Annotated in this window: 65 protein-coding genes (1 of these 65 cut by a window edge); 9 read left to right on the top strand and 56 right to left on the bottom strand. The window is 54.3% G+C overall.

The window, feature by feature from the left end; genetic code table 11:
* A protein-coding gene (locus tag H573_RS18455; RefSeq protein ID WP_051171345.1) for a TonB-dependent receptor crosses the window boundary here: on the top strand, positions 1-2,114 show its 3' portion. 250 nt of this gene lie to the left of the window's left edge; 2,114 of the gene's 2,364 nt are visible here — the last part of the coding sequence; its start codon lies off the left edge, out of view; its stop codon occupies positions 2,112-2,114.
* A 115-nt stretch (positions 2,115-2,229) separates the two neighbouring features.
* Positions 2,230-3,237 carry a cytochrome-c peroxidase gene (locus tag H573_RS0114640; protein WP_027874922.1) on the top strand — a complete coding sequence of 336 codons (1,008 nt, stop codon included), beginning with the start codon at positions 2,230-2,232 and terminating at the stop codon, positions 3,235-3,237.
* Between the two features lie 80 nt (positions 3,238-3,317).
* Here the strand turns inward: H573_RS0114640 and H573_RS0114635 are convergent, their stop codons facing one another.
* The 16 genes from H573_RS0114635 to H573_RS0114560 all read right to left on the bottom strand — a co-directional run bounded on the left by H573_RS0114635 (position 3,318) and on the right by H573_RS0114560 (position 21,552).
* A complete protein-coding gene (locus H573_RS0114635) occupies positions 3,318-5,468 on the bottom strand; it encodes a PQQ-dependent dehydrogenase, methanol/ethanol family (protein ID WP_027874921.1) in 2,151 nt (716 codons plus the stop codon).
* 83 nt (positions 5,469-5,551) lie between these two features.
* Complete coding sequence (locus H573_RS0114630) at positions 5,552-6,988, bottom strand: coniferyl aldehyde dehydrogenase (protein WP_027874920.1); 1,437 nt, start codon at positions 6,986-6,988, stop codon at positions 5,552-5,554.
* A 158-nt stretch (positions 6,989-7,146) separates the two neighbouring features.
* Complete coding sequence (locus tag H573_RS0114625; RefSeq protein ID WP_027874919.1) at positions 7,147-7,995, bottom strand: universal stress protein; 849 nt, start codon at positions 7,993-7,995, stop codon at positions 7,147-7,149.
* Positions 7,995-9,488 (bottom strand): SulP family inorganic anion transporter, encoded by a 1,494-nt coding sequence (locus H573_RS0114620; protein ID WP_027874918.1) that lies wholly within the window; start codon positions 9,486-9,488, stop codon positions 7,995-7,997. The genes H573_RS0114625 and H573_RS0114620 overlap by 1 nt, the downstream gene beginning before the upstream one ends.
* Positions 9,489-9,666: 178 nt before the next feature.
* Complete coding sequence (gene rffA / locus H573_RS0114615) at positions 9,667-10,806, bottom strand: dTDP-4-amino-4,6-dideoxygalactose transaminase (RefSeq protein WP_036256966.1); 1,140 nt, start codon at positions 10,804-10,806, stop codon at positions 9,667-9,669.
* Positions 10,806-11,699: a methionyl-tRNA formyltransferase gene (locus H573_RS18450; RefSeq protein ID WP_051171344.1), complete on the bottom strand. Its 894-nt coding sequence runs from the start codon at positions 11,697-11,699 to the stop codon at positions 10,806-10,808. The genes rffA and H573_RS18450 overlap by 1 nt, the downstream gene beginning before the upstream one ends.
* On the bottom strand, positions 11,696-12,760 hold the full coding sequence (locus H573_RS0114605; protein WP_027874916.1) for a TDP-N-acetylfucosamine:lipid II N-acetylfucosaminyltransferase family protein: 1,065 nt from the start codon (positions 12,758-12,760) through the stop codon (positions 11,696-11,698). The genes H573_RS18450 and H573_RS0114605 overlap by 4 nt, the downstream gene beginning before the upstream one ends.
* A complete protein-coding gene (gene rfbA, locus H573_RS0114600; RefSeq protein ID WP_027874915.1) occupies positions 12,757-13,626 on the bottom strand; it encodes a glucose-1-phosphate thymidylyltransferase RfbA in 870 nt (289 codons plus the stop codon). Before rfbA ends, H573_RS0114605 begins: the two co-directional genes overlap by 4 nt.
* Positions 13,623-14,699 carry a dTDP-glucose 4,6-dehydratase gene (gene rfbB, locus H573_RS0114595; RefSeq protein WP_027874914.1) on the bottom strand — a complete coding sequence of 359 codons (1,077 nt, stop codon included), beginning with the start codon at positions 14,697-14,699 and terminating at the stop codon, positions 13,623-13,625. The genes rfbA and rfbB overlap by 4 nt, the downstream gene beginning before the upstream one ends.
* Before the next feature lie 20 nt (positions 14,700-14,719).
* Positions 14,720-15,655, bottom strand: coding sequence for a glycosyltransferase family 2 protein (locus H573_RS0114590; RefSeq protein WP_027874913.1), 936 nt, complete (start codon positions 15,653-15,655; stop codon positions 14,720-14,722).
* Positions 15,656-15,666: 11 nt separating this feature from the next.
* On the bottom strand, positions 15,667-16,710 hold the full coding sequence (locus tag H573_RS0114585) for a glycosyltransferase (protein WP_036256965.1): 1,044 nt from the start codon (positions 16,708-16,710) through the stop codon (positions 15,667-15,669).
* Positions 16,707-17,453 carry a YrbL family protein gene (locus H573_RS0114580; protein WP_027874911.1) on the bottom strand — a complete coding sequence of 249 codons (747 nt, stop codon included), beginning with the start codon at positions 17,451-17,453 and terminating at the stop codon, positions 16,707-16,709. The genes H573_RS0114585 and H573_RS0114580 overlap by 4 nt, the downstream gene beginning before the upstream one ends.
* Entirely contained in the window at positions 17,450-18,490 is a 1,041-nt protein-coding gene (locus tag H573_RS0114575; RefSeq protein WP_027874910.1) for a glycosyltransferase family protein, read from the bottom strand. The genes H573_RS0114580 and H573_RS0114575 overlap by 4 nt, the downstream gene beginning before the upstream one ends.
* A 100-nt stretch (positions 18,491-18,590) precedes the next feature.
* Positions 18,591-19,739 carry a glycosyltransferase family 4 protein gene (locus H573_RS0114570; RefSeq protein WP_051171343.1) on the bottom strand — a complete coding sequence of 383 codons (1,149 nt, stop codon included), beginning with the start codon at positions 19,737-19,739 and terminating at the stop codon, positions 18,591-18,593.
* Complete coding sequence (locus tag H573_RS0114565) at positions 19,732-20,655, bottom strand: mitochondrial fission ELM1 family protein (RefSeq protein WP_027874908.1); 924 nt, start codon at positions 20,653-20,655, stop codon at positions 19,732-19,734. Before H573_RS0114565 ends, H573_RS0114570 begins: the two co-directional genes overlap by 8 nt.
* A 6-nt stretch (positions 20,656-20,661) precedes the next feature.
* Entirely contained in the window at positions 20,662-21,552 is an 891-nt protein-coding gene (locus tag H573_RS0114560; protein ID WP_027874907.1) for an LpxL/LpxP family acyltransferase, read from the bottom strand.
* 148 nt (positions 21,553-21,700) lie between these two features.
* On the opposite strand from H573_RS0114560, the gene H573_RS0114555 reads away from it, so the two are divergent.
* Entirely contained in the window at positions 21,701-22,075 is a 375-nt protein-coding gene (locus H573_RS0114555; RefSeq protein ID WP_027874906.1) for a diacylglycerol kinase, read from the top strand.
* 131 nt (positions 22,076-22,206) lie between these two features.
* A complete protein-coding gene (gene rpsT / locus H573_RS0114550) occupies positions 22,207-22,479 on the top strand; it encodes a 30S ribosomal protein S20 (protein ID WP_027874905.1) in 273 nt (90 codons plus the stop codon).
* A gap of 64 nt (positions 22,480-22,543) precedes the next feature.
* Here the strand turns inward: rpsT and proB are convergent, their stop codons facing one another.
* The 4 genes from proB to rplU form a co-directional block, all read right to left on the bottom strand.
* The gene (gene proB, locus H573_RS0114545; RefSeq protein ID WP_027874904.1) at positions 22,544-23,674 is read right to left on the bottom strand and encodes a glutamate 5-kinase; all 1,131 of its coding nucleotides are present in this window, start codon (positions 23,672-23,674) and stop codon (positions 22,544-22,546) included.
* 9 nt (positions 23,675-23,683) lie between these two features.
* The gene (gene cgtA / locus H573_RS0114540; protein WP_027874903.1) at positions 23,684-24,886 is read right to left on the bottom strand and encodes an Obg family GTPase CgtA; all 1,203 of its coding nucleotides are present in this window, start codon (positions 24,884-24,886) and stop codon (positions 23,684-23,686) included.
* Positions 24,887-24,985: 99 nt separating this feature from the next.
* The gene (gene rpmA, locus H573_RS0114535) at positions 24,986-25,243 is read right to left on the bottom strand and encodes a 50S ribosomal protein L27 (protein WP_027874902.1); all 258 of its coding nucleotides are present in this window, start codon (positions 25,241-25,243) and stop codon (positions 24,986-24,988) included.
* Between the two features lie 18 nt (positions 25,244-25,261).
* Positions 25,262-25,573 carry a 50S ribosomal protein L21 gene (gene rplU / locus H573_RS0114530; protein ID WP_027874901.1) on the bottom strand — a complete coding sequence of 104 codons (312 nt, stop codon included), beginning with the start codon at positions 25,571-25,573 and terminating at the stop codon, positions 25,262-25,264.
* Positions 25,574-25,842: 269 nt separating this feature from the next.
* On the opposite strand from rplU, the gene H573_RS0114520 reads away from it, so the two are divergent.
* Both H573_RS0114520 and pgi read left to right on the top strand, forming a co-directional pair.
* Entirely contained in the window at positions 25,843-26,802 is a 960-nt protein-coding gene (locus H573_RS0114520) for a polyprenyl synthetase family protein (RefSeq protein WP_027874899.1), read from the top strand.
* 117 nt (positions 26,803-26,919) lie between these two features.
* Complete coding sequence (gene pgi, locus H573_RS0114515) at positions 26,920-28,557, top strand: glucose-6-phosphate isomerase (protein ID WP_161624278.1); 1,638 nt, start codon at positions 26,920-26,922, stop codon at positions 28,555-28,557.
* Between the two features lie 73 nt (positions 28,558-28,630).
* Here pgi and H573_RS0114510 read toward each other — a convergent pair whose 3' ends face one another.
* On the bottom strand, positions 28,631-29,980 hold the full coding sequence (locus H573_RS0114510; RefSeq protein WP_027874897.1) for a phosphohexomutase domain-containing protein: 1,350 nt from the start codon (positions 29,978-29,980) through the stop codon (positions 28,631-28,633).
* A gap of 3 nt (positions 29,981-29,983) precedes the next feature.
* Positions 29,984-30,820 carry a UTP--glucose-1-phosphate uridylyltransferase GalU gene (galU, locus tag H573_RS0114505; RefSeq protein ID WP_027874896.1) on the bottom strand — a complete coding sequence of 279 codons (837 nt, stop codon included), beginning with the start codon at positions 30,818-30,820 and terminating at the stop codon, positions 29,984-29,986.
* A 227-nt stretch (positions 30,821-31,047) separates the two neighbouring features.
* On the opposite strand from galU, the gene fabA reads away from it, so the two are divergent.
* Both fabA and fabB read left to right on the top strand, forming a co-directional pair.
* The gene (gene fabA / locus H573_RS0114500) at positions 31,048-31,572 is read left to right on the top strand and encodes a bifunctional 3-hydroxydecanoyl-ACP dehydratase/trans-2-decenoyl-ACP isomerase (protein WP_027874895.1); all 525 of its coding nucleotides are present in this window, start codon (positions 31,048-31,050) and stop codon (positions 31,570-31,572) included.
* Between the two features lie 65 nt (positions 31,573-31,637).
* On the top strand, positions 31,638-32,861 hold the full coding sequence (gene fabB, locus H573_RS0114495; RefSeq protein WP_027874894.1) for a beta-ketoacyl-ACP synthase I: 1,224 nt from the start codon (positions 31,638-31,640) through the stop codon (positions 32,859-32,861).
* A 78-nt stretch (positions 32,862-32,939) separates the two neighbouring features.
* Here the strand turns inward: fabB and H573_RS0114490 are convergent, their stop codons facing one another.
* The 5 genes from H573_RS0114490 to H573_RS0114470 all read right to left on the bottom strand — a co-directional run bounded on the left by H573_RS0114490 (position 32,940) and on the right by H573_RS0114470 (position 37,536).
* Positions 32,940-34,130, bottom strand: coding sequence for a molybdopterin molybdotransferase MoeA (locus H573_RS0114490; RefSeq protein WP_027874893.1), 1,191 nt, complete (start codon positions 34,128-34,130; stop codon positions 32,940-32,942).
* A gap of 2 nt (positions 34,131-34,132) precedes the next feature.
* A complete protein-coding gene (gene moaB, locus H573_RS0114485) occupies positions 34,133-34,654 on the bottom strand; it encodes a molybdenum cofactor biosynthesis protein B (protein WP_027874892.1) in 522 nt (173 codons plus the stop codon).
* Complete coding sequence (locus H573_RS0114480; protein WP_154653917.1) at positions 34,641-35,477, bottom strand: sugar nucleotide-binding protein; 837 nt, start codon at positions 35,475-35,477, stop codon at positions 34,641-34,643. Before H573_RS0114480 ends, moaB begins: the two co-directional genes overlap by 14 nt.
* A 103-nt stretch (positions 35,478-35,580) precedes the next feature.
* Entirely contained in the window at positions 35,581-36,108 is a 528-nt protein-coding gene (gene ssb / locus H573_RS0114475; RefSeq protein ID WP_027874890.1) for a single-stranded DNA-binding protein, read from the bottom strand.
* A gap of 78 nt (positions 36,109-36,186) precedes the next feature.
* Entirely contained in the window at positions 36,187-37,536 is a 1,350-nt protein-coding gene (locus tag H573_RS0114470; RefSeq protein WP_036256964.1) for an MFS transporter, read from the bottom strand.
* Positions 37,537-37,689: 153 nt separating this feature from the next.
* Here H573_RS0114470 and uvrA point away from each other — a divergent pair, with 153 nt between their 5' ends.
* Positions 37,690-40,515: an excinuclease ABC subunit UvrA gene (gene uvrA / locus H573_RS0114465; protein ID WP_027874888.1), complete on the top strand. Its 2,826-nt coding sequence runs from the start codon at positions 37,690-37,692 to the stop codon at positions 40,513-40,515.
* An 88-nt stretch (positions 40,516-40,603) separates the two neighbouring features.
* Here uvrA and rplQ read toward each other — a convergent pair whose 3' ends face one another.
* From rplQ to tuf, 29 genes are all read right to left on the bottom strand, one after another.
* On the bottom strand, positions 40,604-40,993 hold the full coding sequence (gene rplQ / locus H573_RS0114460; protein ID WP_027874887.1) for a 50S ribosomal protein L17: 390 nt from the start codon (positions 40,991-40,993) through the stop codon (positions 40,604-40,606).
* A gap of 56 nt (positions 40,994-41,049) precedes the next feature.
* Entirely contained in the window at positions 41,050-42,051 is a 1,002-nt protein-coding gene (locus tag H573_RS0114455; RefSeq protein WP_027874886.1) for a DNA-directed RNA polymerase subunit alpha, read from the bottom strand.
* Between the two features lie 33 nt (positions 42,052-42,084).
* Positions 42,085-42,705 carry a 30S ribosomal protein S4 gene (gene rpsD / locus H573_RS0114450; RefSeq protein ID WP_027874885.1) on the bottom strand — a complete coding sequence of 207 codons (621 nt, stop codon included), beginning with the start codon at positions 42,703-42,705 and terminating at the stop codon, positions 42,085-42,087.
* A gap of 23 nt (positions 42,706-42,728) precedes the next feature.
* Entirely contained in the window at positions 42,729-43,121 is a 393-nt protein-coding gene (rpsK, locus tag H573_RS0114445) for a 30S ribosomal protein S11 (protein ID WP_022960548.1), read from the bottom strand.
* A 74-nt stretch (positions 43,122-43,195) separates the two neighbouring features.
* Positions 43,196-43,552 carry a 30S ribosomal protein S13 gene (gene rpsM, locus H573_RS0114440; RefSeq protein ID WP_027874884.1) on the bottom strand — a complete coding sequence of 119 codons (357 nt, stop codon included), beginning with the start codon at positions 43,550-43,552 and terminating at the stop codon, positions 43,196-43,198.
* Between the two features lie 132 nt (positions 43,553-43,684).
* Entirely contained in the window at positions 43,685-43,801 is a 117-nt protein-coding gene (gene rpmJ, locus H573_RS19400; RefSeq protein ID WP_084495682.1) for a 50S ribosomal protein L36, read from the bottom strand.
* A gap of 32 nt (positions 43,802-43,833) precedes the next feature.
* Positions 43,834-45,162: a preprotein translocase subunit SecY gene (secY, locus tag H573_RS0114435; protein WP_027874883.1), complete on the bottom strand. Its 1,329-nt coding sequence runs from the start codon at positions 45,160-45,162 to the stop codon at positions 43,834-43,836.
* A 13-nt stretch (positions 45,163-45,175) separates the two neighbouring features.
* Positions 45,176-45,610 (bottom strand): 50S ribosomal protein L15, encoded by a 435-nt coding sequence (gene rplO, locus H573_RS0114430; protein ID WP_027874882.1) that lies wholly within the window; start codon positions 45,608-45,610, stop codon positions 45,176-45,178.
* 12 nt (positions 45,611-45,622) lie between these two features.
* Entirely contained in the window at positions 45,623-45,799 is a 177-nt protein-coding gene (gene rpmD / locus H573_RS0114425; RefSeq protein ID WP_027874881.1) for a 50S ribosomal protein L30, read from the bottom strand.
* A gap of 19 nt (positions 45,800-45,818) precedes the next feature.
* On the bottom strand, positions 45,819-46,331 hold the full coding sequence (gene rpsE, locus H573_RS0114420) for a 30S ribosomal protein S5 (RefSeq protein ID WP_027874880.1): 513 nt from the start codon (positions 46,329-46,331) through the stop codon (positions 45,819-45,821).
* Positions 46,332-46,341: 10 nt separating this feature from the next.
* Positions 46,342-46,692 (bottom strand): 50S ribosomal protein L18, encoded by a 351-nt coding sequence (rplR, locus tag H573_RS0114415; protein ID WP_027874879.1) that lies wholly within the window; start codon positions 46,690-46,692, stop codon positions 46,342-46,344.
* 10 nt (positions 46,693-46,702) lie between these two features.
* Positions 46,703-47,236 (bottom strand): 50S ribosomal protein L6, encoded by a 534-nt coding sequence (rplF, locus tag H573_RS0114410; RefSeq protein WP_027874878.1) that lies wholly within the window; start codon positions 47,234-47,236, stop codon positions 46,703-46,705.
* A 26-nt stretch (positions 47,237-47,262) separates the two neighbouring features.
* Complete coding sequence (gene rpsH, locus H573_RS0114405; RefSeq protein WP_027874877.1) at positions 47,263-47,658, bottom strand: 30S ribosomal protein S8; 396 nt, start codon at positions 47,656-47,658, stop codon at positions 47,263-47,265.
* 52 nt (positions 47,659-47,710) lie between these two features.
* Positions 47,711-48,016: a 30S ribosomal protein S14 gene (gene rpsN / locus H573_RS0114400; RefSeq protein WP_027874876.1), complete on the bottom strand. Its 306-nt coding sequence runs from the start codon at positions 48,014-48,016 to the stop codon at positions 47,711-47,713.
* A 12-nt stretch (positions 48,017-48,028) separates the two neighbouring features.
* Entirely contained in the window at positions 48,029-48,568 is a 540-nt protein-coding gene (rplE, locus tag H573_RS0114395) for a 50S ribosomal protein L5 (RefSeq protein ID WP_027874875.1), read from the bottom strand.
* A 13-nt stretch (positions 48,569-48,581) separates the two neighbouring features.
* Positions 48,582-48,899 (bottom strand): 50S ribosomal protein L24, encoded by a 318-nt coding sequence (rplX, locus tag H573_RS0114390; protein ID WP_027874874.1) that lies wholly within the window; start codon positions 48,897-48,899, stop codon positions 48,582-48,584.
* A 34-nt stretch (positions 48,900-48,933) separates the two neighbouring features.
* Positions 48,934-49,302: a 50S ribosomal protein L14 gene (gene rplN / locus H573_RS0114385; protein ID WP_027874873.1), complete on the bottom strand. Its 369-nt coding sequence runs from the start codon at positions 49,300-49,302 to the stop codon at positions 48,934-48,936.
* A 59-nt stretch (positions 49,303-49,361) separates the two neighbouring features.
* Complete coding sequence (gene rpsQ, locus H573_RS0114380; protein ID WP_027874872.1) at positions 49,362-49,628, bottom strand: 30S ribosomal protein S17; 267 nt, start codon at positions 49,626-49,628, stop codon at positions 49,362-49,364.
* Between the two features lies 1 nt (position 49,629).
* A complete protein-coding gene (gene rpmC, locus H573_RS0114375; RefSeq protein ID WP_027874871.1) occupies positions 49,630-49,821 on the bottom strand; it encodes a 50S ribosomal protein L29 in 192 nt (63 codons plus the stop codon).
* Positions 49,821-50,234 carry a 50S ribosomal protein L16 gene (rplP, locus tag H573_RS0114370; protein ID WP_027874870.1) on the bottom strand — a complete coding sequence of 138 codons (414 nt, stop codon included), beginning with the start codon at positions 50,232-50,234 and terminating at the stop codon, positions 49,821-49,823. Before rplP ends, rpmC begins: the two co-directional genes overlap by 1 nt.
* Before the next feature lie 11 nt (positions 50,235-50,245).
* The gene (rpsC, locus tag H573_RS0114365; RefSeq protein ID WP_027874869.1) at positions 50,246-50,920 is read right to left on the bottom strand and encodes a 30S ribosomal protein S3; all 675 of its coding nucleotides are present in this window, start codon (positions 50,918-50,920) and stop codon (positions 50,246-50,248) included.
* A 13-nt stretch (positions 50,921-50,933) separates the two neighbouring features.
* On the bottom strand, positions 50,934-51,272 hold the full coding sequence (gene rplV / locus H573_RS0114360) for a 50S ribosomal protein L22 (protein ID WP_027874868.1): 339 nt from the start codon (positions 51,270-51,272) through the stop codon (positions 50,934-50,936).
* Between the two features lie 25 nt (positions 51,273-51,297).
* On the bottom strand, positions 51,298-51,573 hold the full coding sequence (gene rpsS, locus H573_RS0114355) for a 30S ribosomal protein S19 (RefSeq protein ID WP_027874867.1): 276 nt from the start codon (positions 51,571-51,573) through the stop codon (positions 51,298-51,300).
* Positions 51,574-51,601: 28 nt separating this feature from the next.
* Complete coding sequence (rplB, locus tag H573_RS0114350; protein WP_036256963.1) at positions 51,602-52,426, bottom strand: 50S ribosomal protein L2; 825 nt, start codon at positions 52,424-52,426, stop codon at positions 51,602-51,604.
* A 17-nt stretch (positions 52,427-52,443) separates the two neighbouring features.
* Positions 52,444-52,740 (bottom strand): 50S ribosomal protein L23, encoded by a 297-nt coding sequence (gene rplW, locus H573_RS0114345; RefSeq protein WP_027874865.1) that lies wholly within the window; start codon positions 52,738-52,740, stop codon positions 52,444-52,446.
* Positions 52,737-53,357, bottom strand: coding sequence for a 50S ribosomal protein L4 (gene rplD, locus H573_RS0114340; RefSeq protein WP_027874864.1), 621 nt, complete (start codon positions 53,355-53,357; stop codon positions 52,737-52,739). Before rplD ends, rplW begins: the two co-directional genes overlap by 4 nt.
* An 11-nt stretch (positions 53,358-53,368) precedes the next feature.
* Complete coding sequence (gene rplC / locus H573_RS0114335; RefSeq protein ID WP_027874863.1) at positions 53,369-54,013, bottom strand: 50S ribosomal protein L3; 645 nt, start codon at positions 54,011-54,013, stop codon at positions 53,369-53,371.
* A 111-nt stretch (positions 54,014-54,124) separates the two neighbouring features.
* Positions 54,125-54,436, bottom strand: coding sequence for a 30S ribosomal protein S10 (gene rpsJ / locus H573_RS0114330; RefSeq protein WP_022960525.1), 312 nt, complete (start codon positions 54,434-54,436; stop codon positions 54,125-54,127).
* Positions 54,437-54,679: 243 nt separating this feature from the next.
* A partial coding sequence (tuf, locus tag H573_RS0114325) for an elongation factor Tu (protein WP_027874862.1) occupies positions 54,680-55,897 on the bottom strand: 1,218 nt, incomplete at its 5' end.

Raw genomic sequence — 55,897 nt, 5'->3', positions numbered from 1 at the left:
TCACCAGCCCGTCCTCACCTCAGGTATTCATTCGCGGCTTTGGCACCAACAGTTTTAACCCCAGCTTCGAGCCTGCGGTAGGGCTGGTTCAGGATGAGGTGTTCTACGGTCGCCCCAGCTACTTCAGCGAGTCGATGTATGACCTTGCGCGGGTGGAAGTGCTGCGTGGACCACAAGGCACGCTGTTCGGTAAAAATACGATCGCCGGTGTTTTCAATGTCAGCAGCCAAACTGTCCCCGCCGAAGAGGACAGTGAAGGGAAGCTGAGCTACCGCGACGAAGAATACGGCGAACAACGTCTTGAGGCAGGCGTCGGGTATCGCTTTAGCCCCAGTCTCGGACTGCGCTTGTCCGCCATGAAGTGGCAGCGCGACGGCCGCCTGGAAAACACTAAACTCGAGCGAAAAGAGGACGACCGAGACCAAGACGCACTGCGAGCAAAGCTCAATTGGCAACCGAGTGATCGCAGTGAACTGGAGTTTATTGCGCAGCAATCCGTCACCCGCGTTAACTTCTGGCCACGGCAGTTAATGAAGCTCGACGACGATACTCGGGACTATCTACAGACCTTTGACCCCGAAATTGAGGACGACCCGTTTAATTTCCAAACCAGTTTTAATGAGGACGGGAAGCTCTACCAGCGCTCCGACAGTGTCGCACTGCGCGGCAGCTACGATTTTGGCGAAGTGGGTGGACTGTCTCGCCTTGACTCTACCGTGGTTGTGGGGCTCTCCTGGCTCGACGTTGAGCAGCGACAAGACCTGGATGTATCCCCTGCTGATTTACTTAACTTAAATGAAGTCGACGACTACAGCCAGCAAAGTGTGGAATGGCGATTCAGTGGCGCCGCTGAGTCGCTATTCGGCCTGGGTGGCAATGTCGAATTTATTAGTGGGCTTTACTACTTCAACAGTGATTTTCGTATTGTTGCCGACGTTATTGTCGGGCAAGACATTGCCTCCTACGCGCTCACTAAAGACGCCCAGCAACTGTTAGGTGGCAACAGCAATGCACCGGGCAACCCACTCGCAGGCACCTTAGCCACGCTGTTACCCCAACTGACAAGCACGCTCCAGGAAAGCGACTACTACCGATTCGACTACCGCCAAAACACTGAGGCCACCGCCCTATTTGGTCAGGTGAGTTGGGATCTAAGCGAGAAGTGGGTACTCACACCCGGGCTGCGCCTAAACCATGAAACCAAAAAATCCACCCCCACTGGCGAAGGTAAATGCAGTAACCCATTGCTGCCCTGCATTACCGCGACCCTTATCGGCGGACAAGACTATGCCCCAGGCCAAATAGATCGCAGCGAAACGCAGCTGTCGCCTAAGCTGACCCTAAGTTATTTTTTAAATGAGGACATCTCATTCTACACCAGCGTATCTCGCGGTTTTAAAAGTGGCGGTGTAAATGCCATTTCATTTACTGGCGAGCAGCTGGAGTTTGAACCCGAAAAAGCCAGCTCTATAGAACTTGGCTTGCGCAGTCAGTGGCTAGACAACAGCCTGCAATTAAATATGACCGCCTACCGCATGGACTTTAACGACCTTCAAGTACTGGCTTTCAATGGCCTCCTGTTCGACGTAACCAATGCTGCGGCGGCCTTTTCCGAGGGGGTCGAAACTGAGCTTCAATGGCTAACACCCTACACGCCGCTCAGTATTAACGCCTCACTGGGTTACCTGCGGGCTCGCTACAAAGAATATGAAAATGGCCCGGCCCCGATCAGTGACGGTATCGGCGCCAAACAAGATCTCAGCGGTGAAACCCTAGCCTTCGCACCACAATTCACGGCAACCATCAGCCCGACTTTGGAATATCAGCTCGGTAGCCTGCTGCTTCGCGCGGCCATGAATATTCAGCACCAGGGCGAGCACTACACGGATACCGACCTGGACGAAAACACCCGTATTCCCGACACCACAACCGTCGCAGCAAACCTGACACTGCGCAGTGACGAGCAAGGCTGGGCGCTGACGGTTGGCGGCAAAAATTTAAGTGACGAGCGCAGCCTCAACCAAGTGATTGATACCGCGATGTTCCCCAGCACCTATAACCCAAGCCAAAACCCGGGCCGGAGCGTATTCGCCAGCATGAGCTACCAGTGGTAGGCAGCGACACTAACAGCTATTGCCAAATCCTATGAGACCGATAGATTTTTAAGATTTAATCTTAGTGATTCGAGCACGTATGATGCGTCCTTAATTTACCCAAGGAAGTAATCCCGTGCTTAACAACAGCGTTAAAAATACCCTCGCGGTCGTCGGCCTGTGCCTTGGCGGCCTCGCTACCAGCGCAACAGCCAACGCCGATGCCGCGCTTCGCGCCCAGGCACAAGCCTTTTTCAAACCACTGCCCGCCACAATGCCTGGCAGCGAAAATGACACGCCCGAGCGCATTGCCCTCGGTGAACAGCTCTATTTTGAAACGGCGCTGTCGACCAATGGTAGCCAGTCTTGCAACAGCTGCCACCAAGTGGACAACAACGGTGCCGGTGTCGACAACGAGCCCACCTCGCTAGGCGCGCTCGGCGAACGCGGCGGTCGCAACTCGCCCACCTCGTTTAACGCCGGCTTTCATGTTGCACAGTTCTGGGACGGCCGCGCCGCCGACCTGAAAGCCCAGGCAAAGGGCCCCATTCTCAACCCGGTAGAAATGGCCATGCCCGATGAGGTAACTGCCGAACAGCGACTGCGTGACGCGGGTTACACAAAAGCCTTCGCCAAGGCCTTCCCCAATGCTGAGCCTGCACTGAGCTACGACAATATGGCCGAGGCGATTGCCGCCTTCGAGCGCACCTTGATCACCCGCGACCGTTTTGACGATTTCTTGCGCGGCGACGACCAAGCGCTGAGCGCAGCAGAAAAGCAGGGCTTAAAAACCTTCATTAGCACGGGCTGCATCGCCTGCCACAGCGGCGCGACCCTGGGCGGCACCATGTACCAAAAAATGGGGGTGGTGAACGCCTATGCCAATACCAGCGACATTGGCCGTCAGGAAGTGACCGGCAAGGCGAGCGACCGCTTTGTGTTTAAGGTGCCAGCCCTGCGCGATATTTCACGCACCGCGCCCTACTTCCACGATGGCGCTGCCAAAACGTTGGACGAAGCGGTAAAACAGATGGCGTGGTTACAACTTGGCCGCTCACTCAGCGACGCTGACACGGCGAGCATTGTCACCTTCCTGAACGCATTGGAAAATACCCGGCCAGTGACCTTAAGTTCAGTGAAATAAGCTCAACGAAATAAGTTCAGCGAAATAAGCGCACAAAAAAAACAGCGGCAACAGCCGCTGTTTTTCCCTCTGCTGATCGGCTATTGCGCAGCGCCCCTTATCAAGCGCTTCTCGCCACGCTCGTGCCCTAAGCGCGCCTGCTCGACAACATAGTGCTTGATCGCGATGGCTTCTTCTTTATCGATGAACTCACCTCTCGCGGGCATGCCCATGGAAGCCAACGCCCCGTCGCGCACAATCGCAAGCCACGCCTCGTCGAGGTCATTAATGCGATAACGCAAATCGGAAATCAGCCCCGCACTAATGGCATTGCCACCGTGACAGACCGCGCAGTAGAGATTGAAAAGCTCACGCCCTTTCGCAATTTCTTCATCGCTTGCCGCCGCCAATGCAGGTTTTGGCAGGGCTTGCTCAACAACCGGGATGCGCGGCAGCTCGGTATTGGCACCGAGCTTAAAGACCAGCACGCGGCTGATATTGATCATATTCCTCGGGCCAGACACTGCGCCATAGGGCAGGCCACTGATACCGCCCCAGCCCTGGGCAATGGCAATATACTGCTCACCATCAAGCTCATAGCTCATCGGCGCCGCCATCAAACCGCCCTGTACATCTTTTTGCCAAAGCAACTTCCCGGTATCGGCCGCGCGGGCGCGAAACTGGCCGTCCAAGTCTCCTTGAAACAGCAAGTTCCCCGCCGTGGACAGCAAGCCGCTGGCCGAAAAGTAGCCGCCCTCAATTCGCCACGCATCGGTATTGGTGACCGGGTCCCTGGCGATCAGCACCGACTGCAGCAGCATTTCACCCATTGCCTTGCGTTGCTCTACAGTCACCTGGTCGGGCACCTCGAGCATTGCTTCAACAGCGTAGTTGGTATTCCAGGTGCCCTTGCGGTCTTTCGCGGAAAAGTCGTCTGAATAGATTGCCCCCGAGCTCATTGCCGGAATGTATACCAAACCCGTCTGCGGGCTATAGGACATGGGCTGCCAATTATGGGCACCGCTGGGCGCGGGTCGGACCATGCCCGGGAAAGTGCCATCGCGCAGCCCCGGTGCCTCCACCGGCCGTCCCGTTTCCATATCCACATGGCTTGCCCAATTAACGGGCATGTATTTTTCAGCCGACAATAATTCGCCAGTGCGGCGATCAAGCACATAAAAGAAGCCATTCTTCGGCGCTTGCATAATGACGTTACGCTCGACGCCATCAATCTCTAATTCGGCGAGAATCATGTGCTGTGTCGCCGTGTAATCCCAACTGTCGCCGGGGGTCGTTTGGTAGTGCCAGACATAGTCTCCAGTGTCGGCTTTCACGGCCACTATTGACGACAGAAATAAATTATCGCCTTTGCCATCACTGCGCGCTTTGCGGTTCCAGCTCGAGCCATTGCCAACACCGATGTAAAGCAGGTTCAGCTCGGGATCATAGGCGAAAGAGTCCCAAGCAGTACCGCCGCCCTTGCCATTTTCCCACCACTTACCATGCCACGTTTTGGCGATCATTTTCTGGGTGTCGTCTTCAAAACCCTTTGCCGGATTACCGGGCACCGTGTAAAAACGCCAGTCCAACTCTCCGGTCTTCGCGTCATAGGCACTCACATAACCGCGAACGCCAAGTTCGGCACCGCCGTTACCAATAATGACGCGACCGTCGACAATACGCGGCGCACCGGTAACGGTGTAGGGGTCTTGCTGGTTTATTCGGGTATCCACCTGCCATTGCAGCTCGCCTGTGTGTCTGTCGAGGGCACTCAAGCGGCCGTCGTAACTGGCGGCGTAAACAGCGTTGCCCCAAAGTGCCACGCCGCGGTTAACCCCGTCGCAGCAACCATTGACGCCGTAGTCCTTGGGAACCTTGGGGTCAAAGTGCCAAAGCAGCGAGCCGTTACGTGCATCAAAGGCGAGCACGTGGCCCCACGACGCCGTTACGTATAGCACGCCGTCTGCCATTAGCGGCGTGCTCTCAATACCGCGACGCGTGGGCAAGTCGGCATACCACGCCAAGCCCAGCTCGCTTACGGTTTCATCGTTGATCTGCTTGAGCGGACTAAAACGCTGCTCGGCATAATCACGGCCGTGGCTCACCCACTCACCGGGCGCGGCAGCAATGATTCGTTCAGCATTAACAGGCTGGCTATCAGCGTTGACCTGCGTGTCAACATCGCGGCTACAGCCGCTTAGGGTCATCGCGAGCAGCACAGTACTGCTCAACAGGCGCATTGCAGTCTTCATAGCAATTCCTATTTATTGGTTTTCTGGGGAGCACGGGGAGCAGCTACGCTCCCCTATTGAGACGCTGGCTAAATGACGAGCGATCAGCCCTTGAGTTTTAGCAGCAGGTTGTAGAAGCGCGTGGCGAAATTGCCATAGGGTGGACGCAACCACTCCATCGGTGAGAAACCGGGCTGATAGTAGATCGGACGCAGCTTGCTGAAGGTGATAAACCCTTCATAGCCGTGATAGTGACCCATGCCACTACCGCCCACACCACCAAAGGGCAGATCGTGCTGAGCAAGGTGGAATAGCGCATCGTTAACCGTTACGCCACCCGACATGACCCGCTCAATATACATGTCGGCCAACTCGCGCTTCTTGGTGAAAGGGTAAAACGCCAGCGGGCGGTCATGGGCATTCACGTAGTCGACCACCTCGGACGGGCTGTCGTACTCCAACACCATTAACAGCGGGCCGAAAGTTTCGCGCTGGCGGATGGTCATTTCGGGCGTGGTGTCCAACACTAGGTGCAGCGGCAGTTTTCGCGCCTCGACATTGGCTTCTTGCTCACTCAGGTTAATGACCGTTGCACCCTTTGAACGCGCATCCTCAAGGGTAGCCTGTAAACGCTGCATCGAGCGGTCGTCGATAATTGAGGTGTAGTCTTGATGATTAATATCAGGGCAGTGCTTGGCAACGTAGCGTTTGGCCTCGTTCACAAAGGCTTCTCGTTGGCTGCTGTGCACGAAGACATAGTCGACGTTGGTGCAAATTTGCCCGGCATTGAATTGCTTGATGAACATGATTCGTCCAACGGCTTTTTCAATCGGGTAGTCTGGATCAATCACCGCAGGGGCCTTGCCGCCGAGCTCCAACACCACCGGTGTCAGATTTTGCGCCGCGGCGGCCATCACCGACTTGCCGGTCTGGCCTGAGCCGGTAAACACCAGCAGGTCAAAGGGGATCTTCGAAAATTCGATGCCCACACCGCCGGTTTCATCGAAAAACTGCAGCTTGTCTTCAGCGAAGTACTTGGCGGTCAACGCGCGAAGCAAGGCGCTCAGTGCGCGCGAGTTCTCAGACATTTTCACCATGGCGCGGTTGCCCGCAGCAAAGGCTTGGGCAATAGGCACAAAGCTGAGGTTTACCGGAAAATTCCACGGTACGATGATTCCCACCACGCCCAAGGGCTGGGGAATGACACGGTTGCGACCGCCGGGAAACATGGTGTGATCAACGTGGCGTTTTTGTACGCGCATCCATTTTTTTAGATGCTTGATCACATCGTTGATGGCATCGGTTACTGCGATGATTTCCGCAAACAAACTCTCGTGACGTGAGCGATTGCCATAATCCTGACAGATCGCATCAATAATCGCTTCGCGGTTGTCGCTAAGCATGCTCTTCAAGCGCTGAAGGTCTTGTTTGCGCTCGCTGTAGTTGGGCACTGGCGCGGCCAGATAGGCCTGGCGCTGTAGGTCGAATGCCTGGTGAAGTGGTGCAGCAATCTCATTGACGGCGGGTTGTATTGCGTTCATAGCCTTCCCCTTGTTTATCGTTTTATCAGGTTTGGCGATCGCACAACGCTTGGCGGCGAGTTTTCACCCTCCAAGTGCGACCGAAATCATCACTTGAGGGCGATGTTACCGCCGAACACACCGCTAGGCGATGTGAAGAGCGGACAGATTCAGCCCGCCTAGCGTAATAGCAGCAGCGGCTTTTGGGTCTTGCTGAGCATTTTCGCCGTAAAGCTGCCCAGCAGCACATCGCGAATGCGGTGGTGGCTGTACGCCCCCATTACGGTGAGGTCGATCCCTTCTTTCGCCTGATAACTGATGAGCGCCTCGTCGATCTTTCCTTGCAGCCGCACACTCTCGTGCGCTATGCCCGCCGCCGCGAGCCGGCGACTGCCATCAGCTAAAATCTCCGCCGCCCGTTTGTCGTCGCCAACGTAAACCAGCTTGCAGGGAATATCTTTGAAAAGCGGACTGGCGGCCACCATGTCCAGGGCCTTCTGAGACGCCTCGGTGCCGTTGTAGGCAAGCATGACGTTCTTCGGTGCACTAAACGCGCTGTTCACCACCAATACTGGCCGGTGCAAGCCGCGAATAACACTTTCCAAATGGGCGCCCAATTGCCCCGCGTGGTGCTCCTCACCGCGTACGCCCATCACCAGCACGCGGATATCTTGCTCGTTTTCAATCAGCGACTCCTGCAGACTGCCATGGCGCTGCCAGCACTCAACCTGCTCCACGCCATCTGCATGCACCCGTTCTTCGGCTGCCTTGAGCATCAATTTGCCCTTCTGCATCAACAGACGGCTGCGCTCTTGCTCAACTCGGGTGAGCTCTTCCAGCAGCTCTTCCTGACTGCCAAGGCCAATACTGCCGCTTAAATCGGCTACCGCCGCCTGCGGGCGATGTTCAAGATTGTGCAGCAACTTAACCGGCGCCTGAACGCGGCTGGCGATCCACGCCGCGTAGTCGCACACGGCAGTGCTAAGTGCGGCGCCATCAATGCAGGCCAAGACATAGTTATCCGTCATCAGTGGGCTCCCAGCACTTTTTCAATTTCTTCGGGTTTATCGTGAATACCAAAGCGATCAACAATGGTTGCCGTGGCATCGTTTAAGCCGATCAACTCAACCTCTGCACCCTCTCGGCGAAATTTAATAACCACCTTGTCCAAAGCGGCAACGGCAGAAACATCCCAAAAATGGGCGCGGCTCAGGTCTATCACCACCTTATCAAGGGCTTCCTTAAAGTCAAAGTTTGCCGCGAAGCGATCCGCTGAATTAAAGAACACCTGACCGACGACGCGGTAGTTACGCTGACCTCCGTCCTCTTTGAGCACGCTGTCCACGTACATGAAGTGGCTGACCTTATTAGCAAAGAACAGCGCCGCGAGCAGCACACCCGTCAGCACCCCGAAAGCCAGGTTATGGGTCCATACCACCACTGCCACCGTGGCAAGCATAATAATGTTGGCCGACAGCGGGTTAGTCTTCAGCCCCTTGATCGAGGACCAGTTAAAGGTGCCGATCGACACCATAATCATTACCGCCACCAGTGCTGCCATCGGAATACGCGATACCCAATCGCTGAGAAATACCACCATTGTCAGCAACATCGCCCCAGCAAAGAAGGTCGACAAACGGCCTCGGCCACCCGACTTAACATTGATAACCGACTGACCGATCATGGCACAGCCCGCCATACCACCGAGCAAGCCCGAGAAAATATTGGCAATACCCTGGCCTTTACACTCGCGGTTCTTATCGCTGCCCGTGTCGGTGAGGTCGTCGACGATCGTCGCCGTCATCAGCGACTCCAGCAAACCCACCACCGCCAACGCGGCCGAGTAAGGAAAGATGATCTGCAGTGTTTCCCAGTTCAGCGGCACGTCTGGCCACAGGAACATAGGCAGCGTGTCGGGCAGCTCACCCATGTCGCCTACTGTGCGAATATCCAAACCGACAATGAGGCTAAATGCGGTGAGCGTCAGGATACATACCAGCGGCGACGGGATAACCTTGCCCACTTTAGGCAGTAGCGGGAACAGGTAAATAATCCCTAGACCCGCCGCCGTCATAGCGTAGACATGCCACGTCACGTTAGTGAGTTCGGGCAACTGCGCCATAAAGATCAAAATGGCCAGGGCATTCACAAAGCCGGTGACCACCGAGCGCGACACGAAGCTCATCAGCTGCCCCAGCTTTAGGTAGCCTGCAATGATCTGCAATACTCCGCAAAGCAAGGTCGCGGCTAGCAAATACTGCAAGCCGTGCTCCTTAACGAGGGTAACCATCAGCAGCGCCATCGCCCCCGTGGCCGCCGAGATCATCCCCGGACGGCCGCCGACAATGGCAATGACCACCGCGATACAAAACGACGCATACAGGCCGATTTTGGGGTCTACACCTGCGATGATGGAAAAAGCGATCGCTTCGGGAATCAGCGCCAGCGCAACCACTAAACCAGCGAGGATATCGGCGCGGATATTGCCGAGCCAGTCTTCTTTTTTCGACAGTAGTAACATGAAAAACTCGATTTCTTTGGGGGTAATTTCAGAGCCGTCGACACAATAGCCACAGCGAGCCGAAGAGGCATCAAGCCAGCTCCGGCGAAGAATTTTCGGCGATTATACAGAGATTGACCGAGGGCTTCCTCCGATCATTGTGGGGAAATGTCGCAGCCAGCGGCGACAGCGGGCGCAGCTATGCGAAGAAGTCATTCACCGCTTGGCAGACCCGGTCAATATCCGCTACCGACATTCCGTAGTACAGCGGCAGGCGCAATAGGCGCTCACTCTCGCTGGTAGTATAGCGATCAGCGCCATGAAAACGGCTGTATTGACTGGCGGCATCGGCAGAGTGCAGCGGCACATAGTGGAAAACAGCGAGGATGCCTTGAGCCTTTAAATGTGACAGCAGTTGCCCGCGCTGCGCCAAGTCAGCCACCTTAAGATAAAACATATGGGCGTTGTGATCACAATGAGAAGGAATCGTCGCCAAACTGACCACCCCCTTCTGGGCCAGCGGCGCTAGCCGTTCGTAATATCGCTGCCAACTTTGCAAGCGATGTTCGATGATCTGCTCAACGCGCTCTAATTGCCCCCACAGGTAGGCAGCCTGCAGCTCACTGGGCAAATAACTGCTGCCGACATCTACCCAGGAATACTTATCGACCTCTCCACGAAAAAATTGACTGCGGTTAGTCCCCTTTTCTCGAATAATTTCCGCGCGTTGCGCAAATTTCTCGTCATTAATGATAAGTAGGCCACCCTCGCCACCGCTCGTCACATTCTTGGTTTCGTGGAAACTGAAAGCAGATAGATGCCCGTGGGTACCGACAGCTTGGCCGCAGAAGCGCGACTGCACGGCTTGAGCCGCGTCCTCAACCACATACAATTGATATCGCGCCGCCAGATCCATAATGGCATCCATCTCACAGGCAACACCGGCATAATGGACGGGGACAATCGCCCGCGTTTTTTCCGTAATCGCGGCTTCGATCAGCGTCTCGTCAATATTCATGGTATCTGGGCGCACATCGACAAAGACGATTCTAGCGCCACGCAGGGCAAAAGCATTCGCGGTACTAACGAACGTGTAGCTAGGCATAATAACTTCATCACCTGGCTGGATATCGATTAGCAGCGCCGCCATTTCCAGAGCATGCGTACAAGACGGCGTAAGCAGCGTCTTTGGCACGGCCAAGCGCTCTTCAAACCATTGCTGGCACCGCTTACCAAACTGGCCATCGCCCGATATTTTGTCGCTGGCCATTGCCTGCATCACATACTGCTGCTCATTGCCTGTGAGCGGCGGGCGGTTAAAGCTAAGAAAATCTTTCATCAACAGCCCTCAAAGCGCGTACGAAATTTCAATTTGCCCAGCAAGGACGCCCCCTGCTCATCGCGCAACTCCGTAATTTTTAGCAAGCCACTGCCACACACTATCACTGGGCAATTCCCTTCCATAAAGATGACTTTCCCCAAGTGGGCCTGGCGGTTTTCAACGTTGACATCAGCCAAGGCGACAGCGTCTAGCAGGCGTACAGAAAGCCCTCCCACCAATGCCGAGGCCCCTTTATAGGGATAACCCACCGCATCGATAAACCGCCGCACCTCAATAGCAGAACGGGAAAAATCTACCCGGTAGTCTGCATCATCACGCCACAAACTGTAGCTGGCATTGGCCTCATCCTGCGCCTCCCCTTGCAGGCTGCCTGACGTGAGAATGGCACCGCCCACCTCGACCACCAGTTTGGCGTACAACGAAGCTGCCTGATCAATGGCGTCGGCAATTTTAAGTGGATAAGTAATAGGCATAGTGGCCTGCGCAACGATATCGCCGCGATCATACTGATCAGCCGCCAATAACGCCGTAACGGCAATTTCATCACAGCCATCAATAAGCATATTGACCAGGGGCGCAAAGCCGCGATATCTGGGCAGCGGCGAGTCGTGAAAGACGACCAACTTGTCCGTCTCATCGATCAGCCAACGCCAGCCGATAGCAAAAATTGCGTCACACTGCTCGTCAACACCATCCAATGCCCCGCCACGCGCACAAAACGTCAGCGACGAGGCTTTGCAATAATCTTCGATATCATCAAACGCATCGTACTCAATCGCGGCATCGCGAGCCGCCATAACATAGCCGACCGCTTCGCCGCCAAATGTCTCGAAAAACGCTTTCAGAGACTGCAGCCCCTTAGCGCCAATAATGTGAAACCCTACTTTCATGACGGCTCAAACATCTCCCGGTATTGCGAGACCAAGTTATCCTCGGAGAACACGCTCGCAACCCGCTGCTTATTGCGCTGCGCGACTTCGGGCGCAATGTGGGTGAGGTCGAAACCTTCTATATCAAAGACTTTGATGCCCTCTTCCGCGAACAATGCCCAAGGTGTTATGTCGCTGCGCATGTACACCTTTTTACCCAAGCCCAACAAACTGATTTTATTGCCCATAGCCTGTTGGCGACGGTGATTAAACACCGCGATATCCACCTCACCCAGCAAACGAACATAGTCATTGAGGGGCATGAAGCCCGTGAGCGCCTCGAATTTATCGCCGAATATCCTCTGCCCTTCAGCAATTACCGCATCGGCATAGCGCTTACGACCATAGGACAGCGGCGCAACCACACGAATATTTTCCCCAGCAAAAGGCGCAATGCGCTCGAGGATCTCCATATGCTCATTGCGCGGGTCAGCGGAATTACCCACCAATATCACAGTCTGTGTGGAGCTTTCTCCAGCGCTGACTTCAGGTAGGGGCTTATACAAATTACTTGAATACATGAAGCAACGATGCGCCTGCCCTGAAGCGCCATACCACTCCCTGGCCAATGCAATATCGCCATCAATATAGCTAACGAGGTGGCCGATGCGACGAATAACAAACGCCCGTACGCGCTCAAAAATATTTGCACGTAAGCTGCGCTTGCGGAAAATAAAATGATAGAGGTCAGCCCCCCACATAATCCAATAGCACTTCTTGAGCACCCAATATTGCAGTGCCAGTATTTTAACGAGGTCTTTGGCAAACAAACCGTGTAGAAATATCTTCTCGGCAGACTTGAACTCAGTGTAATAGAGTTTAAGCAAGGCAATGCGGCCTATCGATTTAGGCACTAGGACAACATTTTCACGCGTTTTGACGGCGAACTTATCGTCCTCCCGAATTATAAATCGGTGCTCACTGCTATCGAAATGCTGCTCAACGAAATCGATGAAAGGCTCGGTAAACTTCTGAGCATTCATACAGTGAACGATGCGCACTGCGCCACTAGCCGTGTTCATTCATGCTCCAGCAGCGACAGCAGGTAGTCACCATATCCACTTTTACCTAGAGACTGCCCCAAGCGTTCAATATCCTGACTGTTCAGCCAGCCGCGAAAATACGCAATTTCTTCTAAGCAGGCGATTTTGTAGCCCTGCCGCGACTCAATGGTTTCAACGAAGTGCGCCGCCGCCAACAGGCTGTCATGAGTACCGGTGTCTAGCCAGGCAAAGCCTCGCCCCAATAACTCGACTTGAAGATCACCACGCTCAAGGTAAGCATTGTTGATGCAGGTAATTTCCAGTTCACCGCGTTCGGAAGGTTCTATCTGCTTGGCAATATCCACCACATCATTGTCGTAAAAATACAAGCCGGTAACCGCAAAGTGACTCTTCGGCTTTTGCGGCTTTTCTTCTATCGACAACGCCCGTCGCTGCTCATCAAACTCGACAACACCAAAACGCTGAGGGTCTTTAACTTGATAGCCAAATACGGTTGCGCCTTTGCCTCGCGCAGCCGCGGACTCAAGCATTGGCCGAAACCCTTGGCCATAGAAAATATTATCCCCGAGCACTAAGCATACGCTGTCATTGCCGATAAATTGCTCGCCAATAATAAACGCCTGCGCCAAGCCCTCGGGTTTCGCCTGTACTGCATAGCTCAGGTGAATGCCAAAATCACTGCCATCGCCCAACAAGCGCTGAAATGATGATTGATCCTCAGGGGTGGTGATGATCAAGATGTCACGAATTCCCGCCAGCATTAACACCGATAGCGGATAATAAATCATCGGCTTGTCATAGACTGGCAACAGCTGCTTAGACACCCCTTTGGTAATCGGGTGCAATCGGGTGCCGCTGCCCCCGGCTAATACAATACCCTTCATGAAACGTCTCCGTCTCCAACGCCTAGGCGCTGCCTCTGATAGCTACCGTCCTGAACACGCTGGCACCACTGCGTATTTTCCAAGTACCAAGCTATAGTCTTGTTCAGGCCACTTTCAAAACTCTCTACCGGCACCCAGCCCAACTCGCGCTCGATTTTTCCTGCATCGATGGCGTAGCGCTTATCATGACCAGGACGGTCGGCAACAAAACAAATCAACTGGCGATAACTCGCGATACCTGGGGGGTGTTGCGGGCACTTTGCATCAAGCAAATCACAAATACGCTCCACCACCTCAAGGTTTGTTTTTTCATTGTGGCCACCGATGTTGTAAGTCTGGCCAACCGCTCCTTTTGTGAGCACCGTCACCAGTGCCCGGGCGTGATCCTCAACATACAACCAGTCCCGAACTTGATCGCCCTTGCCGTATATCGGTAGCGCCTTTCCCTCAAGCACGTTAAGAATCACCAGCGGGATCAATTTCTCTGGGAAGTGATAAGGGCCGTAGTTATTGGAGCAATTCGTCAGCATAACGGGCAGGCCGTATGTGCGCCCCCACGCGCGCACCAAGTGATCAGAGCTCGCCTTACTCGCTGAATAGGGCGAGCTAGGGGCATAGGGCGTCTGTTCTGTAAACAACTCTTCTGGCCCATCGAGATCGCCGTAAACCTCGTCAGTAGAGATGTGATGGAAACGGAACGCCGACTTGCGTTCTTCGTCTAGGCCAGACCAATAGCCGCGCACGGCCTCGAGCAGCTGGTATGTACCAACGATGTTGGTTTCGATAAACGCTGCAGGGCCATCTATTGAACGGTCGACATGGCTCTCCGCCGCCAAGTGCATTACCGCGTCAGGCTGATGTTCACGAAGCACCCGCGCCATCGCCTGGCCATCACAAATATCGAGTTTTTCAAACTGGTAACGCGGATTTTGTTCTGCACCGGGCAGTGATTCTAGATTTCCCGCGTAAGTTAGCTTATCGACATTGACGACGCTGTGATCAGTGTTTGCTAGCAGGTGCCTCACAACAGCGGAACCAATAAAACCAGCGCCGCCGGTGACTATTATTTTCATCGTCGTTTCTCGTTTAGGGCCTATGCCCCTTCAATTTTTTGGTAGCTGTCGGTGGTTGCCCCCATCAGCCCACTCAACACCCCTGCATTGCGCGACATCTTCATCAGCGCTTTGTAGTACGCCACGCGCTGAAACAATACAGCGGACAGCAATGCCAGCAGGCCATTTAGCACGACTTGGAAAGCCGCCGACAGCAACAAACCCACCGCCGAACGGCCGGCTTCGCGTTTTCGCCGAGACAAGGTGATACCCGCGCGATATTTTCGTTTCGCTAACCAACGACTGCTCAGCCTTGATGTAGGGATTTCTTCGTGAACACGCGCCTCTGCGCATTCAAAAATTTCCACGCCACGCTCTACCGCTGCACAAAAAAACAAGGTATCGGTGCCGCCTGCCAGCGGGCGGCTCTCGTCAAACCGCAGGCCTAGCTCTTGAGTTACATAAATCGGTATCAGCACATTGTTTGTGGCGCAGCTACCCAACGCTGTACCCGTTGGGCGTCCTTTATCAAAAAAGATCTCACCCATATATTGGGGCGCCCCTTGCGGTAGCTCGGGCACTACCGCGCCGTGCACAACGGCTTTGCCACCGAGCGACTGCGCATAGCGGTAAAGCTCACATAGCCAATCGGGCTCCACCCATTCGTCATCGTCGATAAATACCAAATAGTGGGCACCGAGCTGATGGGCAACATCTATAGCTCGATTGCGAGCAAGCGGGATACCCCGCCGAGGCTCGTGCTCATAATGCAGCGCAACACCCAGTTTGGTTTGCCAATCGCGACATACCGTTTTTGCAGACTGCTGAGGGTCGTTATCAATAACGCTGACGATAACCTCTGTCCCCTCGGGAGAAGCCATCGCCGCAATACTGGCCAACGCCTTCGCCAGCAGCTTTGGCCGCTGGCAGCTGCAGATGGCAATATTAATTCGCACTACGCTGGTGTCAGTCATCATCTGCAAGCCTGTTAGCGCTGCTCAGCAATGCGGCGGTAAAAATCGAGGTAGGCATCCACGATGACCTGGCGGCTGTATGTTGTGGCATAAACCTGCGTCGCATTTTCTACCAGCCTCTCGCGAAGCGCTGCATCTGTCAGCGCAAGGTTCATCGCTTCACTAAGCTGGCCGACATCGTCAATATCCGTCAGCAAGCCCGAGTAGTCATGTTCAATTACCTCGCCGGGGCCCTGAGAGCGGGTGGCAATAATTGGGCAGCGATGGGCAAAAGACTCCATCACGATTGAGCCCAGACCTTCATGTCGCGAGGGGCAAATAAAGGCATCGACGCTGCGCATAAGCGCAGTAACATCATTCCGCCAGCCCAAAAAGCGAACACGCTTATCCAGCCCCAGTTCACTGCACAGCGACTTTAAGGCCTGCTCTTCCGGGCCGCTGCCAGCCAGCCACAAGACTGCGTCGGGCACATTGACCAATGCGCGCAGCAGGGTATCAAAGCCCTTGTTTACGTGGAGACGCCCTGCAGCGAGTAACAGTGGAACATCAGCAGGCGTGTCAAAGCTGTCTCGCGGCAGAGGCTCGACCGGGGTTTCATCGGCGAAATTGGGAATGTGAACCACACGCTCCTCGGGCATTCCCCCCTCGATCAGGTGCTGGCAAATTCCTTTGCTGATCCCCACCCAGTAGTCAGCCTGCTGGTAATACTTCAGTTTGTAATAATGGCCGAGCCGGTTCACCAGTACGTAATCACCCTTTGGCGTTGCGTCACTGGCGCGCCCCATCCAGGTCATGACCACGTCTGGCTTGAAAGCACGCAGACGACGGCGATACACCCAGGCGTCGTAAAAATCGAATTTACCGCCAAAGCGAAAGCCCTCTGCTTCCACTCCCTGGCTACGCAGGGCGTCCAGGCGGTGAGCATGGCGACGAATAAAAGCGCGCTCGTGAATACTGCCCGATGCCTGCAGTGCGGCACTCAAGCGTACAAAAAAGTTTTCGGCACCGCCGTGCTCGGCGCCCGCTAGGACTTGGGCGATGCGCAGGGATCCACTCATGATGCGTCAGGGTCCTTCATGTTTGTCGACGAGGGCACAGCCTCGTTCTGGCTAAGCCCATCGTGAAACAGCAAGCCATGGGTGCCAGGGAAGCTATCTCGACTTCGGGTTTGAATCAGAGTGTCTATTCTCTGGTGGAAGTTATCGATTTTCCGCTGCGTCTTTTTCTGCTGCAGCGCTCTTGGCTGCCACCACAGCGGAATCACGTTGGAGCTACCGAGGCCGTCAATCACAACCAGCCGGCGAATATTCTCGCCGGCCGCGCTAACGTCGCGCTGCACGACAACATTGTGAACAAGAATATCCCGCGACGGCACGCAATGCGCGAGCCAATGCTTGCAGAGCACGTCAACCGCGGCCTGGCAGTCTGGCGTATAACCACGCTCCCAGACATATTGTTTCAGGGTGATGGAAATGCGCCCATCACTGTCGCGAATGAGTTCCGAGCTAAGGCCCCGCCCCATATCGGTGTCGACAAAGCCAAAGCAGCGACTAACGTGGTCGAAAATACTATCCGGATAGTGGCGCTCAAAGCCCTGCATAACGTGAAATTCTTCCAAACTGTCATCAAAACTAGACAGTGGCTTGAGGTTCTTGGGAAAACCCTTTTTTCGACGACAATCCTCGAGCGTGAAGTCGGGGCGCCTTACTTTGATACAGCGATCGGCATCAGCGGGGTCGATAAAGCACAGTCGATTCCCGCCCTGTGCAAAAGGTTTCTGCGAGCTAAGCGCAATTGTCATTTCATCGATCCGTCGAGGTGGATATCCCGCGCCCACACATAGTCATGGCTGAAGGGGATTCCCATACTGGCTTCAACGATATATTGAGCATAGAGCCGTGAATTCATTTCCTGGTGGTAGAACTGCCGCGCCCGTGATGCCCAGTGCTGCCGTTTAGCATCGTCAAAATGAAACTCGCGAATTTTCGCCAGCAGATCATCTTCATCATTAAAATAAACAGCGGACTCTTCGGGAAGAAGCTCGTCGAAGCGCGGGCCACTGTGGGTGAACTGCAAAATGCCATTGCCCGCCAACTGCGCCATTCGCGCGGACGAATACCAATAGTCGCCCTCTTGGCGGTTCAGGTTTAGCCCCATTTTTGTTTCGGCTAAGGCGCGATCGTAGTCGCGCCCCCACACCGGCGCCTCGCCAAAACTGCCATAGGTTTTGAAATTCATTTGGTCTTTTACCGCCTCTTTTATACGGCCGACCATTTCCAGGCGCTGGGTAAATTTGGTGGCATTACTACAGAACAACAAATCGATGGGCAGATCAGTTTTCCGCGAGTTATCCAACACCTCAACGGAAGCTTCTACGGGGTTAGGCATGTGATAAAGCCGCGCACCAATGCCTTCAAATTGTTTGAGCTCGCGCCGACCCGTTGAGACGAAAACGGCATCGCTAACCGAGGCGCGCGAAGCGATACGCTCAACATTGCTGGGCACAAACAGCGGGTCATTATTGCAGTGGGCAATAAAGCAATTCGGAGCGAGTTTTTTCACCTCTCGCAGAGTGTCGTTACTGATCATGTCGCAATGACCGGCAATGACAAGATCGGGCTCCATCGCATCGACCATCTCCAGCAAGCGCTTGTTGGCCTTGCCCACCCCCAAATCGCGAATGCCCAGGGGCGCCTCAAAGGCAGCGATATCTCGGTCGCTAAACGTTTGCAGGTAGTGGTCGTTCTTAATCAGACCAAAGCTGAGTTTCTGCGCCCAACTCACCCGAGTCTGGCCGTAGCGGCGCAGCTGTTGATAGGCGATGTGCAGTACTCTCATAGTTATCTCGTTCTTGTCATTGTTGCGCGGCATTGCTGCCAGGGAGTGCCGCCCTGGAGCGGCCGACTATATCACCACCACCTCGCGGCGTCAGGGCGCGTTAGTGGGCAGAATTGCCAAGTAATTGCTCGTACACATTCAGGGTACTGGCCACTTGGTGATCCAAATAGTATTCAGGCGGCAGGCTAATCTGATTGTCAGCCTCCAACAAATCGGCAACACGTGCCGCAAATGCCACCACATCGTCGGCGGGGACGAGGCCCTGACGAAAGCCGGCATTCAGTGACTCACTTGCGCCACCGCGGTCATAGGCTACCACCGGCGTACCGCAGGCGAGGGACTCTGGCACCGTGCGACCGAAGGGTTCTTCTTTGTTAGAAAGATGACACGTGACAGCAGCCAAGCGATAGAAATTCGCAATATCACTGCGGTGACCAACAAAGGTGACCGCCTCGGTAAGGCCCAGCGACTCACGCATGGCAAGCAGTTCTTCCAAATAGTGCTGCTTGCCGGGCTCGGCATCTCCCACCACCACCCCGTGGATATCCGGACGCAAACTCACTAAGCGGGCCATCATTTGCAGGAAGGCCTCTTGTCCCTTCCACCGCGACAGCCGGCCTGGCATTAAAATAATTGGCTTACCACTGAGCTGCGGATACTCCGAAAACAACGCCTCCAACCACTGGCTGTCGGCATCCTGACGAACGAAGGCCTCGGCATCCAAGCCCCGCGGAATCAGCGTAATCTTGCTTTCGGGAATCTGGTAATTATCAACCATGTAGCCTTTAACGCAATGTGAGATGGCAATGCAATGCTCCGCCTTTGCCATAATGGCACTGTAAGCGTTTACCGAATACATACCGTGAAACGTGCTCACTAAGCGGGGGCGGCTAGCCGGGTCCATCTTTCGCCACGCCAACCAGGCTATCCAGGCCGGCACACGCGAGCGTACATGGATCACATCCGCCTGCAGTGTTTCCAGCAATCGCCGCAGGGGGCGAACCTGCCACAGCGAGCTCAGGGACTTGCGATGAATGGGCATGGCAATATGCTGACTACCTTCGGCCTCTAGCTGCTCAACCATGCGGCCACCGTGAGAAATCACTACTGATTGATGGCCCAGACGAACGAGCTCTCGCGCAAATTCGACGGTACCACGCTCAACGCCGCCGGAATTCAGCGCGGGCAGCAACTGCACGACCTTTAACACGCGAGGGCTCGCCTCAGTCTCGTTAACAGCATCAAGCATGTCTTTTTCCTTCTAAGGTGTTGAGCAGCCAATCGGCGGCACGATCTGCTTCCCAAACCTGCTCAGCAGGGGGTGGCAATGGCTCACCAGCGGGCCAAGACTCGTACCCCCTGGCCAGGCCTGCCGCCAGCACGCTCGCCATACTTCGCGTTACCCGTGAATCTCGCAATGGTGGAAGCGCTAACAAGCCGGTCGGCACCGCCGAGGTAATACTCTCGTAGACCATCGACACGCTGTCGCGACTGACCCAGGCCTCGGCAACTGAGGCTAACTGCTCTCTCAGCCACCCGGGCGGGCAATCGCCGAAGGGCAGGGTATCTATGTTGGCCACAGCCTCTAACGCCAATGCTTCTAGTAGGCCGGGCGGTGTACGCGGCGAGTCTGATACGGTCCAATGTAAGTCTGAGCGCGCGTTGGCAATCGCCAGCACCTGCTCTAATACTGCGTCGTTATCCCAAGCGAAGTGTTTGTTTACCCCGCCCAACACAATCAAGCCACGCCGCTTATCCCTGTTTTCAAGGGTCGGCTGCATGACATTGAGCACGCCTCTGGTAACCAGTATTTTCGGTGACACCGGCGGCGCATCATGCTCGGGAATAATCGCGGCATCAAACAAGCATCGCGGCAGACTGGGCTTCATTAACACTAAAGAGCGAGCGCCACTCACCTTCGCGGTCCACAGCAGGGGCAGGTGACAACGACTGCCGGCGGCCACGACCCAATCAGGGGGCGAACTGGCAGCGAATTGCTCGCACAGCCCGCTGCGGCCAGCCTTGCGAAACCCGTGCTGAGAAATATCCAGCCAGTGAATTTGGCACGGCACTTTTGCCTCGAGCCGCTCGGCAAGCCCACGCAACTGGTTGAGGTGGCCGGGGCGCCCGTCAGTGATAAACCACAATCGCAAAGTCGTCGCCATAGGGCCTCAATACACCTTCGCAGCGCCTTCGGGGCGCGTTTTGAAACGGCGATGGACCCACATATACTGCTCCGGCGCTCGGCGAATATTCTCTTCAATCACGGCGTTCACCGCCCGCGCATCGGCATCGGGATCGCCACTGGGAATATTTTCCAGCGGAATAGCCTCCAAGCGAATTCGGCGCCCCTTCTCTAAGCGCTGTTGGTCGATATATACCACTTTCGCGCGCCCCCCCTTCGCCAGGGTAGACGTCGCCACGGTAGTGGCGGCAAGGTTATTGAAAAACGTCACAAATGCCGCCGATTTGCGGCCGTAGTCTTGATCCGGCAGGTAAAACAGCCGGTTGCCCTTGCGAAGGGATTTTAATGCGCGCTTAAAATCACGCCGGTGAATCGGCTCGCCATAACGCCCGCGCGCTCGACTCAAAATCCACTCGACCACCGGGTTTTTTTGCTTGCGATAGAACGAGTCAGAACGCTTACTGCGCGCAATTAAGGCTGCACTCAAGTCGATAAAGGTGAAATGCGCGCCCAATACGATGACACCCTGGCCGTCGCCGTCGAGGTGCTCTTCACCGACGAATTCCAACTCAACGCCCAGCTTGTCAATTGGGGTAAACCACGTTCGCAGCATTTCGAGCAAACCGATACCCTGATCCTGCATGGTTTTTTTAAGCAGGCGACGACGTTCCGTCTCGGTAAGTTCGGGAAAACACAGCGCCAGATTTCGCGCGGCAACATGGCGTCGACCACTGGCAAAATAGTAAAACAAACTGCCCAGCAGCTTGCCGACAAGGTAGTTCAATCGCTGAGGCAACTTTGCCAGCACGAACATAAATGCCACACCCAGCCAGGTTGGCCAGTAGCGCGGATGTAAGAGTTGTCTCTGAATTGTCATCGTCCTGCTATTACACTGTGTCTTCTCGGCAGGCGGTTCTACCGGAGCTCGCGCGCCTACGCCTTTATATAACAGCCCTGCATAAGCATAGCGCTGAGTATTGTACACCGATTGAGACACAGACCTGGCTAACAGCTGTGAAATTACCATGATGAATAAACCCGGCCGACACGGCCTCTGGCGACTGATTGACGCCACTCTCTATTCTCGTAAGGGGCTCACCGCCGCGTGGCGCCATGAAGAGGCCTTCAGACAAGAGTGCATGCTGGCCGCCATTCTGCTACCCGCAGCGTTTTGGCTGGGGGAAAATGCGATCGAGCGCAGCCTACTCATCATCCCGGTTTTGCTGGTATTGATCGTCGAGCTTATAAACTCGGCGATCGAAGCAGCAATAGACCGTATTGGCACCGATCGCCATCCGCTCTCCGGGCAGGCCAAAGATATCGGCTCAGCCGCCGTAATGATCAGCCTTTTGCTGTGTTTGTCCTGCTGGGGCCTGCAGATATTTGAGCGACTGAGCTAAGAGCTCGCCCCTCCGCCCAAACAGGCGTAAATAATCACCACCTAAGCCCGGCACACCCTTGACATACGGGACACAAAACTGAATAATCCACGGCCTAAATTTTCAGCGCAAGTTCTAGAGGAGTAAGTAGGGTGGCAAATTCCCCGCAAGCAAGAAAACGCGCACGTCAGGCGGAGAAACGTCGCACTCATAACGCCAGTCTGCGCTCAATGGTTCGCACCTACCTGAAAAAGGTCATCACTGCGATCGAGTCTGGCGATCAAGAAGCGGCAAAAGCAGCTTACGCAGCAGCAGTACCTGTTCTTGACCGCACTGCCGACAAAGGCATTTTTCACAAGAACAAAGCAGCTCGCCATAAGAGCCGCCTGAATGCTCGCATTAAAGCCATGGGCGAAGCTGCTTAAAACCAGCAAGCCAGGCATAAAAAAACCCGCTTTACGCGGGTTTTTTTATGCCTGGCGTTTACGCTTACGACATCACGACCATATTATCGCGGTGGATCAGCTCCGGCTCAGCCAGGTAACCCAAAATACCGGCGATCTCGGCAGTCGGCTTGCCAGCAATTCGAGTAACCTCGTCCGCACGGTAATTAACCAAGCCCCGCGCAACTTCCCGGCCTTCCGCGTCAACACAGCTTACCAAATCACCACGCTCAAACTGCCCCCTAGCAGCAACCACCCCGACAGAAAGGAGACTGCGCCCCTGTTGGCGCAATACCCGCGCCGCGCCGTCATCCACCACAACACTGCCGCGTAACCGCAACTGCCCCGCCAACCACTTCTTGCGCGCCGTCATTGGCGGCTCCTTGGCAAGCAACAAAGTACCCAGCGCCTCCCCCGACAAGGCGCGGGACAGCACATTGGGTTCACGTCCGCCCGCTATCAGAGTATTTGCACCCGAGCGAGCCGCCAAACGAGCCGCCCGCAACTTGGTCATCATACCGCCACGCCCCAAACTGCCGGCACTGCCACCGACCATCGCATCCAGAGACTTATCAGCAGCATCGGCCTCACTGACAAGCTCAGCCTCGGGGTTGTAGCGGGGGTCACTGCTATACAGGCCGCTCTGGTCCGTCAGGATCAGCAGCGCATCAGCATCAATCAGGTTGGCAACAAGCGCCGCCAAGGTGTCATTGTCGCCAAAACGGATCTCATCGGTCACCACGCTGTCATTTTCGTTGACGATCGGCAGCACGGATAGCCCCAGCAAGGTCAACAAGGTGCCACGAGCATTCAAGTAGCGGTCCCGCGCAGAAATATCATCATGCCCCAGCAGGATTTGCGCCGTCTGTAAGCCGTGCTCACGGAATCGCGCCTCGTAAGCCTGAACCAGGCCCATCTGCCCCACAGCCGCCGCTGCCTGCAGATGATGCAGGTCTTCTGGGCGACGCGACCACCCGAGGCGGGTCATTCCCTCTGCCACTGCCCCGGAAGACACCAGCACAATCTCACAGCCTTTTGCTCGCAGGCCCGCTATTTGTGCCACCCAGGCGTCCAAGCCCTCCACGCAGAGCCCTTGGCCATCGTTGGTCAGCAATGCCGAACCAATCTTTACAACAATACGCGTCGCACGCGAGAGCTGCTGCCGCCCTTCTGTCACGCCATCACCTCAAGGCCTGTAGACCACTTCAACATCATAATCATCATCGTCGCCGTCATCGCTATCGTCTACATCGCCGCCAGCCTGCTGGCGCGCTTTCCTGGCTGCATGCAACGCCGCAATACGGTCACGCGCCTCTTGCTGCATCGCCTCCTGAATTTCTCGCTCACGCTCCGCGGCTTCCGGGTCTTCATTCAAACGCTCGGCCTGCGCCTCAACAAAGGCCAAAATATCCTGGCAAAGGCGCTTGGTATTCTCAGCAGAGATTGCCGCAATTTTGTACACCGGCCCTTCCCACGCCAGCGCATCAACCACCGCCTGGCAGCGCGCCTCACGCTCCTCTTCTGGCAGAAGGTCAATTTTGTTCAGCACCAGCCATCGATCACGATTAGCCAACAGCGGGCTAAATTGCTTCAGCTCTTCGGTGATCACCGAAACCGCCTCTTCAGGCGTAGAACCATCGTAGGGCGCCATATCAACAATATGCAGCAGCAAGCGAGTCCGCGTTAGGTGCTTGAGAAAACGAATACCGAGGCCAGCCCCGTCGGCAGCTCCCTCCACCAAACCGGGAATATCCGCAATCACGAAGCTGCGATGGGGCTGCACACTCACTACACCCAGATTGGGCACCAAGGTAGTAAAGGGGTAGTTGGCAACTTTCGGCTTTGCTGCAGACACCGCGCGAATAAAGGTCGACTTCCCGGCATTCGGCAAGCCTAACAGCCCGACGTCAGCCAAGACCTTCAACTCTAAACGCAGGCTTCGTATCTCACCGTCGCTGCCGCGTGTAAACTGGCGCGGCGCGCGATTGGTACTGGACTTAAAGCGCGTATTTCCCAGGCCGTGAAATCCGCCCTGAGCCACCTTTAGCTCATCGCCCGCCTCGATAAGATCCCCCAAGACCTCGCGAGTGTCTTCATCAATCACGGTTGTCCCAACCGGAACGACCAACACCAAATCCTCGCCGCTTTTGCCGCGACAATTGCCGCCGCGCCCCGACTCACCCGCCTGCGCTTGATAGTGCTTTACGAAGCGGTAATCCACCAGCGTATTGCTGGCGGAGTCTGCGCGCAGGATAACGCTGCCACCATCCCCGCCGTCTCCGCCATCCGGGCCACCTCGGGGTATATATTTTTCGCGACGAAAACTGAGGCAACCATTGCCCCCGCGCCCCGCGGCTACGCGGATTACCGCCTCATCGACAAATTTCATTACCTTAACCTCGGTGACTGACACAGCCCGTTATGTTGTGTACAGAAACAAAAAAGCCCCGTCAACCGACGAGGCTTTGCGAACCAGTAGAGCCGGAAATTACGCAGCGACGATGCTGACGAATTTGCGGTTCTTAGGGCCTTTAACTTCAAACTTCACTACACCGTCTGCTTTTGCAAACAACGTGTGGTCTGTTCCGCAGCCTACATTTTCGCCCGCGTGGAACTTGGTGCCACGCTGACGCACGATGATGCTACCTGCGCTAACAACCTGACCACCGTAGCGCTTAACACCAAGGCGTTTACTCTCGGAATCGCGTCCGTTACGGGTACTACCACCAGCTTTCTTGTGAGCCATGAGTCTCTCCTCGTATTCTTAGCCGCTGATACCAGTGATTTTCACTTCCGTGAACCACTGGCGGTGACCGGCTTGTTTCATGCTGTGCTTACGGCGGCGAAACTTAACAATTTTCACCTTAGCGTGACGACCTTGAGAGATAACCTCTGCAGTCACTTTACCACCCTCAACATAGGGCGCACCGATTTTGAGTTCTTCACCGTTCTTAACCATCAGTACTTTATCAAAAGTAATGGCTTCACCAGTGGCGACTTCAATTTTTTCCAACTTGAGGGTTTCACCCTCAACTACACGGTGCTGCTTACCACCGCTTTCAATAACTGCGTACATGGGCATAATCTCCAAGAGCCTGCTTGCAATGCATATTGAGTGTTTGGCCACCACCGGCTTACCGGCCGTGGGACAAGTCCAGGCACCGCTACAGCCTTACTTTTCAGCTGGGCCGGGCGGTTTTGCTTCAGGGGCGCGAATTTTACTGGCTCCAGCCAACAAACACAAGTGCTTTATCCAGCGCTCAGCCACAGCTACGCTCAACTTGACAGCCTAGCCTACCCCCCATACGATGCCAGCCGATTCCACCGCCGCAAGTCAATTAGTCCATGCAACATATCCGCCAGGTCGTAGATAGCGAGTTCAACTCCGTCAACGATTTTATCGTCGAGCAATTGCACTCCCGAGTCGCCCTTGTGGAGAACATTGGCCACTACATTATTGATGCTGGCGGCAAGCGCCTGCGCCCCCTTCTCAGCCTGCTGAGCGCCGGCGCGCTCGGCAAAATTGATCACGACCACATTCGCCTGGCAGCCGTTATTGAATTTATCCACACAGCGACCTTGCTGCACGACGACGTTGTAGACCTTTCTGCACTGCGCCGGGGCAGACCAACGGCCAACGCTGAATTCGGCAATGCGCCCAGCGTGCTTGTTGGCGACTTCCTCTACTCGCGCGCGTTCCAGGTACTGGTTAGCATTGGCAATATGCCGCTCATGGCACTGCTGTCTGACACGACCAACACCGTGGCCGAGGGCGAGGTGCTTCAGCTGGCGAGGGCAGGCAACCCCGACACCGACGAAGACACATACTTCAATGTCATTCGCAGTAAAACCGCCGTGTTATTCGCAGCCGCTTGCTCGGGCGCCGCACTGCTGTCAGAACAAGATAGCCAACAACAAGCACTGTATGACTACGGCTTAAATCTCGGCATTGCCTTCCAGCTGATTGATGACATTCTGGACTACGAAGGCGACCCCGCCGAGACCGGCAAGAATGTCGGCGACGACCTGGCAGAGGGCAAACCGACCCTGCCACTGATCTTCATACTGCAGAACGGCAGCGCGACACAAAAGCAGCAAGTTCAACGCGCCATCAGTGAAAAATCGGCGGAGGAGCTTGACAGCATTGTTGCGGCCGTCAAGCAAAGCGGCGCCCTGAACTATTGCCGGGATGCCGCCCAGAAGTACAGCCAGGCTGCCGTTCATGCACTACAATCCCTTCCGCCGAGCGCTCACAAAGACGCCCTTAGCAAACTGTGCGAACTGGCACTTCAAAGAAAAAGCTAAGCAGCGGTCGCAAAAGGACGGCGATTTCATATAACGGTATGAATATTGCGTTATTATCGGCAGAAATGGGCTGCGATAATGCGAAGAGCGCCCACCACGGAAGAACGGGAGAAATCAGTGACACCAGCAACACCAAGTCGCCGAGGCGAAATCTGGCAAACACTCGCCTCACTCAAGAGTGCGTGCTCAAAGCAACCATTAAAGCAACGCTTCGCCGAACACGCAGATCGCAGCACACAATTCAGCGCAGAGTTGGGCGCCCTGTTTATCGATTACTCAAAGCAGCATATTGATAGCGATATTGCCAAAGCCCTGCACACCCTAGCCCTCGATGCAGGCCTACCCGAAAAGCTTAGCGCTATGCGCAGTGACGCGCTGTGCAACAACACCGAACAACGCCGTGCAAATTACGCCGCACTGCGAAACTGGGCGCACTCCCAACACAGCAGCGACCCCGCGATTCACACAATGTACGAAAACATGGCGGCGATCAGCGCACGCCTGCGCAGTGGCGAGCTGCGCGGCTGCACCGGCAAACGCTACAGCCATATCGTCAACATCGGCATTGGTGGCTCTGACTTTGGCCCGCGCCTGTTTACCGAAGCCCTGAAAGAAAGCGCAGAAGCCGCTTTTGAATGCCGCTTTTTAGCCAACATTGATCCGAGCTGCGCCAACGAGACCCTCGCCGACTTGCCCGCCGAAAGCACCCTCTTCATCGTTGCCTCGAAATCTTTCGGCACACAAGAAACCTTAGCCAACGCCGCAGCGGCAAAGCTCTGGCTGGAACAGGGTCTACCGGGGCAGGATATCGGCAGGCATTTTATTGCCATAACCGCCAACTCCGACGCCGCCACTAAACTGGGGGTCGCACCTGACCTCACTCTAGCCGTGCCGTGCTGGGTAGGTGGTCGCTTTTCCGTCTGGTCTGGCTTTGGCCTTATCGTCGCCGCCAACTACGGCTGGCCCTGCTTCTCGGAAATATTGCGAGGCGGCGCAGAAGTTGACGAGCACATGGCCAGCAGCAGCCTTGAGAACAACCTGCCCGCTACACTCGCGCTATTGGATGTGTGGTATCGCAACAGCTGGGATATCAGTTCTCACGCCATCCTGCCCTACTGCAACCGCCTCAAGCAGCTCCCCGACTATCTCCAGCAACTATTTATGGAAAGCGCCGGGAAAACGGTGGACCGCAGCGGCAATGCACTGCCGCAACAGAGCGGCGGCGTAATATGGGGTAGCGAAGGCACCAATGGCCAGCACTCCTTCCACCAATTACTCCACCAGGGCAGCGACATCATTCCCTGCGACTTCATTGCCGCGCTCAAAAACAGCGGCAAAGCTCTCGACCAGCAGCAAGCCTTACTGGCGAACTGCTTTGCGCAAAGCCTGGCGCTTATGCAGGGCAAGTCCGCCAAAGAGGTAGAGCAAGGGCTACTCCGAGACGGCTTCAGCCCTGACGAGGCCGCACAACTTGCCAAACATAAAGCCATGCCAGGCAACCGCCCCAGCACCACAATTTTGATGGACGAGCTCAGCCCCCGCGCACTCGGCAATTTGATCGCGCTGTACGAATATCGCCTGATCTGCGCGAGTTTTATCTGGGACATCAACCCCTTTGACCAATGGGGGGTAGAGCTTGGCAAGCAGTTGAGCCACCAGCTGCTCGGAAGCCTTCGAGGCGACACAGACAGCAACACCACCCCCGACAGCTCCACAGCACAACTGATCGAGCGAGCCCGGCAAGCCAATAGCTAGCCGGACATACTCTCCACAGAAACAAAAAAGCCGAGCTAAGCCCGGCTTTTTTAACAAGCAACAGAGATCGCGCTTATAGCTGGGTTAGCAGCTCCTCTGTTTTCTGCTTCATCAGTGCCATATCCGCTTCACTCTCAACATTCAAGCGTACAACCGGCTCGGTGTTGGACATGCGCACATTAAACCGCCAGCCGTCAAAGTCCATACTCAGACCGTCAGTATAGTCAACGCTGCTAGCTTGCTTCGCGTATTTTGCTTCAATGGCAGCAATACTGGCACGCGCATCCGCGACCTCGCGATTAATTTCACCACTGCACGGATACTTGGCAACGCGCTCCTCAACGAGCGACGACAACGCCGCCGACCTCACTGACATGAGCTGAGTAACCAACAACCAGGGGATCATGCCACTATCGCAGTAAGCAAAATCTCTGAAATAGTGGTGGGCACTCATTTCACCGCCGTAAACCGCATTTTCCTTGCGCATTCGCTCTTTAATAAAGGCGTGACCGGTCTTGCTCTGCACCGCCTCACCGCCGCGCGCCTGAACAATATCGACGGTATTCCAGGTTAAACGCGGGTCGTGAACCACTTTTTCGCCTGGAGAGTTCAGCAGGAAGGTCTCGGCAAGCAAGCCCACAACATAATAGCCTTCAATAAACTCACCGCGCTCATCGAAAAAGAAACAGCGATCAAAGTCACCGTCCCAGGCAATACCCAGGTCAGCACCGTGCGCCTTAATGGCATCAATTGTGGGTTGACGGTTCTCCACCAGCAGAGGGTTCGGCACGCCGTTCGGGAAGTTGCCATCGGCTTCGTGATGAACACGAATAAATTCAAACGGCAAATGCGGTTCCAGCAGGTCAACCACGCGCCCAGCGCCACCATTGCCGGCATTGACGACGATTTTGAGCGGCTTGAGGGCAGATACATCTACGTAGCTCAACAAGTGCTCGACATAGGCCGCACTCGTATCAAGCGACTGAAGCTGGCCACGCACCGCTGCCGGGGCTGAAAATTCGTTCTTCTCAGCAAGGGCTTTAATATCCAACAGGCCAGTGTCGCCGCTGATTGGCTTCGACTCCTCACGCACGAACTTCATGCCGTTATAATCTTTAGGATTATGGCTCGCGGTGACGGCAATACCGCCATCCATTTCTGCATGCGACGTGGCAAAGTAAATTTCTTCTGTTCCACACAGGCCAATGTCGTACACATCGACCCCGGCATCGCGCAAGCCGTTAGAAACGGCTGCTTTTATTGCCTCACTACTCAGGCGAATATCGTGCCCAACGACAACCTTCTTTGGCTTGATCACCTCAGCAAAGGCCCGACCAATGCGGTAGGCAATATCTTCGTTGAGCTGATCGGGTATGCGACCGCGAACATCGTAGGCCTTAAAACAGCTTAGTTCTTGAACCATGAATCAACCCTGCCCGTCTTGATAGATGTTTTCGTAGACGTAGTTTGTCGCTTCGATAAATCCGGGCACGCTGCCGCAGTCAAATCGGCGGCCTTGGAATTTATACGCCAGCACGCAGCCGTTTTGCGCCTGGGTCATCAGTGCATCTGTCAGCTGAATTTCGCCGTTTTTACCCGGAGGAGTGTCGCGCAAAATGTCAAAAATATCGGGCGTTAGAATATAGCGACCAATAACGGCCAGGTTACTCGGCGCGTCTTCAGCTTTGGGCTTCTCAACCATATCTTTTACTCGGTAGAGGCCACCACCCATATCATCGCCGGCAATAACACCGTATTTCTCGATGTTCTCCATTGGCACTTCCTGGATGGCGACAATGCTACAGCGGAACTGGTTATACAGCTTCACCATTTGCGCCATCACACCATCTTCGCCCGGATTCACGCACAGGTCATCAGAAAGGATAACGCCGAAGGCCTCGTTGCCTACCAGGCTTTCACCGGTAAGAATGGCGTGCCCCAAGCCTTTCATTTCGCGCTGGCGCGTCATCATAAAAGTGCCTTCGCTCAACACTTTTCGAATACTGGTCAGGTAAGACTCTTTGCTGGAACCCGCGATTTGGTTCTCAAGCTCAAAACTAATATCAAAGTGATCAGCAATGGCGCGCTTGCCGCGACCTGTCACCAGTGCAATTTGCTTAAGTCCCGCCTCAATAGACTCCTCAACACCGTACTGAACCAGTGGCTTGTTGACGATCGGCAGCATTTCTTTGGGCATCGACTTCGTCGCGGGTAGGAAGCGGGTACCGTAGCCGGCAACCGGAAAGAGACATTTCCTGATCATATTACTTGTGCATCCTGTGTTTTTTTAAAATAGCTCAGTCCGTAGCGAGCCTTGTGAACGAATTTTCCCAGCAGTGCCGCAGATTCGCAATCACCACGCAGCCTACTTTGCCCTGCTTACCAAATTATTACAGCAATGATCAGGCCAATGTTGACATTTTTGTGTGCTCAGCAGGCCCTTATGCTACTATGCGCGCTACAAATTTCTCACTGGCAAGTCTTTTTCTTATGTCTCTTACCCATAAAAATAGCTTTACAAAAGAAGAACTCATTGATTGTGGCCATGGCCGACTCTTTGGCCCGGGCAACCCCCGCCTCCCCATCGACAATATGCTCATGTTAGACCGCATCACTCATATTAGCGACGAAGGTGGCGAATATGGCAAAGGCCAACTGATCGCCGAGCTCGATATCAACCCCGACCTATGGTTTTTCGACTGCCACTTTGTTGGCGACCCAGTCATGCCCGGCTGCCTGGGGCTCGATGCCATGTGGCAGCTAGTGGGCTTTTTTCTCGGATGGCGCGGCAACAGTGGCAAAGGCCGCGCGCTGGGTGCCGGCGAAATTAAGTTCACCGGGCAAATTTTACCCGACACCAAACTCGTTACCTACACACTCAACTTCAAGCGACTCATTGAACGCAAACTGGTTATGGGTATCGCCGACGGAGAGGTCGCTGTCGACGGGAAAGTTATCTACACCGCTAAAGATCTGCGGGTTGGCCTGTTCAAAGACGACGCCAGCTTCGCGTAATAACAATGCCACTAGCGTGGCAAACAAGACTCACTGACAGAACAAACATACGCTACGAGGTAGACATGAAACGTGTTGTAGTTACGGGGATGGGTATCGTCTCCAGCATTGGCAACGACATCAAACAAGCTTTGGCTTCGCTCCAAAATGGTGCATCCGGCATCACACATAACGACACCTACAAAGAAATGGGCTTTCGCAGCCATATTTCAGGCTCCATTAAAGATCTGGATTTAAAAGCCCACATTGATCGCAAGCAACTGCGCTTCATGGGCGACGCGGCGGCCTATGCCTACATCGCCATGCAAGAAGCCATTGCCGACTCCGGGCTTGAAGACAAGGATATCGACAACGAGCGTACCGGCATTATTGCGGGCTCTGGTGGCGCCTCTTCCGCCAACCTCATTGAGTCTGCCGATACACTGCGCGAGCGCGGCGTAAAACGCATTGGGCCCTACCGAGTTACCCAAACCATGGGTAGCACCGTATCTGCCTGCCTGGCCACCCCCTTTAAAATTAAAGGTGTGAACTACTCTATCTCTTCAGCTTGCGCCACCAGCGCACACTGTATTGGCAACGCGGCTGAGCTCATCCAGCTGGGCAAACAAGATGTTGTTTTTGCCGGCGGCGGCGAAGAAGAGCACTGGTCGCTGAGCTGCCTGTTTGATGCCATGGGCGCGCTGTCTACGAAGTACAACGACACCCCGCAGCAGGCCTCCCGCCCCTATGACGCTAACCGCGACGGCTTTGTTATTGCTGGCGGCGCCGGCATGATCGTTCTGGAAGAACTCGAGCACGCCAAAGCACGCGGCGCGAAAATTTACGGCGAATTAGTCGGCTACGGCGCCACCTCCGACGGCTATGACATGGTTGCCCCCAGCGGCGAAGGCGCGGCGCGATGCATGCGCCTGGCCCTGCAAAACGTCAGCAGTGAGGTCGACTACATCAACTCACATGGCACCTCGACACCAGCCGGCGACATGCAGGAACTAAAAGCCATCAAACAGGCTTACGGCGAGCACCCCATCCCCGTTATCGGCTCAACTAAGTCACTCGCAGGGCACTCTCTGGGGGCTACCGGTGTTCAAGAAGCCATCTTCTCGCTGCTGATGATGCAACATAACTTCATCGCCGCTTCCGCCAATATCGAGGAGCTGGACCCGGAAGCTGCCGGCATTCCAATTGCGACGGAAAAGCGCGAAAACGTGACACTCAATACCATTATGTCTAACAGTTTTGGTTTTGGTGGTACTAACGCGAGCCTGGTATTTAGTCGAGTTAACGACTAGCCCCCAAAAGCACTTGCGCACAAAAAAGCCCGCTTCTGCGGGCTTTTTTGTGCGCCAGGGACGGTTAGTCTTTTAGCATCAGGCACCCAACTCGTCGAAAGAAAGGCAATCGATGAGCTCACCGCGCGCAAAGGTGGTACCCGGCGGCACAATTGCCAATGCATTCGCCCACGCCACTGAACTTAGCGCCCCAGAGCTTTGCTGCGGATGCAAACTCAGTACGCCGCCCTTCAGTCGCACACGCAGATACTCCTGGCGACGACCCGCCTTGGGCCATTCGAAGTCCGCCTTCGCCTTAACCACGCTGGGCATCGGGTCGGTGACGCCTTGCATGGCCAACAAGTACGGCCTGACGAGCAGGCAGAACGTGACAAAACTCGACACCGGGTTGCCCGGCAAGCCAAAAAACGGCACGCCGGCAATTCGGCCGTAGGCCAAGGGCTTACCCGGCTTAATCGCCAGCTTCCACACCTTGAGCTCACCCAAGCGCTCTATCTGCGCTTTAACATGATCTTCCTCACCGACAGAGACACCACCGCTGCTTATTACCACATCGGCTAACTCAGCCGCTTGAGCCAAGGCCTTCGCGGTCGCCTCTGCCGTATCGGGGACAATACCCAGGTCGATAAGCTCACCGCCCATAGCTGAAATCAACGCAGCTAACATGGGGCGATTGGAGTTATAAATTTGCGCAGTGCCTAGCGCCTGCCCGGGCTCTCGCAATTCATCCCCGGTCGACATCAGGGCAACTTTTAAGCGCTTGGCAACACGACACGCCGGCACCCCAACGGAGGCCAATAAGCCGAGGTCCGCTGCGCCTAGCTTGCGACCGCGCGCTACAACAACAGCCCCCTTCGCGATGTCCTGTCCACGCGGGCGAATATGCTGGCCAGATACTGGCGTTATCGCAACCTCAACGCCCTCGTCGGATCGCTGGCAATCCTCCTGGGCAACAACACAGTCTGCCCCCGGCGGGATAAACGCACCGGTAAAAATTCGCGCCGCGGTTCCAGGCAGCAGGGCATCGGGGGCATGGCCTGCCGCTATACGCTGGCTGACAGGCAATGGCCGCCCTTCTGCAAGATCAGCGACCCGCAACGCATAGCCGTCCATCGCGCTATTGGCCGCCGGCGGCACATCTGTTGCCGCGACAATATCCTCGCGAAGAATGCGCCCAAATGCGGCATTCAGCTCACAGCACTCATCCCCACACAGACTCGCATCTGCCAGTAACTCAGCCTGTACTTCCGCCACCGGGCGCAGCGCCATTATTAGTGACCTCTGCGAGTATTTAACACACCCACAAAATTGCAGGGGCGATGACGACTATCGAGCTGCTCCGCGATAAGCCGCGTCCACGCAGTTCGGCATGCCCCCGTAGAACCTGGCATGCAAAATATCACGGTATCATTGGCAAAGCCGGCAAGGGCTCGCGACTGGATTGTCGACGAACCAATTTCTTCGTATGACACGGCGCGAAAGACCTCACCAAAGCCTTCAATGTGCTTGTCAAAAAGCACCGATACCGCCTCTGGCGTGGAGTCCCGCCCTGAGAATCCAGTGCCACCAGTCACCAGCACTGCGTCAATGTTTTCATCAGCGATCCAAGCGGATAGTGCAGCGCGAATTTGATAAATATCGTCTTTCACGATCTGCTTATCCGCCTGCCGGTGACCGGCCTCTTGCAGAGCGTTGCATAAGTAGTGCCCAGAACTATCAGAAGCCTCATCTCGAGTATCCGATACAGTCAGCACCGCGATCGACAGAGCTGAAAACGCGTCAGAGGCGCTCATCGCAATCATCCTCACAAAGGGTTTTAATCATTTTGGGCAACCAGGATCGCCACGCTAATTGCTTAATGCCGAAATTACGCAATAAACGCTCACAGCGGAGCACTCGCGAACCCGTCACCCACCCCCAGCCATCGCCATCAATTGAAATATCGGGGGGAGTCGCCAGATATTGCCCAGCATGGGCGTAGGCCACTTCGGCGAACGCATAGGCACTCGTGGCGCCGCTGCTTTGGTAGTGATAGATGCCCCGGCATAGCGCGCCACAGGAAAGCTGGTCAATCATTGCCGACAACACCCGGGCAAGGTCACCAACCGGCGTCGGAGCACTCTGCTGAGAATCATCAAGACCGAGCGCTTGGCCCGCTTTAAGCGCTTTGATAAAGGCGGACAGTAAATTATCACCGTCGGTCGCGATAAGCGGTCCGGTGCGCAGGATAAGCGCCTGCAACGGCGCGGATAGCAGCTGCTCTTCCATTGCCGCCAAAGGAATAGCATCCTGACCTTGAGGGGCTGGGGTAGCATTTTCTGCTACCGGCTCTTCGCGATCCAACGCCGCGACAACCCGGGCATCACTCAGCCCCAAATAACACCGCAGTTTCGAGCCTACAGCGCTTATTAGCTCCGCCTGAATATCAACGACGGCGTCGGTGACGGGTTCACCCGGTATTAAAAGGGCATTAACGAGAATCGCACCGTCAGCCAAGTGCGGCTGCGCCAATAACTCCGAGGGCTTTAGTTGCATCAATTCTCGGCCCCGGGAGTTCAGCTGCGCTTTCAGGGCCGCCGCTAACGCGGAGTCTTCACAGAGTAGTAACACGCTCACCGTTTCGCCCACTGCCGCCTTCACCTAGACATTGCACAACCCTTTTCAGGGACGTTAATCCCGCCGCCGCCCCATCGGCGCTCACCAACTGCGAAGACACTTCTCAGAATGGAATATCGTCATCAAAGTCGTCAAAGCCAGGAGCAGGGGCGTTTTGCTGAGCGGGTGCTTGCTGTTGCGGAGGAGCTTGACGCTGCGGCGCTGACGGAGCCGGCGCTGCTTGGCGACGCTGCTGAGGCGCCGGCGCCTGAGAGTAGCCGTCGTCGCCATAGCCACCGGACATGCCACCACCGCTGCGGCTGTCGAGCATTTGCATTTCAGCGGCAACAATCTCGGTGGTGTAACGGTCTTGGCCACTTTGATCCTGCCATTTGCGAGTGCGCAGAGACCCCTCGACGTAGACCTTTGAACCTTTTTTCAAATATTCGCCCGCAATTTCAGCCAACCGATTGAAGAACACCACCCGGTGCCATTCTGTACGCTCCTGCGGCTGGCCAGTTTGCTTATCCTTCCACGTCTCACTGGTCGCGATGGTGACATTTGTCACGGCTCCCCCAGAAGGCATATACCGAGTCTCTGGGTCTTGGCCAAGATTCCCCACCAAGATAACTTTGTTGATACCTCGCGCCATGCGCACTCTCCTATTATTACTGTCTGCGGCCTGCCAAATGACAGCCACCACTATACCGGATTCTGCCGGAACCCGTCATTAGTCTCGGCGGTAAAGCTCCGCGGGCAACTGGGCTAAATCAAAGCCCTTGGATACTCGCAGATAGGCCTGGCGCTCGTCCTCAATGACCGTCACGTCTAGTGTGCCCGGCAGACATAACACCTCATTTCGCAAACGCTCATACCCCCAGCCGCCCTGCGGCCAGCTTAGGGTAACGCTAACATTCTGAACGGGAAGTACCATGCCGATTGTACACACCAGCCAAAGCAAACCGGCAAGGCCCGCGGCAAGAAATACCGCAGCTTCCCCCCAGTGTCCCAGCACCCCCCCCCCGAGCGCGCCGCCACAAAACGCGCCCATAAATTGGAAGCTGGCAAAAACACCCATCGCCGTGCCCTTGCCGCCCGCATATACGCTGCGACTCAACAACGCTGGCAACGATGCTTCGAGGTAGTTAAAAGCCGTAAAGAACAGCAGCAATACTGCCAATACAGAAGCCAAAGAAAACGGCAATACCGACGCGAGCAGCAATACTCCCGCCAGGAGGGCGACCGCAAGGCGCAGAATCAATGCCTGCCATGACTTTTTCTCGGCAACAATTAATGCCGGAACCATCAACACGAACGCGGCGGCCATAACAGGCAAGTACACCATCCAATGCTCGGCAGGCGCCAGCCCCAGTTCGGTAAGGCGGGCTGGCAACACCAGAAATAGTGCCATCATGGCCATATGCAGGACGAAGACTCCCACATTCAAACGCATCAAAGACGGACTGCGAATACAGCGCAACAACAAGCTTGCCAATGGCCGGGCGCTCGGGTCGCGAGACTGGATGCGCGAGGACGGCACCACAAAGACGGCGACCACCACGCCAAGTATGGCGAGCGCCGAGGTCAACAAGAATAACGCCGGAACACCAAAGCTGGCCGCGACGCCGGGGCCAACCACCATTGCTACGGCGAAGGACACCCCAATACTGACACCGATTGCGGCCATCGCCTTACTGCGGTGCTGCTCTCGCGTTAAGTCGGCAACGGTCGCAGTAAGCGTGCTGGCTATTGCCCCCGCCCCCTGCATAAGCCGACCAAATATCACCGTAAATATCGATTCAGCAGATGCTGCAAGCACACCGCCAGCGGCGAACAACAGCAAGCCCGCCACGATAACGGGCTTGCGACCGATCCGGTCCGACAGCATACCGAGCGGAATTTGCAGCACAGCCTGCCCGAGGCCATAGATACCTAGCGCAAGACCAACCAAAACCGGTGTGCTAAAAGCATAGTCCGCAGCATAGAGAGGTAAAACCGGCAGCAGCATGAATAAGCCGAGCATGCGGAATACGTATAAACAGGCCAACGCTGCAACAGCGCGACGCTCCAGCGCAGACATGGAGGAGTTCAAGTGCGGAAAATTCCCGAGCGGTGATCAAAGAAGTAACGACCCGTAGTCTACCAGTTTGCCGCCCCCTAAAAAACCAGTTGGCCTTTGCGCCGCCTGGATTCAGCCCCGTATAATGCTCGGTTTGTTTTATCGGGGTTTGTAATGGATCGGATTATCGTTCGCGGTGCTCGCACCCACAATCTGAAGAATATCGACCTGGAGATTCCCCGTGACAAGCTGGTTGTGATCACAGGCTTGTCTGGCTCTGGCAAATCGTCTCTCGCCTTTGACACGCTATACGCTGAAGGCCAACGACGCTATGTAGAGTCACTGTCGACCTATGCGCGCCAGTTTCTATCCATGATGGAAAAGCCCGATGTCGACCACATCGACGGCTTGTCGCCAGCCATTTCTATTGAGCAAAAGTCGACCTCTCACAACCCGCGCTCGACCGTAGGCACCATCACTGAGATCTACGACTACTTGCGCCTGCTGTTCGCCCGCGCCGGCGAGCCGCGCTGCCCCGATCACGACGCGCCACTGGCCGCACAGACAGTTAGCCAAATGGTCGACACCGTTTTATCCCTTCCCGAGGGCAGCAAGATGATGATGCTCGCCCCCGTGATAAAAAACCGCAAAGGCGAACACCTTCACGTGCTGGACAAGCTGCGCAGCCAGGGTTTTGTGCGCGCGCGCATCGATGGCATTGTCGTCGATTTAGATGACGCCCCCACGCTCGACAAGAAAAAGAAACACTCTATCGACGTGGTGGTTGACCGTTTCAAAGTGCGCAGTGATTTAGCCCAACGTCTGGCCGAGTCTTTTGAGACCGCCCTGGAGCTCACCGACGGTATCGCCAGCGTTGCCGACATGGATGACCCGAGCAAAGCAGAGCTTAGCTTTTCCGCTAAATTTGCCTGCCCTCACTGCGGCTATAGCTTAAGCGAATTAGAGCCCAGGCTGTTTTCCTTCAACAGCCCGCTAGGCGCATGCGGCAGCTGCGACGGGCTCGGCGTAAAACAATTCTTCGATGAGTCACGCATTGTGCAACATCCCGAGGCTAGCCTCTCCACAGGGGCGATCCGCGGCTGGGACCGGCGCAGCGTTTATTATTTTCATATGCTGAAGTCACTGGCCGAACACTACGATTTCGACATTGACGCACCCTTTGAATCACTGGAAAAAGCCAATCAACAGCGCATTTTGCACGGCAGCGGTGACGACGAGATCAGCTTCACCTATATCAATGATCGCGGCGACAGCTTCCAACGCAAGCACCGTTTCGAAGGGGTTATTCCCAATATGGAACGCCGCTACCGAGACACCGAGTCGCAGACGGTGCGCGAAGACCTGAGTAAATTTTTGAGCACCCACGCCTGCCCGGACTGTAAGGGTACGCGCTTGCGCAAGGAAGCCAGGCATGTCTTTATCGAAGAGCAAACACTGCCCGATATAGCATCGATGCCGGTAGGCGCCGCCAAGCAGTATTTCGAAAACTTAGCTCTGAGCGGTCGCCAGGCACAAATTGCTGAAAAAATATTGAAAGAGATCAACGACCGCCTGCGCTTTCTAGTGGATGTTGGCCTGAATTACCTTAGCCTCGACCGCAGCGCCGATACCCTTTCGGGGGGTGAAGCACAGCGCATCCGCCTCGCCAGCCAGATCGGTGCTGGCCTCGTGGGCGTAATGTATATCCTGGATGAGCCGTCGATAGGCCTACACCAACGCGACAACGAAAGACTTCTCAACACCCTTCGCCACCTGCGCGATATTGGAAATACCGTCATTGTTGTCGAACACGATGAAGATGCGATACGTACTGCCGACCACATTATCGATATCGGGCCCGGGGCTGGTGTTCATGGCGGACAAGTCGTGGCAGAGGGAAACTTGGACGACATACTAAACAGCAACCAATCCCTAACAGGAGATTATTTGTCCGGGAAACGCTGCATCGCCATCCCCACAGAGCGTCACCAACCGGACCCCGATCGTTACATTCACCTAGAAGGCGCCATAGGCAACAACCTGCAAGACGTCGACTTGCATATCCCCTTGGGCTTGATGACCTGCATTACTGGTGTTTCAGGCTCAGGGAAATCAACATTAATTAACCACACCCTGTACCCGATTGCAGCGACCGCACTGAACGGCGCTACCACCCTGAAACCTGCGCCTTATAGCGACATCAAGGGCTTGGATCTCGTCGACAAATGCATCGACATTGACCAGAGTCCAATAGGCCGAACGCCTCGTTCTAACCCAGCAACCTATACCGGAATATTTACCCCCATCCGAGAACTTTTTGCCGGCACTCAGGAGGCGCGATCCAGAGGCTACAAAGTTGGGCGCTTCAGCTTTAACGTCAAGGGTGGCCGCTGCGAAGCGTGCCAAGGTGACGGCGTCACTAAGGTAGAAATGCACTTCCTGCCAGACATCTACGTCGCCTGCGAGGTTTGCCAGGGCAAGCGCTATAATCGCGAGACACTGGACATTCTATATAAAGGAAAGAATATCCACGAAGTGCTAGAGATGACCGTTGAAGACGCCAACAGCTTCTTCGAAAACGTGCCAGCTATTGCAAAAAAACTCCAAACGCTGATGGACGTCGGCCTAAGCTATATTCGCCTGGGTCAGGCGGCAACGACCCTGTCGGGTGGTGAAGCTCAGCGCGTTAAGCTCGCTAAAGAACTCTCCAAGCGCGACACCGGCAAAACCCTCTACATTCTTGACGAGCCGACCACCGGCCTGCACTTCGAAGACATTCAACTACTGTTGACGGTACTCCACCGGCTGCGTGACCACGGCAACACCGTGGTGGTCATCGAACACAATCTCGATGTTATTAAAACCGCCGACTGGCTTATTGATCTGGGACCCGAAGGCGGCAGCGGTGGTGGTCAAATCATCGCCGAGGGGAGCCCTGAAACCCTTGCACAAGTTACCGAGTCCCACACCGGGCGTTTTTTAAAATCCATGCTCAAGTAATGCTGCACCCTATCACTATCACTAATCAACGGGCATAAAAAAAGCCGGCGTAGCCGGCTTTTTTTATGCTTTCGAAACAGCGAAGAGCTTACTCTTCGTCGTCTTCGATCTCATCCGCAACTGGGCGATCAACCAACTCGACGTAAGCCATAGGAGCTTTGTCGCCAGTACGCAGACCACACTTCATAATGCGAATGTAACCGCCTGGGCGAGCCGCGTAACGCGGACCAAGCTCGTTGAACAACTTACCCACTGCCTCGTCGCTGCGCAGACGTGCAAAGGCCAAACGGCGATTTGCAACACTGTCTGTTTTTGCGAGAGTGATCAGTGGCTCCGCGTGACGGCGAAGTTCCTTGGCTTTAGGCAGAGTCGTTTTAATCAATTCGTGCTCTACCAATGAAGCCGTCATATTGCGAAACATCGCTTTGCGATGCGAGCTATTGCGGTTCAGTTGACGGCCGCTATGACGATGACGCATGGCTTTTTCCTTTAATAAACGTTGCTATCTCAGCAAAATAATCTTCGGTTCAATGCTTACGCAAGAACCCGGTCGTCGTTTCTCAGGCTAGCCGGTGGCCAATTGTCTAGGCGCAAGCCCAAAGACAAGCCACGAGAAGCCAATACATCTTTGATCTCAGTCAGAGACTTCTTGCCGAGGTTCGGCGTTTTCAGAAGCTCAACTTCGGTACGCTGTACCAAGTCACCGATGTAGTAAATATTTTCCGCTTTCAGACAGTTCGCACTGCGCACGGTCAACTCGAGATCGTCGACTGGGCGAAGCAGGATAGGATCGACTTCGTTCTCTTCACGCGATGGCTCTTTCTCACCTTCGCTTTCAAGATCAACGAATACCGCCAGCTGCTGCTGAAGAATGGTCGCCGCGCGACGGATAGCTTCTTCAGGATCAATCGTGCCGTTGGTTTCGAGATCCAATACCAACTTATCGAGGTCAGTGCGTTGCTCTACCCGCGCATTTTCTACAACGTAGCTAACGCGGCTGATTGGGCTGTAGCTAGCATCTAACTGCAAACGACCGATGGAGCGCGTCTCTTCCTCGCCACCGTTGCGAACGTCGGCAGGAACATAGCCGCGACCGCGAGCAACAGTCAGGCGCATATTCAACTCACCACCTGAGTTCAGGTTGGCAATGACGTGATCCTGATTGACGATTTCAACTTCATGATCAGTCTGAATATCACCAGCAGTTACCGGGCCTTCGCCCTTTTTGCTCAGCGTTAATACAGCTTGGTCTTTGCCGTGAAGAATCACAGCCACTTCTTTCAGGTTAAGCAGGATTTCGATAACGTCTTCCTGGACACCTTCCATAGCACTGTATTCGTGCAACACACCGTCGATTTCAGCTTCGGTCACCGCACAACCAGGCATTGAAGACAGCAAAATACGGCGCAGGGCATTACCCAGGGTATGCCCAAAACCACGCTCAAGCGGTTCCAAGGTGACTTTCGCGCGAGTTTGACCCTGCTCTTCAACCTGGATCACTCGCGGTGTTAAAAATTCATTCACTGCACTTTGCATAGATCACCTGTAGTGAGAATGTCCGGAAATAACTTACTTCGAGTAAAGCTCAACGATCAGCTGTTCGTTGATCTCTGAAGACAAGTCGCTACGGTCTGGTGCATTTTTGTAAACGGCTTCCATCTTGTCGCTGTTTACATCAATCCAAGACACGTCGCCGCGCTGTGCTGCAAGTGCAAGTGCGGACTGAACGCGAAGTTGCTTCTTCGCTTTTTCACGCAGGCTAATCACGTCACCAGGCTGAACCTGATACGACGGTACGTTAACGGTTTGACCATTAACGAGGATACCTTTATGTGATACCAGCTGGCGCGCTTCGGCACGAGTAGAGCCGAAACCAATGCGGTATACAACATTGTCCAAACGGCCTTCCAAGTATTGCAGCAGGTTTTCACCGGTTGCGCCCTTCTTGCTTGCCGCTTTCTTGTAGTAGCTACGGAATTGCTTTTCCAGAACACCGTACATACGACGAACTTTCTGCTTTTCGCGAAGCTGAACGCCGTAATCGGACAGACGTCCGCGACGCGCACCGTGCATACCGGGAGCATTTTCGGCTTTGCACTTAGAATCCAGAGGACGAACGCCACTCTTCAAAAACAGGTCAGTGCCTTCCCGTCTTGCTAATTTACAGCTCGGGCCTAAATATCTAGCCATGTTAACTATTCCTCAACTGTTAATTACACGCGACGTTTCTTGGGAGGACGGCAACCATTATGGGGAATGGGCGTCACGTCTGTGATGTTTGTGATCTTGTAGCCGCAGTTGTTCAAAGCGCGAACAGCCGACTCACGGCCAGGTCCAGGACCTTTAACTTCTACGTCAAGATTTTTAAGACCGTAGTCTTTCGCGGCATTACCCGCGCGCTCTGCTGCAACCTGTGCCGCAAAGGGGGTGCTTTTACGCGAACCGCGGAAGCCACTACCACCAGCCGTTGCCCAGCTCAGAGTGTTACCCTGGCGGTCTGTAATGGTGATAATGGTATTGTTGAATGACGCATGGATATGCGCGACGCCATCGACAACGGTCTTTTTGACCTTCTTGCGAGGCGCTTGCTTGCCTGGTTTAGCCATGTTTACTTCCTGCTTCTAATATCAACACTACACTAGTGGTGTAGCTACACTAAAGGCGCTTTGCTGCTCCGCAATTACTTGCGAATCGGCTTACGTGGACCCTTGCGAGTACGCGCGTTAGTTTTCGTACGCTGACCACGCAGGGGAAGACCCTTACGGTGACGCAGCCCACGGAAACAGCCAAGGTCCAGCAGACGCTTGATGTTCATAGATACTTCGCGGCGCAGATCGCCTTCTACCGTCATTTTGGCAATTGCGTTACGCAGTGAATCGAGCTGCTCTTCAGTCAGGTCAGCGATTTTAGCGTCTTCCGCAATGTTGTTGCCCGCGCACAATTTTTTAGCAGTTGTGCGACCAATTCCGTAGATATAAGTCAACGAAATAACGGCATGCTTGTTATCTGGTATGTTAACACCCGCAATACGAGCCATTCAGATTACTCCAATTAAAGCTTTAACTTTTAACGCTTGACAAAATCTGGCCAGATGAACAGACCCCGCGCGAAAGGCGCAGTAGTCTATCTACAACCGGGCCGGGTTTCAAGCCCAGCGACCAAATTTTGCTCAGCCCTGCCGCTGCTTATGACGTGGCTCTGCGCTACAGATAACGCGAACAACACCTTTGCGACGAACGATTTTGCAGTTGCGGCAAATTTTCTTTACCGATGCACGAACTTTCATGACGACACTCCAAACAAATTGCTGCGCCGCGATTAGCGGGCGCCGCTACCGTAATTTTTCAGGTTAGCTTTTTTCATCACCGAGTCGTATTGGTGAGACATCATGTGCGACTGTACTTGCGCCATAAAGTCCATAACCACGACCACCACAATCAGCAGCGATGTACCACCCAGGTAGAACGGAACGTTCCACATAACTACCAAAAACTGTGGCAGGAGGCAGACACCAGCGATATATAGCGAACCAAACATTGTCAGGCGAGTAAGCACATCATCAATGTAACTTGCCGTCTGCTTACCAGGGCGAATACCTGGTAAAAAAGCACCTGAACGCTTCAAGTTATCCGCCACTTCATCCGGGTTAAACATCAACGCGGTGTAGAAGAAGCAGAAGAAGACAATCAAGGCTGTAAACAAAATGATATTGAGTGGTTGGCCTGGACCAATAGCCAATGCCAGTTCTTGCAGCCACTCCATACCTTCATTACTTTGCCCTACCCACTGCGCGATCGACGCCGGGAACAGCAGTATCGAGGAAGCGAAAATAGCGGGTATAACACCGGCCATGTTCACCTTCAGAGGGAGGTGACTGGATTGTGCCTGATACATCCGGTTGCCGCGTTGCTGCTTAGCGTAGTTCACCGTGATGCGGCGCTGGCCACGCTCGATGAAAACAACCAAGTAGATTACCGCAACTGCCAGAACCAAAATCGCCAGCAATACCAGTACATTCAACTCGCCTTGACGAGCCTGCTCTAAAGATTGCCCAACAGCCGAAGGCAGCCCTGCTACGATACCGGCGAAAATCAGCATAGAAATACCGTTACCGATACCCCGCTCGGTTACTTGTTCACCGAGCCACATCATGAAGACCGCGCCCGTTACTAAAGAGACCACTGCGGTGAAATAAAAGCTAATATCCGCGTTAAATGCGAGACCTTGGTTTGCAAGGCCAACCGTCATACCCGTCGCCTGCAACAAGGCCAACACCACCGTCAAATAGCGGGTGTACTGGCTGATTTGTCTGCGACCGGCCTCACCTTCCTTCTTAAGGGCTTCCAGCTGCGGGCTCACGGCGGACATTAGCTGCATAATAATGGATGCAGAAATGTAAGGCATGATGCCCAAAGCCAGAATACTCATGCGCTCTAGTGCACCACCAGAGAACATATTAAACAGGCCAAGAACCGTACCCTGATTTTGATTAAACAGGGCGGCGAGTTGATCCGGGTTGATGCCGGGCACCGGAATGTGGGTGCCGATGCGATAGACAATTATCGCCAACAACAGAAAACGAAGGCGAGCCATAAGCTCGCCTAGTCCGGACTGCTTTCCAGTTGTCAAAGGACTGGATTTCGCCATGGGTTATAGTTCCCTATTCTTCGACTTTGCCGCCAGCTTTTTCGATAGCTTCGCGGGCGCCTTTAGTCACAGCCAAACCTTTAACTGTAACAGCCTTGGTCACATCACCTGACAGAAAGACTTTCGCTCTCTCGATGTTGTTTGAAACCAGGTCGGCACGCTTCAACGCATCCAGATCGACAACATCTTCGCCAACAGCATTCAGCTCAGAAGTCCGAATCTGCGCGGTTACAGAGGCCATGCGAGAAGTAAAACCATACTTCGGCAGGCGTTTCTGCAAAGGCATCTGGCCGCCCTCGAAACCGGGACGTACACTACCGCCCGAACGAGACTTCAGACCTTTATGGCCTCGACCTGCAGTTTTACCCAAACCGCTACCGATACCGCGTCCAACCCGCTTGCCTTCTTTAACACGGCCTGGGGCGGGGCTCAGCGTGTTTAAACGCAACTCGCTCATTTTTTAACCCTCAACACGAATCAGATAGTTAACTTTATTGATCATGCCACGTACTGAAGGAGTGTCTTCCACTTCAACAGTGTGACCAATGCGACGCAGACCCAGGCCCGCAACGCAGGCTTTGTGAGCCTTCAATCGGCCCGCTACTGAGCGGACCTGTGTAACTTTAATCTTGCTCATAATGAATCCTGCCCCTTTTTTAGCCCAGGATATCTTCTACCGATTTGCCGCGCTTAGCTGCGACTTCTTCAGGAGAAGAGATACTTTGCAGTGCTTTAATCGTTGCACGCACTACGTTTACCGGGTTGGTAGACCCATAGCACTTGGCGAGTACGTTGTGTACACCCGCAATTTCAAGCACAGAACGCATCGCACCACCGGCGATAACACCAGTACCTTCTGATGCCGGCTGCATGTAGACCTTAGAGGCCCCATGAACACCTTTCACTGCGTATTGCAGGGTATCGCCCTTGATATCCACCTGGACCATGTTGCGGCGTGCCGCTTCCATTGCCTTCTGGATGGCGACAGGCACTTCACGAGCCTTGCCGCGGCCGAAACCCACTTTGCCGTTGCCGTCACCTACCACGGTCAGCGCGGTGAAGCTGAAAATACGACCGCCCTTGACCACTTTGGCAACACGGTTAACCTGAACCAGTTTTTCCTGGAGGCCTTCTGTGTTTGCTTTGTCTTTCTGCTCGTTGTACGCCATCGCCTAAACCTTAGAATTCCAATCCGCCTTCACGGGCAGCATCTGCCAGCGCCTTCACTCGACCGTGGAAACGGAATCCACTGCGATCAAAAGCGACCTTTGTTACACCCGCAGCCTTAGCACGGTCTGCAATCAGCTTGCCAACGCCAGCCGCTGCACCGATATTGCCACTTGATGCGCTACGCAACTCTTTATCCAGTGTTGAAGCACTGGCAAGAACGCGATCACCTTCTGCTGCAATCAATTGCGCATACATATGGCGCGGAGTGCGATGAATGCACAGACGAACCGCTCGCAGTTCGCGCATTTTAGCGCGAGCTCGGCGTGCACGACGTAATCTTGAAACTTTCTTATCGCTCATATGCTAGCCTTTACTTTTTCTTCGCTTCTTTACGACGAACAACTTCGTCTTCGTAGCGAACACCTTTACCTTTATAGGGCTCGGGCGGACGGAAGGCGCGGATTTCCGCGGCAACCTTGCCGAGAACCTGCTTATCACTACCTGTCAGAACAATTTCTGTCTGAGAGGGAGTTTCTGCTTTAACCCCTTCGGGCAAATCGTAGTCAATGGGGTGGGAGAAACCCAGCACCAAATTGACAGACTTACCGCTTGCTTTGGCACGATAACCAACACCGTTCAGGATCAACTTACGCTGAAAACCTTCGCTGACGCCGATCACCATGTTATTGGCCAAGGCGCGAGTGGTTCCCGCCATTGCCCAACCATTTTTTGCACCTTCACGGGCAGCAAATACAAGCTGACCATCTTCTTGCTTAACTTCGACGGACTCGTGCAGCGGCATAGACATGTTGCCATTCTTGCCTTTAACCGCAATGCTGTCGGCGCCGAGTGTGACTTCAACCCCTTTTGGGAGAGCCACTGGACTTTTCGCTACTCTGGACATTTTAGAAAACTCTTCTAACCGTCGATTTAGAAAACAGTGCAGAGCACTTCGCCACCAACACCCGCTGCTCGTGCAGCGCGGTCTGTCATCACACCACGGCTGGTGGAGACAATGGCAATACCCAGTCCGGCACGTACTTCCGGAAGATCTTCTTTACCCGCATAAGCGCGCAGACCTGGGCGGCTAACACGCTGGATTTCAGCGATAACCGGTTTACCTTGAAAATACTTCAGCTCGATACTCAGAGTGGCCTTACCAGCGTTATCGTCTACACGAGAACCGGCGATGTAGCCTTCCTGCTCAAGTACGTTGGCTACCGCCTTTTTCAGCTTGGAAGAAGGCATTTGAACCTCTGTTTTCCCAGCCATCTGAGCGTTGCGGATGCGGGTCAGCATATCCGCTAAAGGATCTTGCATGCTCATGTTTTGCTCCCATTTATCGCCGCGTTATCGCGCGACAGCAAAATTCTCAATCTTACCAGCTGGCCTTAACCAGACCAGGCACATCACCACGCATCGCAGCTTGGCGCAATTGGTTACGGCACAGGCCGAACTTGCGGTAAACACCGTGAGGGCGACCAGTTACCTGGCAACGACGGCGCTGACGAACAGGGCTCGCATCACGCGGCAGCTTCTGCAGCTTAACCTGGGCGTCCCACTTTTCCTCATCGCTGGCGTCAACGCTGGCGATAATAGCCTTAAGTTCAGCACGCTTAGCGGCGTATTTGGCGACTGCGCGAGCACGTTTTACTTCGCGCGCTTTCATTGACTGCTTTGCCATATCCCTAACCCCTTAAGCTTTGAACGGGAAGTTGAACGCTTTTAACAACGCTCGACCTTCATCATCGTTACGCGCTGACGTAGTGATAGTAATATCCAAGCCACGCAGGGTATCGACTTTATCGTAATCAATTTCCGGGAAAATGATCTGCTCAGTCACACCCATCGCGAAGTTACCGCGACCGTCGAATGACTTTGGGCTGATACCACGAAAGTCACGTACACGTGGGATAGCAACAGAGATCAAGCGATCCAGAAATTCATACATGCGCTCGCGGCGCAGCGTAACTTTGCAGCCAATCGGCCAACCGTCACGAATTTTAAAGCCCGCAATTGATTTACGCGCTTTGGTTACTACAGGCTTTTGACCGCTGATTTTCTCAAGGTCAGCCAGAGCAGCTTCCAATACTTTCTTGTCACCCGCAGCTTCACCGACACCCATGTTCAGAGTGATCTTGGTAATACGGGGAACTTCCATCGCGTTAGCGAGACCCAGCTCTTCAATAAGCTTGGCGCGCAACTCGTTGTTATACAGTTCGCTTAATCGTGCCATTTTCTAATAACCCCTACGCGTCGATCGCTTCGCCGCTGGATTTAAATACGCGGGTCTTAGTGCCGTCTTCAGCAACTTTGAAGCCCACCCGATCCGCTTTATTCGAAGACGGATTATAAATCGCGACGTTCGACACCTGGATAGGCGCCTCTTTCTCAACGATACCGCCGGCCACACCCAGCTGTGGGTTAGGACGTTGGTGCTTCTTGATCATATTGATGCCGGAGACCAGCACGCGATTTTCGTCCAGTACTTTTTGTACCTTGCCGCGCTTGCCTTTGTCTTTACCGGTTAAGACGATAACTTCGTCTTCACGTTTAATCTTGCGCATTATGCTGACCTCAGTCTTCTCTTCAGCGAACCAATTACAATACTTCAGGTGCCAGAGAGATAATCTTCATGAACTTCTCACCACGCAGCTCTCGAGTCACCGGCCCAAAAATACGAGTGCCGATAGGAGCCAAACTGGCGTTCAGCAGTACTGCTGCATTGTCGTCGAACTTAATCAGCGAACCATCGCCGCGACGAACGCCTTTCTTGGTGCGAACTACGACCGCTGTCATTACCTGACCTTTTTTCACTTTGCCACGAGGAATTGCCTCTTTGACAGTGACTTTGATCAGATCGCCGACACGAGCGTAACGACGGTGTGAGCCGCCAAGCACTTTGATGCACATAACGCGACGCGCGCCACTGTTATCTGCAACTTCCAAATAGCTTTCTGTTTGAATCATTTCTTACTCCAAAGCAGTCAACTGTGCATCAAGCCATTGAACACAGGCCGCCGGCCAAATTAAATCTGCTTAGCCGTCTCTTCAACGCGCAGCAAAGTCCATGACTTACTCTTAGACAGCGGACGCGTCTCACAAACTGTTACCACGTCTCCAGTCTTGCACTCATTATTCTCATCATGAGCGTGGACTTTAGAAGAACGGGTCAAGTACTTACCGTAGATTGGGTGTTTCACACGACGCTCTACCAGTACAGTGATGGTTTTATCCATCTTGTCGCTAACTACCTTACCGGTGGCGGTACGAGCGCTCTTTGCTGCTTCTGACATTTTAATTACCTGCCTTTTCCTGGAGCACAGTCTTAATGCGCGCAATTTCTTGACGAGTCTGCTTCAGCAGATGCGTCTGCGCCAACTGGCCGGTACTTTTCTGCATGCGCAGCTTGAACTGCTCTTCGAGCAACTTCAGCAGCTGGGCATTGAGCTCGTCTACTGACTTTTCGCGTAATTCAATAGCGTTCATTACATCACCACCCGCTTAACAAATTGGGTTGCTACCGGAATCTTAGCTGCTGCCAGTGCAAAGGCTTCGCGCGCCAGCTCTTCGGGCACACCTTCCACTTCATACAGCACTTTGCCGGGTTGAATTTGGGCAACCCAATATTCAACGTTACCCTTACCTTTACCTTGACGAACCTCGAGAGGCTTCTCAGTAATTGGCTTATCCGGGAAAACGCGGATCCAGATTTTACCGCCACGTTTAATGTGACGAGTCATGGCACGACGAGCTGCCTCGATCTGGCGAGCGGTGATACGACCGCGTCCGACTGCTTTCAGGCCGAAATCACCAAAGCTGACCCGGCTGCCGCGTTCTGCCAGACCGCGATTGCGGCCCTTCTGTACCTTGCGAAACTTTGTGCGCTTCGGCTGTAACATGTGCGTAACCCTTACTCTGAACCTTTCTTAGCCTTGGCTTCGACTGCTTCGTTTCTGTTCCCCAGGATTTCACCCTTGAAGATCCAGACCTTGACACCGATGATGCCGTAGGTAGTCGCTGCCTCGTATGTGGCGTAGTCGATATCTGCGCGCAGAGTGTGGAGAGGTACACGACCTTCCCGGTACCACTCAGTACGTGCGATCTCAGCACCACCAACACGGCCACTAACTTGTACTTTGATGCCTTCCGCGCCTTGGCGCATTGCATTCTGTACCACACGCTTCATCGCGCGACGGAACATAACGCGGCGCTCAAGCTGCTGTGCAACATTCTGTGCAACCAGCTTCGCATCAAGATCCGGCTTGCGAACCTCTTCAATGTTAATGTGCACGGGTACAGACATGCGCTTGCTGAGCTCTTTGCGCAGCTTCTCAACGTCTTCACCCTTTTTGCCAATAACAATGCCAGGGCGTGCAGTGTGAATAGTAATGCGTGCGGTTTGTGCCGGACGCTCGATCACAATGCGGCTAACAGAAGCGTGCGCCAACTTCTCTTCCAAGTACTCGCGAACTTGGATGTCAGTCACCAGCTGTTGTGCGTACTGTTTGCTGCCTGCATACCAGACAGAGTTGTGATCTTTTACAATTCCGAGCCGGATGCCGGTCGGGTGTACTTTCTGACCCATTTGGTCTCTCCTACTAACCTTCGCCGTCGGCTACTTTAATCGTGATATGACAAGACCGCTTCAAGATGCGATCGGCCCGGCCTTTTGCACGGGGGCGCAGACGCTTCATCGTCATACCCTCGTCGACAAAGATTGTCGAAACTCGCAATTCATCAACATCAGCACCTTCGTTGTGCTCGGCGTTGGCGATTGCAGAGTTCAGCACCTTCTTAATGATGCCGGCTGCCTTTTTGGAGCTAAACGTCAACAAATCCAGCGCTTCTTCTACACCCTTGCCGCGAATCTGGTCAGCAACCAAACGGGCCTTCTGGGCGGAGATACGTGCGCCTTTTAAACGTGCCGCTACTTCCATCGTTTATGCCTCTCCCAGCCCAAGCTTAACGCTTGGCCTTTTTATCAGCCACGTGCCCCTTATAGGTGCGAGTCGCGGCGAATTCACCCAATTTGTGCCCAACCATATCCTCGGTAACCATTACCGGAACATGTTGACGACCGTTGTGTACCGCGATGGTTAAACCAACCATCTCGGGGAGAATCATAGAACGACGCGACCAAGTCTTGATCGGACGACGATCGTTTTTCTCAACCGCTGTCTCTACCTTCTTCAAAAGATGAAGATCGATAAACGGTCCTTTCTTCAATGAACGTGGCACAAGCTAATCCTCTTTACTCTGACTGCGCTTATTTTCTGCGATCACGCACAATCAGCTTATCTGTACGCTTATTTTTACGGGTCTTATACCCTTTAGTCGGAACACCCCAAGGAGTTACAGGATGACGACCACCAGAGGTACGACCTTCACCACCACCATGTGGGTGATCAACGGGGTTCATAGCCACACCGCGAACGGTAGGACGAACACCACGCCAACGCGCCGCACCGGCTTTACCCAACTTACGCAGGCTGTGCTCGCTGTTTGAAACCTCGCCCAATGTGGCGCGGCACTCAGCAAGAATCTTGCGCATTTCGCCGCTGCGCAAACGCACAGTGGCATATTGGCCTTCACGTGCAACCAACTGCACTGATGCACCTGCACTACGAGCGATCTGAGCGCCTTTACCAGGCTTCATTTCGATGCAGTGTATTGTGCTACCGACTGGAATGTTGCGCAGCGGCAGCGCGTTACCGGGCTTAATAGGCGCTGACTCACCAGAGAGCACCTCATCACCTGCGGCAACACCCTTAGGTGCAATCACGTAGCGACGCTCACCGTCCGCGTACTTAAGCAATGCAATATACGCAGTACGGTTAGGGTCATACTCCAAGCGCTCAACAACAGCAGGAACGCCATCTTTGTTGCGCTTGAAGTCGATAATACGGTAGTGCTGCTTGTGACCACCACCAACGTGACGAGTTGTGATACGCCCGTTGTTGTTACGACCACCATTGCGCGACTGACTCTCAAGCAAGGCCTTGTGCGGAGCGCCTTTGTGCAGCTCAGCATTAACCACTCGAACGACGTGACGGCGTCCGGGAGAGGTCGGTTTACTTTTTACAATTGCCATTTGACTCAGCTCCAGACTTATTCAGCGACTGCAAAGTCGATATCTTGACCCTGCACCAGGCTTACATAAGCCTTCTTCCAGTTTGGCTTTTTGCTCAGGCCAAAACGGTTACGCTTAACTTTGCCTTTCATGTTCACGGTGCGTACGTCAACAACGTCCACCTTGAACAGCTTTTCGACTGCGTTTTTAATTTCCAGCTTGGTAGCGCTGGGCAGCACACGAAAAACGACCTGATTACCTGCTTCGGCACTCATTGCGCTTTTTTCAGAAACGTGAGGACCGAGCAATACTTTGTAAATGCGCTCCTGATTCATCCCAACATCTCCTCAAACTTTTTCAATGCCGCAACGGTAACCACAACTTTGTCGTAACCGATCAAGCTCACGGGGTCGACACCGTTCACATCACGAACATCAACATCGTGAAGGTTGCGCGCCGCCAGGTACAAATTGCCAGTCACTTCTTCAGTAACAATCAACGCACCTTTTACATCCAGCTCAGCCAGCGACTTAACAAGCAGCTTAGTCTTAGGTGCTTCAAGCGCCATCTCTTCAACGACAACCAGACGCTCCTGACGAGCCAGCTCCGACAAAATAGAACGCAGAGCCGCGCGGTACATCTTGCGGTTTACTTTTTGACTGTGATCTTGAGGCTTCGCCGCAAAGGTCACACCACCGCCAGTCCAAATTGGGCTGCGGATGGTACCAGCACGCGCGCGGCCAGTACCTTTTTGACGCCATGGCTTCTTACCACCACCACTCACTTCAGAGCGGGTTTTCTGTGCACGAGTACCCTGACGAGCACCGGCCAGATAGGCAGTCACAACCTGGTGAACCAGGTCTTCATTAAACTCACGAGCAAAGGCGACATCGGAAACCTGGATAGTTCCAGCCGCTGCACCGTTACCGGGTTTCGCAATATTCAGTTCCACTGCTTAGCCCCCTAGGATTTTTTTGCTTTAACAGCAGGACGTACAAACACGTCACCACCTGGCGCACCGGGAACCGCACCCTTGATCAAAATCAAGTTGCGCTCTGCATCGACACGTACAACTTCCAGCGTCTGCACAGTCACACGCTCAGCACCCATGTGACCCGCCATCTTCTTACCTTTGAAGACGCGACCAGGAGTCTGGCATTGACCGATAGAACCCGGCGCACGGTGCGACAATGAGTTACCGTGAGTAGCGTCTTGCATATGGAAGTTCCAACGCTTAACACCACCCTGGAAGCCCTTACCTTTAGACTGCCCAGTAACATCAACTTTCTGACCTGCTTCAAATGCAGCAACAGTCAGCTCAGCACCAACCTCTGGAGCGTCATCACCTTCTTCAAGGCGAAACTCCCAAAGTCCGCGACCAGCCTCAACACCTGCTTTAGCAAAGTGCCCAGCTTCAGCTTTTGAAATACGTGACGCCTTACGAGCTCCAGCCGTCACTTGAATAGCGCGATAGCCGTCAGCATCGTCTGCTTTGACACGAGTAACGCGATTGGGCTCAACCTCAATCACCGTTACCGGAATAGATACGCCGTCGTCTGTAAAAACGCGAGTCATGCCGCTTTTACGACCGACCAAACCAATAGTCATTGCTCCAACCTCTCAGTGTACGGGGCTTAACCCTCTACGGCCGCGCTCTCACGCGTTACACAACCCAGGGCCAGCCCCTGAGCGGGTCTGAATATATTCAGTAAATTTTAATTAGCCGAGGCTAATTTGAACTTCTACACCAGCCGCCAGATCTAGCTTCATCAAAGCGTCTACAGTTTTTTCTGTAGGCTCTACGATATCCAACATGCGCTTGTGGGTGCGGATCTCATACTGATCTCGCGCATCCTTGTTTACATGTGGAGAGACCAGAACCGTGTAACGCTCCTTGCGAGTAGGCAGCGGGATTGGACCCCGAACCTGCGCGCCAGTGCGCTTAGCGGTATCTACGATCTCTTGCGTAGACGCATCGATAAGGCGGTGATCAAAAGCTTTTAAACGAATGCGAATCCGTTGATTTTGCACCTGATCAAACTCCCATCCCGAAAATACCTTCGAGCCACTATCGGCGCCAACTGGCCGAGACAACCCGAAAAAAGAAGCGGCATATTAATGACCTAACCGCCCCGTGTCAACAACTATTCGACACAAAGGCAATTAAAGACGCTACCGCGCGTTTTAGGGCGCCAATTGCACCCATTGTTACCCAGAAAGGGAGGCCAAAGCCTCCCTCTCACACTGCTGCGCGAATAACGTCGCGCGCCAGCATTACTCTACGATTTTCGCTACCACGCCGGCGCCAACAGTACGGCCACCTTCACGGATTGCAAAACGCAGACCTTCTTCCATCGCGATAGGCGCAATCAATGTCACGTCCATTTTCACGTTGTCGCCAGGCATTACCATTTCTGTACCTTCTGGCAGCTCACACGCACCCGTTACGTCCGTGGTGCGGAAGTAGAACTGTGGACGGTAGCCTTTGAAGAATGGCGTGTGACGACCACCTTCATCTTTGCTCAGTACGTACACTTCGGCTTCGAAGCGAGTGTGCGGAGTGATTGAGCCAGGCTTAGCCAATACTTGGCCACGCTCAACTTCGTCACGCTTAGTACCACGCAGCAGAACACCAACGTTCTCACCAGCACGACCTTCGTCGAGCAGCTTGCGGAACATTTCAACACCAGTACAGGTAGTCTTGGTGGTGTCTTTGATACCGACGATTTCGATTTCGTCACCAGTGTTCAGAACACCACGCTCGATACGACCGGTTACTACGGTACCGCGACCAGAGATCGAGAACACGTCTTCGATTGGCATCAAGAACGGCTGATCGATAGCGCGCTCGGGCTCAGGGATGTACTCATCCAGAGCTTTAACCAGCTTGGCAACAGCAGTTGTACCCAGCTCGTTGTCGTCTTCGCCGTTCAATGCCATCAGGGCAGAACCCGCAATGATTGGCGTGTCGTCGCCTGGGAAGTCGTAAGTGTCGAGCAGCTCACGCAACTCCATTTCAACCAGCTCGAGCATTTCGTTGTACTCTTCGCTGCCTACGCCGCCACAGTCTTCAGCCAGCAGGTCGGCTTTGTTCAGGAAGACAACGATGTAGGGAACACCAACCTGACGAGACAGCAGGATGTGCTCACGCGTCTGAGGCATTGGGCCGTCAGTTGCACCACATACCAAGATCGCGCCGTCCATCTGAGCGGCACCAGTGATCATGTTTTTAACGTAGTCGGCGTGCCCTGGGCAGTCGACGTGTGCGTAGTGACGAATGTCTGAATCGTACTCTACGTGAGAGGTAGCGATGGTAATACCACGCTCACGCTCTTCAGGCGCATTATCGATACCGTCGAATGCAACGGCTTCACCGCCGAAGACTTCTGCACAAACGCGCGTCAGCGCTGCAGTCAGAGTCGTTTTACCATGGTCAACGTGACCGATGGTGCCCACGTTGACGTGGGGCTTACTACGTTCAAATTTTTCCTT

The sequence above is a fragment of the Neomelitea salexigens DSM 19753 genome (assembly GCF_000422345.1).
Taxonomy (GTDB): domain Bacteria; phylum Pseudomonadota; class Gammaproteobacteria; order Pseudomonadales; family Spongiibacteraceae; genus Spongiibacter; species Spongiibacter marinus_A.
Note: the sequence above shows the minus strand (reverse complement) of the source record. Positions and strands in the feature narration are given on the sequence as shown.

Coding starts and splice junctions, on each gene's coding strand:
- H573_RS0114590 (WP_027874913.1), bottom strand. CDS start 15,655: ATGATGACTGACACCAGCGTAGTGCGAATTAATATTGCCATCTGCAGC.
- H573_RS0114560 (WP_027874907.1), bottom strand. CDS start 21,552: ATGACAATTCAGAGACAACTCTTACATCCGCGCTACTGGCCAACCTGG.
- H573_RS0114620 (WP_027874918.1), bottom strand. CDS start 9,488: ATGTTACTACTGTCGAAAAAAGAAGACTGGCTCGGCAATATCCGCGCC.
- secY (WP_027874883.1), bottom strand. CDS start 45,162: ATGGCGAAATCCAGTCCTTTGACAACTGGAAAGCAGTCCGGACTAGGC.
- H573_RS18450 (WP_051171344.1), bottom strand. CDS start 11,699: ATGAAAGTAGGGTTTCACATTATTGGCGCTAAGGGGCTGCAGTCTCTG.
- rpmC (WP_027874871.1), bottom strand. CDS start 49,821: ATGAACGCTATTGAATTACGCGAAAAGTCAGTAGACGAGCTCAATGCC.
- H573_RS0114605 (WP_027874916.1), bottom strand. CDS start 12,760: ATGAACACGGCTAGTGGCGCAGTGCGCATCGTTCACTGTATGAATGCT.
- galU (WP_027874896.1), bottom strand. CDS start 30,820: ATGATCAGGAAATGTCTCTTTCCGGTTGCCGGCTACGGTACCCGCTTC.
- H573_RS0114510 (WP_027874897.1), bottom strand. CDS start 29,980: ATGGTTCAAGAACTAAGCTGTTTTAAGGCCTACGATGTTCGCGGTCGC.
- rfbB (WP_027874914.1), bottom strand. CDS start 14,699: ATGAAAATAATAGTCACCGGCGGCGCTGGTTTTATTGGTTCCGCTGTT.
- moaB (WP_027874892.1), bottom strand. CDS start 34,654: ATGAGCGCCTCTGACGCGTTTTCAGCTCTGTCGATCGCGGTGCTGACT.
- H573_RS0114455 (WP_027874886.1), bottom strand. CDS start 42,051: ATGCAAAGTGCAGTGAATGAATTTTTAACACCGCGAGTGATCCAGGTT.
- rplP (WP_027874870.1), bottom strand. CDS start 50,234: ATGTTACAGCCGAAGCGCACAAAGTTTCGCAAGGTACAGAAGGGCCGC.
- rplV (WP_027874868.1), bottom strand. CDS start 51,272: ATGGAAGTAGCGGCACGTTTAAAAGGCGCACGTATCTCCGCCCAGAAG.
- H573_RS0114580 (WP_027874911.1), bottom strand. CDS start 17,453: ATGACAATTGCGCTTAGCTCGCAGAAACCTTTTGCACAGGGCGGGAAT.
- rplN (WP_027874873.1), bottom strand. CDS start 49,302: ATGATTCAAACAGAAAGCTATTTGGAAGTTGCAGATAACAGTGGCGCG.
- rplU (WP_027874901.1), bottom strand. CDS start 25,573: ATGTACGCAGTTATTGAAAGCGGTGGTAAGCAGCACCGTGTAGTTGAG.
- H573_RS0114625 (WP_027874919.1), bottom strand. CDS start 7,995: ATGACGGATAACTATGTCTTGGCCTGCATTGATGGCGCCGCACTTAGC.
- rpsN (WP_027874876.1), bottom strand. CDS start 48,016: ATGGCAAAGCAGTCAATGAAAGCGCGCGAAGTAAAACGTGCTCGCGCA.
- H573_RS0114565 (WP_027874908.1), bottom strand. CDS start 20,655: ATGGCGACGACTTTGCGATTGTGGTTTATCACTGACGGGCGCCCCGGC.
- rplR (WP_027874879.1), bottom strand. CDS start 46,692: ATGAGCGATAAGAAAGTTTCAAGATTACGTCGTGCACGCCGAGCTCGC.
- rpmA (WP_027874902.1), bottom strand. CDS start 25,243: ATGGCTCACAAGAAAGCTGGTGGTAGTACCCGTAACGGACGCGATTCC.
- uvrA (WP_027874888.1), top strand. CDS start 37,690: ATGGATCGGATTATCGTTCGCGGTGCTCGCACCCACAATCTGAAGAAT.
- rplW (WP_027874865.1), bottom strand. CDS start 52,740: ATGAATCAGGAGCGCATTTACAAAGTATTGCTCGGTCCTCACGTTTCT.
- rpsC (WP_027874869.1), bottom strand. CDS start 50,920: ATGGGTCAGAAAGTACACCCGACCGGCATCCGGCTCGGAATTGTAAAA.
- fabA (WP_027874895.1), top strand. CDS start 31,048: ATGTCTCTTACCCATAAAAATAGCTTTACAAAAGAAGAACTCATTGAT.
- rpsQ (WP_027874872.1), bottom strand. CDS start 49,628: ATGTCAGAAGCAGCAAAGAGCGCTCGTACCGCCACCGGTAAGGTAGTT.
- rpsE (WP_027874880.1), bottom strand. CDS start 46,331: ATGGCGTACAACGAGCAGAAAGACAAAGCAAACACAGAAGGCCTCCAG.
- H573_RS0114585 (WP_036256965.1), bottom strand. CDS start 16,710: ATGAGTGGATCCCTGCGCATCGCCCAAGTCCTAGCGGGCGCCGAGCAC.
- rplQ (WP_027874887.1), bottom strand. CDS start 40,993: ATGCGTCATCGTCATAGCGGCCGTCAACTGAACCGCAATAGCTCGCAT.
- rfbA (WP_027874915.1), bottom strand. CDS start 13,626: ATGAAGGGTATTGTATTAGCCGGGGGCAGCGGCACCCGATTGCACCCG.
- H573_RS0114635 (WP_027874921.1), bottom strand. CDS start 5,468: ATGAAGACTGCAATGCGCCTGTTGAGCAGTACTGTGCTGCTCGCGATG.
- rplC (WP_027874863.1), bottom strand. CDS start 54,013: ATGACTATTGGTTTGGTCGGTCGTAAAAGCGGCATGACTCGCGTTTTT.
- H573_RS0114490 (WP_027874893.1), bottom strand. CDS start 34,130: ATGGCGCTGCGCCCGGTGGCGGAAGTACAGGCTGAGTTACTGGCAGAT.
- rpsH (WP_027874877.1), bottom strand. CDS start 47,658: ATGAGCATGCAAGATCCTTTAGCGGATATGCTGACCCGCATCCGCAAC.
- H573_RS0114520 (WP_027874899.1), top strand. CDS start 25,843: ATGCAACATATCCGCCAGGTCGTAGATAGCGAGTTCAACTCCGTCAAC.
- cgtA (WP_027874903.1), bottom strand. CDS start 24,886: ATGAAATTTGTCGATGAGGCGGTAATCCGCGTAGCCGCGGGGCGCGGG.
- H573_RS0114470 (WP_036256964.1), bottom strand. CDS start 37,536: ATGTCTGCGCTGGAGCGTCGCGCTGTTGCAGCGTTGGCCTGTTTATAC.
- rpmJ (WP_084495682.1), bottom strand. CDS start 43,801: ATGAAAGTTCGTGCATCGGTAAAGAAAATTTGCCGCAACTGCAAAATC.
- ssb (WP_027874890.1), bottom strand. CDS start 36,108: ATGGCGCGAGGTATCAACAAAGTTATCTTGGTGGGGAATCTTGGCCAA.
- rpsK (WP_022960548.1), bottom strand. CDS start 43,121: ATGGCTAAACCAGGCAAGCAAGCGCCTCGCAAGAAGGTCAAAAAGACC.
- rplF (WP_027874878.1), bottom strand. CDS start 47,236: ATGTCCAGAGTAGCGAAAAGTCCAGTGGCTCTCCCAAAAGGGGTTGAA.
- H573_RS0114630 (WP_027874920.1), bottom strand. CDS start 6,988: ATGAACGCAATACAACCCGCCGTCAATGAGATTGCTGCACCACTTCAC.
- fabB (WP_027874894.1), top strand. CDS start 31,638: ATGAAACGTGTTGTAGTTACGGGGATGGGTATCGTCTCCAGCATTGGC.
- rpmD (WP_027874881.1), bottom strand. CDS start 45,799: ATGAGCAAGATTAAAGTTACACAGGTCCGCTCAGTAGCGGGCCGATTG.
- rpsD (WP_027874885.1), bottom strand. CDS start 42,705: ATGGCTAGATATTTAGGCCCGAGCTGTAAATTAGCAAGACGGGAAGGC.
- rplX (WP_027874874.1), bottom strand. CDS start 48,899: ATGCGCAAGATTAAACGTGAAGACGAAGTTATCGTCTTAACCGGTAAA.
- H573_RS0114575 (WP_027874910.1), bottom strand. CDS start 18,490: ATGAGAGTACTGCACATCGCCTATCAACAGCTGCGCCGCTACGGCCAG.
- rpsM (WP_027874884.1), bottom strand. CDS start 43,552: ATGGCTCGTATTGCGGGTGTTAACATACCAGATAACAAGCATGCCGTT.
- rplB (WP_036256963.1), bottom strand. CDS start 52,426: ATGGCAATTGTAAAAAGTAAACCGACCTCTCCCGGACGCCGTCACGTC.
- rplE (WP_027874875.1), bottom strand. CDS start 48,568: ATGGCACGATTAAGCGAACTGTATAACAACGAGTTGCGCGCCAAGCTT.
- H573_RS0114555 (WP_027874906.1), top strand. CDS start 21,701: ATGATGAATAAACCCGGCCGACACGGCCTCTGGCGACTGATTGACGCC.
- rffA (WP_036256966.1), bottom strand. CDS start 10,806: ATGAAAGATTTTCTTAGCTTTAACCGCCCGCCGCTCACAGGCAATGAG.
- H573_RS0114570 (WP_051171343.1), bottom strand. CDS start 19,739: ATGCTTGATGCTGTTAACGAGACTGAGGCGAGCCCTCGCGTGTTAAAG.